The sequence below is a fragment of the Cloacibacillus sp. genome, from assembly GCA_036655895.1.
Taxonomy (GTDB): domain Bacteria; phylum Synergistota; class Synergistia; order Synergistales; family Synergistaceae; genus JAVVPF01.
In genome coordinates, this window is the sequence record JAVVPF010000003.1 from 57672 (window position 1) to 99898 (window position 42227).

The following is a 42227-nucleotide window of genomic DNA, read 5'->3' on the forward strand; positions in this document are numbered from 1 at the left end:
TTCGAGGAACGGCTCAAAGCTGTGCTGGATGAGGTGAAGAAGAGCGACGGACGCATCATCCTATTTATAGACGAGCTGCACACTATTGTCGGCGCGGGCAAGACGGACGGCGCGATGGACGCCGGCAATATGCTAAAGCCGCTTCTTGCGCGGGGCGAGCTGCACTGTATCGGCGCTACGACGCTTGAGGAGTACCGCCAGTATATTGAAAAGGACGCGGCTCTTGAAAGGCGTTTCCAGCCGGTGATCGTCGACCCGCCGAGCGTTGAGGACACCATCTCTATTCTGCGCGGGCTGAAGGAGCGTTTCCAGGTCCATCACGGGGTGCGCATCAAAGACAGCGCGCTTGTGGCGGCCTCTGTGCTGTCGAACCGTTATATATCAGACAGGTTCCTGCCGGACAAGGCTATCGACCTTATAGACGAAGCCTGCGCCATGATCCGCACAGATATAGATTCTCTCCCGGCGGAGCTTGACACTGTGAACCGCCGCGTGATGCAGTTGGAGATAGAGGAGGCGGCGCTGAAGCTCGAAAAGGACAAGGGCAGCCGCGAGAGGCTGGACCTTCTGCGCAAGGAGCTTGCGGACGAAAAGGAAAAGGCGAACACTCTGCGCGCGCAGTATGACGTTGAGAAGGAAAATATTACAAAGATACGCTCTATGCGCGAGGAGATAGAAAACGTCCGCCGTCAGGTGGACGAGGCGGAGCGCCATTACGACCTGAACCTCGCCGCTCAGCTGCGCTACGGCACGCTGAACAAGCTTGAGGAGGATCTCAAAATAGAGGAACAAAACCTGGAGGGCATAGAAGATACCGGCCCGAAGCTGCTGCGCGAAGAGGTTACGGAGGACGAGATAGCCGAGATAGTTGCTAAATGGACGGGGATACCCGTTACGCGGCTCATCGAGGGCGAGCGCGAAAAACTGCTGCATCTGGACAGCATACTTCACGAGCGCGTGGTGGGACAGAACGAGGCGGTCACGCTTGTGGCGGACGCGGTGCTGCGCGCGCGCTCCGGCATAAAAGACCCGAAGCGCCCTATTGGCTCTTTCATTTTCCTTGGCCCGACGGGGGTCGGCAAGACGGAGCTTGCGCGCGCCCTGGCCGAGGCACTCTTTGACTCTGAGGACAATATGGTGCGCATAGACATGTCCGAATACATGGAGAAGCACACAGTGTCACGACTGGTCGGCGCGCCTCCCGGATATATCGGATATGAGGAGGGCGGACAGCTCACCGAGGCGGTGCGCAGACACCCCTATTCGGTGGTGCTTTTTGACGAGATAGAAAAGGCTCACCCCGACGTCTTCAACATCATGCTCCAAATACTGGACGACGGGCGCGTCACCGACAGTCACGGGCGGCTTGTCAGTTTTAAAAATACTGTGATAATCATGACCAGCAACATCGGCGCACAGGTGCTGATAGACGGCATGGACGAGCGCGGCGAGCTGTCTGAGGGCGCGGTGGGCGACGTGATGGCGCTGATGCGCACAAAGTTCCGTCCTGAGTTCTTAAACCGCGTGGACGAGATGATCTGCTTCAAGCCGCTGACGCTCGCCGACATCCGCGAGATCGTGCGCCTCATCCTGCGGCAGCTTGAACTGCGCCTGCACGAACGAAATATCACGCTGGAACTGACGGACGCGGCGCTTGATATATGTGCGCGCAACGGCTACGACCCCATCTACGGCGCGCGCCCGCTGAAACGCTACGTGCAGAAGGCGCTCGAGACGGACATCGCAAGGGCCATCATAGCGGGAGATATACGCGACGGAGGCACTATCCGCGTGGTGGATAAGGACGACCATATAGAGATGCATTTCCACAATCCGGAGCCAGCGGCAAAAGAATAACGGCCCGAAATAAGCTATAATATGATTAGCCGGGCGCGTAATACCCGGCTAATTGATTGTAACAACGCAAAATAAAAAATACGGCGCGCACGCGCCAGCAGAACCGGGAGGATTTTCTATGGCTGAAAAAATGGAATTTCAAAGCGAAGCGAAACAAGTTCTGGAGTTGATGATCAACTCCGTATACTCGAACCCCGATATATTTGTCAGAGAGCTGGTCTCCAACGCCTCCGACGCAATAGACAAGCTGCGCATCGAGAGCCTGAGCAACCCAGAGCTTGCGGAGTTTGCGAAGAACGGCCGCGTCGACATCACTATCGACAAGAAGGCGGGCACGCTCACCTTTGCGGACAACGGAATAGGAATGGACCGCGACGACCTCGTGTCGTATCTCGGCACTATCGCCCGCAGCGGCACGGGAGAGTTCATACGTGCTATGCAGGAGGCGAAGAACGGCATAAACAGCGACCTCATCGGGCAGTTCGGCGTGGGCTTCTACTCCAGCTTCATCGCGGCAGACAAAGTCACCGTTGAGACGCTGAAAGCCGGCTCCGACAAGAGCTGGAAGTGGGAGTCGACCGGCGACGGCACTTATAGCATAGACGCGGGCGACAGAAAGAGCTGCGGAAGCTCTATAACGCTGCACATGAAGGCAAGCGCCGCCTCCATGGACGAACACGACATCACGAAGGATTATCTCTCCGAGTGGACGCTGCGCAGCATCATCAAGGAATATTCCGACTTCGTCATCTATCCTATATATGTGGAGGAGACAGCTGAAGAGAAGAAGGAAGATCATAAAGAAGAACCGGTCAACTCGATGAAGGCGCTCTGGACGCGCCCGCAGAACGACATCAGCGACGAAGAGTTCAACGACTTCTACCGCCATATCTCCCACGACTGGGAGAACCCGATGAAGCACATCTACTACAAGGCCGAGGGCGCAAGCGAATTTCGCTCGCTGCTTTTCATCCCGTCCCACCCGCCGATGGATCTCTTCTATCAGGACGGCAGACACGGCGTGCAGCTCTACATCCGCCGCGTGTTCATAATGAACGACTGCAAGGATCTCATCCCCGAGTATCTGCGCTTCATCAAGGGCGTGGTGGACTCTGAGGACCTTTCGCTGAACGTCTCGCGCGAGATGCTTCAGCAGGACCGCCAGACGGCCCAGATAAAGAGCAGCCTCACCAAAAAGGTGCTGGACACCCTGCGCCAGATGCGGAAGGATATGCCGGAGGATTACAATAAATTCTGGCAGGCCTTCGGAGTGGCGCTCAAAGAGGGGATAATCTCCGACCTGCGCCACCGCGAGGAGATCATGAAGCTCTGCATCTTCAACACCTCAAACGAAGACAAGACCTCTCTTGAGGACTACGTCATCAACATGCCCGCCGGGCAGGACAAGATATACTATCTGGCCGGCTCTTCGCTGAAGAACCTGCTCAACTCGCCGAAGCTGGAGGCCTTTAAGAAAAAGGGCATCACTGTGCTGCTTATGGGCGACCCCGTGGACGAGATATGGGTCAACAACGCGAGAAAGTTCGATAAATACGACTTCGTCTCCGCGGCGGCCGAAAACCTGATGCTGCCGGAGGGCGAAACGAAAGAGACGACAGACTCCGATGTGGAAAAAAGCGGCCTTGCGAAGAAACTGAAAGAGGCGCTTGGGAACCTCGTCGAAGAGGTCAAGGTCTCCGACCGTCTCGTGGACTCGCCGGTCTGCTTCGTGCAGAAGGGCGAGGAGATATCTCCGCAGATGAGGAACTTCTTCAAGTCGATGGGACAGGAAGTGCCCGAAGAAAAGCGCGTGATGGAAATAAACCCGGAGAACCCGCTCATCAAAAAGATAGCAGAAGCCGCTGAAAAACCGGACTTCAAAGCCGAAGAATGGTCGAACGTGCTGATGGGCCTAGCCTCGATAGCCGACGGAGAACCAGTGGCCGACGGCAAGAAGTTCACGCAGCTGCTGACCAAACTGCTGGATAAGAGCGAGCAGTAAGCTGTAAAACTGATATTAAAAGTCCCGGAGGTCTGCAACAGACCTTCGGGACTTTTGTATTTTTAATGTGCGGCGGGGCCGGTGTTACGCGGTTTCCGCGTGAGCGCGCATGCATTCCCCGCGCTCGCATTCGAGGGGGCCTATGGCCTCTGCAAGCCACGCTTTGGCGGGGTGTTCGCCTGTGCCAAGCCATGTGGCGGTGTGGAGATGGAGGCATTTTGCGCCGCATAGCGCCTCTTTCCAGTTTATGCCGCCAACGCCTGTATCGGTGAGCACCGACAGTATGGCGTTTCCTTTCTTTTGCGCGGCCTCGCGCTGCTGCGGCGTCAGAAGCGACATTCTAAGAGCGGCGTAGGCATGGTGCATCGCACGCGCCGCCTCCGGCGCGTCGGCAAAGATTTTTTCAAGTTCTGATATTTTCTGCGCCGATTCAAGGCCGCCGCACCTGCGGTTCAGGTAAGGGCAGGTGAGCCAGAAGATGGTGGGAAACGGACTGCCGTCACGCGAGAGCGGAGACGACACTATCACTTGCGGCGCTCCGTGGGAGCACCTGCGCGCCACCCAAAGCACCTCCGCCGCGTCCGTCTTTCTTCCGCGCCGCTGTATTTTTAAAAGTTCGAGGTCTGAGTCGGTGAGGACGCTCCAAAAGGCCGGAGGAGAAAACTCTTCCGGCCTTTCCTGCGCGTTTTCGCGTTTCAATTTATTTCTTTCCGGCGGCGCTGTTGCCTGTACGGCGCTTCGTACCGCGCGGGTCTTTGCATTTGCTGTTCAGGTCGGCGATCTTTTCGTCGCTGAACTTCATAAAGTTGGTCAGCTTCTTTTCGAAATCTTCCTCGCGGTGAACAGGCGGGCGGACCTCTTTCATTTGCAGAGCCTTAACTGAAAGGTCTATGCGGCCTTTGTCGTCTATCTTGATGACTTTGGCCGTGATCTTTTTGCCCTGCTCGAGCACGTCTTCTACCTTTTTTACATAATTATGCGACAGTTCGGAAATATGAACCATTGCCTTCTGGCCTGATTCAAGCCTTATAAACGCGCCGTATGGCGCTACATGTTCAACTGTTCCGCTCACTGTTTCGCCCACGCTAACCATGGGCGCCGCCGCAGCTGCCTTCTCTGCCATCTGTGGTTTCTGACCTCCAAAAAGTGTTTAGAAAGACTATTATTATCTTTCACGCCTCAAAAGGCTGTAAATTATATTTTACCATAAATAAATCATTTGGTAATCTGAGGAAATAGCGTTATTTCAAAGCTCTTTGTATAGCCTCGTCTACCCTCTCGGACTGGAACGGCTTGATGAAGAAGTCCGACGCTCCGGCGCGGATAGCTTCGATGACCTGATTCTGCTGGCTCATCGTGCTTACCATGACTATTTTCGCCTTAGGGTGTTCGGCTTTGATGGCTTTCATCGCCTCTATGCCGTCCATTTCGGGCATGGAGATGTCCAGCGTGACGACGTCAGGGAGGAGTTCGTTGTACATCCTGACCGCCTCTTTGCCGTTTTCAGCCTCGCCTATTACATCGTATCCGTCTCTTATGAGCATATCTTTCAGTATCACGCGCATATGTGTGGAATCTTCCGCTATCAGTATCGTTGCCTTCATCTCTGACGCTCCCTTCGCAGTTGTATGTCGGCTATTTCGAGGTTATCCCAAGCTCTTCGAGGAAGAGGGGGCTGAGCACTTTTATGTACGTCCCTTTCATTCCAAGGCTTCTGCTCTCTATTATACCAGCGCTGCCAAGTTTTCTAAGCGCATTTACGATGACGCTTCTCGTCACCCCTACGCGGTCTGCTACTTTGCTTGCGACGACTACGCCTTCGGGGCCGCCAAGGTCTTCTATGATGTGGCGGACGGACTCGACTTCGGAGTATGAGAGCGCGCGCATCGCCATCTGGACCACAAGGCGCTCGCGGCCTCTTTCTTCTATAGACTTGCCTCTGTCGTTTAGTATCTCAAGGCCGACGACCGTTGAAAGATATTCGGCGAGCACAAGGTCGCGCGTGTCGAACTGACAGCCGAAGCGCGCGAGTATGAGCGTGCCGAGGCGTTCGCCAGCGCCGTTGATGGGGACGATGAGCACGTGCTTGTTTGAGTAAGCGCAGGGCTGGTCTGCGTAGGCGCAGAGCCCGTGGTCTGTGTGGTTGAGTATAGATTCGTGGAACTGGTTGACTTTTTCGACGTAGGGCGACGGCATGGCTCCGTTTATCAATATCTCCGCCATTATCGGGCAGTCGTATTCGCTGATCCACGCGTATCCGAGGATGCGGCCCTCACGGTTGATTACGTAGACGTTGGCCGCGGAGAGATCTGACATAAGACGCGCGAGCTTCGGATAATCGGGCGTGCCGCGGTCTTTGCGCGCCTGCAGCACGCGGCTGACTACGCGTGTTTTTTCGAGCAGGTCCTGCATTGCGGACTGGTTGATTATTTTCGGGCGATTTTCGATAAGTTCCTTTGGTGTATCCATATATATGTGCCTCCCTGATTGAGTTTCCTGAACTTTTATTTTCTGCGTGCGTTAATCATCTTCAAGCGCCATCGGGTGCGCGTTTAAGTAGCTTTTTTTTACCTGATCGGTGGTTATCGTCAGGTATCTCTGCGTTGACGCTATGCTGTCGTGCCCCAGCAGCTCCTGCACTATTCGAAGCGGCGCTCCGTTTTCTAGCATGTGCGTCGCGCAGCAGTGACGAAGGACGTGCGGTGTCACTCCAAAGAGACCAACACGTTTGGCCGCCCTCATTACGATGCGGTCTACCGTGCGCACCGTGAGCCTCTCCACGCCGCTCTTTCCGGCGCAAAAGACTGGGGCTGCCTCGTCGGTGCAGGTGATGTCGCGCCACTCTTCAAGCAGCGCTTTCAGAGGAAAGCCCATCGGCACCATTCTTTCTTTGTCGCCCTTTCCCATGACGCGCAGCGTGCGCGTTTCAAGCTCTATCATATCCCAGTTGAGGCCGATAAGCTCGGAGATGCGTATGCCCGTGCCGTAGAGCGTCTCCAGGATGAGCCTGTCGCGGCGGAAGTTCTTCGTTCCGCTCTCTGGGCCATCTTGCAGCAGACGGTCTATCTGCGAGTACGGAAGGGCGCGCGCAAGGGCGGCGGGCTTTTTAGGGCCTTTCAGCCCAAGGGCCGGATCGCTTGTTAATTTGCCTGAGGCGCAGAGCCACGCGGTGAAGCCGCGCACAGCGGACAGCCTTCTGTTTGCGGAGGTCCGGGCCTCTCCTATGCCTAATATGCTGCTGACAAATATCCGAATGGAATTTATATCTATTCCGCTCACGTCGTTTATTCCCTGATTGGCGAGATAATCTTTAAAATGCATCAGGTCGATACGATAGTTTACCGTCGTATGTTCTGAACGGCGAAGCGAGCGTAAATAATCAATATAAAGATCAATTTCTTCCGAAATATTTTCCACCATAGTCGGTATTGTAACAGGAAAATTGTAAATATCAAGGGATATTTTTAGAAAATTCACAAGTAACTATACAATGCGCACTATTTACTGAGATAAAAAGCCCGCGGCTCATGCGCTCGCGGGCTTATCGGCGGTTGCGGTGAATTGTATTTTATTTTTGTTTAAAGAGCTCCGGCTGCGCTTCGATAAATTTTTCAAGCGCCTCCTGCGACCTTTGCGCGTAGGCTTCGCAGCGTTCGGTTCTTTTTCTTATTTTTTTGCCGGGGAGCCTCGGGAAGATGCCAAGGTTGACATTCATCGGCTGGAAGCTTTCAGGCAGCGCCGTCATCAGGTAGTTGAGCAGAGATCCGACGGCGGTCTCTTCCGGGAAGTCGGGCATCGGCTCGCCGCGCACGGCGCAGGCGGCGAATAATCCGGCGGCGAGGCCCATCGCGGTGCTTTCCATGTAGCCTTCGACGCCGGAGGCCTGCCCCGCTATGAAGAGCGCCCCGCGCTCCTTGAAGCGCAGGCTTTTATCGAGCACGCGCGGCGCGCAGACGAAGAGGTTTCTGTGCATGACGCCCTTTCGCACGAACTCGGCCTCCTTGAGCGCCGGTATCATTCTGAATACTCTCTCCTGCTCGCCCCATTTGAGGTTTGTCTGGAAGCCTACGATGTTGAAGAGCGTGCCCGCTTCATTGTCTTGGCGAAGCTGAACGACGGCGCACGGCGCACATCCTCCCGTCGCCGCCTCAAAGCCTACCGGGCGCAGCGGGCCGAAGAGCAGCGTTTTTTCGCCGCGCTTTGCTATTACCTCGACGGGGAGGCAGCCGTTGAAGTGGCGCATCTGCTCCTCTTCAAAGTCGTGGCGAGGGGCGGTCTGGGCGTTTACAAGCTCGCTCCAGAAGGCCGCGTATTCTTCCTCGTCCATCGGGCAGTTGATGTAGTCGCCCTCGGTTCCGTATCTGTTTGCGCGAAAGGCCTTCGTCATGTCTATGGTGCTTACGTCTACGATGGGCGCAACGGCGTCGTAAAAATATAAAAATTCTTCGCCGGTGAGACGTCCAAGCGCCGCGGCCATCGGTTCGCTGGTAAGCGGCCCAGTCGCTATTATGGCCGGCTCCTCCGGTATCTCGCGTAGTTCTTCGCGCACCACCTCGATGTTTGGGTGAGAGGCTATCTTTGAGTCTATAAGCCGCGCGAAAAGCTCCCTGTCGACGGCAAGGGCGTTTCCGGCGGGCACGCGAGATATTTGCGCGCAGTCGACGATGAGGCTGTTCATCCGCGCAAGCTCCGCCCTGAGTATGCCGGCGGTTGTGGTGGTTTTGTCGCCGCCAAGCGAATTGCTGCATACAAGTTCACCAAGCAGCGGCGTCTGATGCGCCGGCGTCATTTTGACGGGGCGCATCTCATAGAGGCGCACCTTTATGCCGCGTTCCGCAAGCTGCCACGCCGCTTCGGAGCCGGCCAGGCCGCCTCCCGCTATCGTTACAGGCTTACATGTCTGTGTCATTGGTTTCCGGCTCCTGCGCTTCTCCGCCCTCGGGCGCGCCCTCTTTTCCCGGCTTTTTCCACGATACGAAGTCGCATTCGGGGTATCTTTCGCAGCCGTAGAAGAAACGGCCCTTCATTTTGCCTTTTGTGGCGCGGCGGCGTATCAGCTCGCCTTCGCCGCATTTGGGGCATTTTATGCCGCTTTTCTTCACTATTTTTCTTGTGTATTTGCACTCGGGATAGCCGGTGCAGGCGATGAACTCACCAAAGCGGCCGCGTTTTACGATAAGCTCGTGCCCGCACTCGGTGCATTTCTCACCGATGAACTCAGGCTCCGGCCTCATGCTTTCACCGTGCGCGGAGACGTCTTCGACGACGGGCTTGAAGCTGCTCCAGAAGTCGCCCATGAGTTTTTTCCATTCGATGTCGCCGGACTCCACCTGGTCAAGCTCCTGCTCCATCTTCGCGGTGAAGCCTTCGTTCACTATGGAGGAGAAGTAGCGGACGAGGAAGCTGTTGACGAGCCTGCCAAGCTTTGTGGGGATAAGTTTTTTATCCTCTTCGCTCCGGTCTACGTAGCCGCGCACCGTGAGCGTCTCTATTATTGTGGCGTAGGTGGAGGGGCGTCCGATGCCCTTTTCTTCAAGCGCCTTGACAAGTCCCGCCTCTGTGTAGCGGGGCTGCGGCTGCGTGAATTTCTGTTCTTTATCTATGTTTGTAATGGAAAGTTCTTCGCCGTTTACCGCCGGCTCCATCGTCACGTCCTTTATCCCAAGAGGATAGACGCGGCCCCATCCGTCAAAGGCAACTACGGTGCCGCTCTGCTTCATCTGGTAGTCTGAGGCGGAGCAGATGAGGTTTGTGCGCGCAACGACGGCGTCCTTCATCTGGCTCGCTATGAAGCGGCTCCATATAAGCTCGTAAAGACGGTACTGCTCCGCCGTGAGAAAGGGTTTTATTGATTCGGGCGAAAGCGACGCGTCCGTTGCGCGTATCGCTTCGTGCGCGTCCTGCGCCTTGCCCTTTGGTATGTATTCGTTTGGCTTTTCGGGCAGATAGGCGTCGCCGAAGCTGCTTTTTATAAACGCGCGCGAGGCTTCAAGCGCCTCTGGCGCGAGGCGGAGGCTGTCTGTTCTCATGTAGGTGATGAGCCCGGTTGGGCCGCGGCCCGGGATGTCTATGCCTTCGTAGAGCGCCTGCGCTATGCGCATTGTGCGCTTGGGCGCAAAGCCGCAGCGGCGCGAGGCCTCCTGCTGCAATGTGCTGGTCTTAAACGGCGCGCCGGGCTGTTTTTTATTTTCCTTTGTGCTGAAGTCGTCGACGACAAGACGTCCGGCCCTTATCTCGGCCTCTATGCGCTTTGCCTCTTTTTCGTTCTGTATCTCAAATGGCTTGTTTTTATATTTTTCAACGCGGAGCCTGTAGGCGCGCTTTTTGTCTCCGCTTGCGGCGTCCACGTCCATGAGCCAGTATTCGTCCGGGATAAATCTCTCTATCTCTTCCTCGCGCTCGCAGACGATGCGCAGCGCAACGGACTGGACGCGGCCAGCGGAAAGCCCGCGCTGCACCTTGTACCAGAGCAGCGGGCTCAGCTCGTAGCCGACGAGCCTGTCTAGCACGCGGCGCGCCTGCTGCGCCTCGACCAGCTCCATGTTGATGGTGTCCGGTTCGGCTACGGCCGCCTTTACGCCGTGTTCCGTTATCTCGTGCATCCTGATGCGGCATTTGTCGTGCGTATCTATGTCAAGCAGCGCCGCAAGATGCCACGCTATCGCCTCACCCTCACGGTCGGGGTCGGAGGCGAGCAGCGTCTTTGCGCTGACGGCGGAGGCGCCTTTCAGCGTCTTGATGAGGTCAGCCTTGCCGCGCACCTGGATATATTCCGGCTCAAAATCGTGTTCGACGTCTATCGCCATTCGGCCTTTCGGCAGGTCGCGGACGTGGCCGACGCTTGCCAGCACCTTGTAGCCGCCGCCAAGTATTTTCTCCAGGGTCTTCGCCTTTGCCGGAGACTCGACGACGACGAGCGTCTTGTCTTCGTAGGGCGCGAATTTCTGCGCCTTTGCGCTTTTTTTCGCGGCCGGTTTTTTAGCGGCAGGCTTTTTTGCCGGTTTCTTTACAGCAGCGGCTTTTTCTTCCGCTGGGACTTCGGTTTCCGTAAGCGTCTTTGCCGCCTTGGTCGTTTTTGGTGTTTTTTTCGAAGCAGACTTGGCGCCCGCGGTTTTTTCTTCCGCGATCTCCGTCTTTTTCTTTTTAGGCGCGCTTTTTTTGGCTGCCGGCGCGGCCTTTTTTTTCGGAATTTTTTCTTCTATTTCATGGGGCGCCTGCTCTTTTGCCTGCGCTGTCTTCTTTTCAGTCATGCTGCACACACCTCTTTCTTACAAGCTGCTTTTAACGCTGTAGCGTCCCGGTGAGGACATATATATAAGGCCGTTTGCCGAGAGGATCGCCATCTCTTTTAAGATGCCGGCGGCGCTCATTTTAACGGCAAGAACCAGGTTGTCAATCGTCTGCGGCCCATTTTGGGATAAATATTCGATTATTTGCCGGCCTTCAGGCGATATTTTTGCAACGGACGCGCTCTGTGCCGCCTTTTTGACGCCGCTGTATTCTATGCCGCACGAGCTGAAAAAAACTTCGTCTGATATATAGGGGTAGGCGCCGTCGTAGATGAGCCGGTTCGTCCCCTGGGCGTTTTCGTCGTATATCTGTCCCGGGAGCGCCCACACTTCGACGCCCAGCTCTAGCGCAAGCCGCGCCGTTATCATTGAGCCGCTTTTTACCGGAGCCTCTACGACTATCAGCTTTTCGGAGAGCGCGGCCACTATCCTGTTTCGGCGCGGAAAGTGCCACGGCTCGCCGCTTGCACCCAATGGAAATTCTGAAACGAGCGCGCCATTTTGACAGATGACGTCGAATAATTTTTTATTTGAGGCGGGATAGGCAATGTCCACTCCGGTGCCAAGCACGGCGACGGAGCGGCCGCCGTTTTCACAGCAGGCTCCCTGCGCCGTGCCGTCGACGCCCCACGCGCCGCCGCTTACGACGGCTATGCCGCAGTCGGCGCAGGCGGCTCCTATCCTTGCCGCTGCCTCTTTGCCGTATCTTCCGGCCCTTCGTGTGCCTACGACGCCGACGCAGCGCAGAGAAAGCGCGTTTATGTCGCCCCTGACGTAAAGGATGGGCGGCATGTCGCTCAGGTTCGTAAGTTTTTCGGGGTAGCCGCAGCTTTCGGGGGTAAGGATGGCTGCGCCCATTTGAGAGGCGCGCTCGTATTCTCGTTCGGCCCAGTTTTCGGCCTCTAATTTTCTTACGGCGGCCACTAGCTGCGCGGAGAGCACGGAGAGTGCCGCGTCTATTTTTGACGGGCGCCAAAGTTCCGAGGGACCCGCGCCCAGATTCAAAAACTTTGCGGCTGACGAGATGTTTGCGTTTGCCTTGTTGAGCAGCAGGTACATTTTCAGACGTTCATCCATGCGAGCGCCTCCCCCTCTCTGTAGCTTACCGCCTCCGCTATGTGGGCAACGTCCACCTGTGCCGCGCCTTCAAGGTCCGCTATGGTGCGCGCGACGCGAAGGACGCGTGAGAGGCCGCGCCCCGAGAGGCTGACGCTTTTTAGCTGTTCCAGTATAAATTCGCGCACCTCTTTTTTCATGGCCGCGTTTTTGCGCAGAAATTTTTCCGGGATCTCCGAGTTGCACTGAAAGCCGAAGGAGGCCCAGCGCCGTTCTTGTATTTTTCTGGCCGCGGCGACGCGCGCCCGCACCGTCTCGCTCGTTTCCCCGCAGCTCCCGCTTACGGAGACGAGCTCTTCCGGCGTCAGTTTGGGCACTGGTATGTGAAGGTCTATCCTGTCAAGTATAGGGCCGGAGAGTTTTCTTCTGTAGCGCTCGATGGAGGTTGGCGAACAGATGCAGCGTTTTTCTTCGTCTCCCGCAAATCCGCATGGGCACGGGTTGCAGGCGGCGACTACCAGCACTTTCGCGGGGTAGACGACGCTTCCGGCTGCGCGGCTTACGGTGATTGAGCCGTCCTCAAGGGGCTGGCGCAGCGATTCTATAACGTCGCGCGAAAACTCGGGAAATTCATCGAGGAAGAGCACGCCGCGCGAGGCGAGGCTTATCTCTCCGGGGCGCAGGTTTTGGCCGCCGCCGCATATAGAGACGGTGCTTGCCGTGTGGTGTACGGAACGGAAGGGCCGCTCCCTGTTTACTTCAAAGTGAAGGCCCGCTGTGCTGCGCAGAAGAATGACCTCCATCAGCTCCGCGTCGGAAAGCGGCGGGAGGATGCCTTTCAGGGCGCGCGCAAGCAGCGTTTTGCCGGAGCCGGGAGAACCTACGAAAAGGATGTTGTGATGTCCGGCGGCCGCTATTTCAAGCGCGCGTTTTGCCGCGGCCTGCCCTTTTATTTCGGAAAAATCCGGGTCTGTGGCGGGCAGTTCGCAGCCTACGTCGCTGTGAGTTATCTTTTCAAGCTGTTTTTCTCCGCGTATGTGCGCAAATAGGCTTTGCAGGTCGGGCGCTTTCCACGCGGCGACGCCGTCTATCAAAGAAACTTCGTCTGCGTTTTCCGCAGCTACGAACAGTTCCATGCCGCTTTCTCTGGCAAGGAAGGCGGCAGGTACCGCTCCCCTGACGCCGCGAAGCCGTCCGTCGAGCGCAAGCTCTCCTATAAAAAGCGACGGCCTTTCCACCGATATATGGCCGGCGGCAGAAGCAAGCGCCGCCGCAATGGGCAGATCAAGCAGCGCGCCCTCCTTCGGGATATCGGCTGGGGCCAAATTTATCGCGATGCGCCCTTTAAGCGGCACGCCCGCCGCACGCAAAGCGGCGCGCACGCGTTCGCGAGCCTCCTTTACGGCGGTGTCCGCAAGCCCGACCACTGATATTGTAAAGAGGCCTCCGGTTATTTCGACTTCGACCTCGACAGCCACTCCTTTTACGCCGTGCAGCGTAAGACCGGAAATATTTTTCATATTATCGGCTCCGTTATGCTTTTGATGTATTCTATCTTGACGGGTTCGCCGTCTTCCGCGGTGACGCCCGCCGCGTCTATCCGGTAGGGCCCCGTGTAGTTATGCTCGTCTGCCCACATAGCGGCCGCTTTGATGAGCAGCCGCAGTTTGCGCGGGCCTATCGTATCTTCGGGCGCGGCTATTATGCCTGCGTTTCTTGTGCGCACCTCCGTAAAGACTATCTCGTCTTCGTCCCGCGCCACTATGTCTATTTCACAGTGCGACTCGCGCACGTTTCTTGCGATTATTTGATAGCCGTGTTCAAGCATGTACCGCGCCGCGGCCTCTTCTCCGCGTTCTCCTGTGACCAGATGGCGCGGTTTTGCCTTTTTATCAGTCTCCGTCACGCGCAGCCACGCCTTTGAAGGTGAGCCTGTGTATCGGCGACGGGCCGTACTGCGCGACGAGGCTCTTGTGGAGCGCGCTTGGATAGCCCTTGTGTTTTGAAAAAAGATACTGCGGGTATATATCGTCCATAGCCTCCATCACTCTGTCGCGCAGCACTTTAGCCACTATCGAGGCGGCAGCTATGACCGGCACTCTGTCGTCGCCTTTGACGACCGTCTTTTGCGGCAGAGCGAGCGCCGGGATGGTCATGTTGCCGTCCACCAAAACGAGCGAGACGCGGAGGCCGAGCCGTTCTATCGACCTTTTCATGCACCAGAGCGAGGCGCGCAGGATGTTAATTCTGTCTATCTTTGCGGAGGAGGCGGCCTGAGCGCGCCAGAGGACGCCAAGCTCATTCATTTTTTCAAAGAGCGCCTCTCTTTTTTTCGGGGTAAGTTTTTTTGAATCTTTCAGCCCCGCGTCCATCAGAGCAGAACGCTGGTCGTTTGTGAGCACCGCGGCGGCGGCTACGACGGGGCCGGCTATGGGGCCGCGTCCAGCTTCGTCTGTGCCGGCTATTATAAATGCGCCGGAAATATTTACAGCGACTCCCATAGCGGAGGGTCTTCCGGCCTCTCTAGGCTCATGCGTCCGAATTTGCCTGTGGCGAACGCGTCCAGGAACGTCCTGCCGGAACTTTCCATATCTACTATGCCGCCCGCGCCTAGCTTTCCAAGGCGGAGGCCGATAGCTTCAAGTATCTCAGCGGGGCTTCCCTCGGGCTTCACGCCCCACGCCGCCTCTATGCCGTCCCAGAGGCCTTTGTTTATTAAAAATTTTATGCAGTCCTTTGCGTGTTCTTCTAGGTTTCCGATGACCTGTCCGCGCGAAGAGCCTATCCATGAGATGAGCCGGTGCGCCCTCGCGTCGCTGTGCGGGTCGAGGATGCCGGGCGAGTCTACAAGCAGAAAGCCGAGCCCTTTGAACCACGATACGCCCTTTGTGACGCCGGGGATGCCGCCCACGCTTGCCGCTTTGCGCCCGACGAGCTGGTTTATCAGCATTGACTTGCCGACGTTCGGAGTACCGACTACGGCCATGCGAAGGTCGCGGAACGACGGCTTTTTTTCAAGCAGCACGCGCCGTATCTGCGTCAGGCCGCCCTTTCTCAGGTCGAGAGGCCACGCTGGGAGGCCGCCCTTTTTAAGATAGTCGGCCCATAACTTAGTCACTTTTTCATCTGCCAAGTCCGCCTTTGAGAGCACGACGAGCGTCTCTATCTTAGGCGCGAACAAAGAGAGCATCGGCGACGACGAAAGCCGCGGCGCGCGCGCGTCGCGCACCTCTATGAGCAGGTCTATGCTTTTGGCAAGCGCCTCAAGCTGGCGCTTGCCCTTTGCCATATGTCCCGGGTACCAGACTGTACGCGGCATACTATTTCAGCAATCCGATCCGATTTAGCGGCCAGTACCTGAAGACGGCGGGGCCGCGCAGGAAATTTTTAGGCACGAAGCCCCAGAAGCGTCCGTCCTGAGAGTTGGGCCGGTTGTCCCCCAGGCAGAAATAATTATCCTCCGGCACCGTGAGCGGCGCCATATTGTAGCTGTCTGTATTTTTTACATAAGGCTCGAAGGATTCTTTGTCGTTTATGTAGACGACGCCGTTTTTCATCTCGACCTTATCGCCGGGAAGGCCGATGACCCTCTTCACAAAGTCGCGCCTCGGATCTACCGGATATTTGAAGACGACGATGTCTCCGCGCTTTGGGTCTATCGTAGGAAGGCTGTACCAGAATTTGAGCACCAGCACGCGGTCGCCTATCTCAAGCGTCGGTATCATCGAACCGCTCGGTATCCAGAATGCCTGTATGACAAAGGTACGAAGTATCAGGGCAAGCACTACCGCCCATAAAACAGTTTCTATAGTTTCACGCCACCAAGGTTTGGCCATTGTTTTACCTCCAGAAGTTATAAACAGATATTGGTCTTTCTATCGCGCGCCCGCCGAACCGCAAAAATCTGATGCGAAAGGCGTACGCGCCGGTTGTTTTCTTAAAAGTTATTTTCTGCGAACGCGAATATTTTTACAACCGGTATTGTAACACATTTGCACCGGGTGATGAAAGCAAAGCGCCGCAGCATAAGGCTGCGCTTTCGCTAAAATTCAAATATCCCCACCACTGCTGTGTGGTCCGACGGACGTTCCATCGCGCGCAGCGAGCGTTCCACATGGACGCCTGTGCAGCACGATGAGGCGCTCTGCGTGCCAAGTATATGGTCTATGCGCCAGCCGATGTTTCTTGTAAGCGCGTCCTTGACGCGGTAGTCCCAAAAGGTGTATTCCCCCTCTTGGGGAAGGCGCTCGCGGAAGATGTCCACAAGCCCCCACTCCATCGCCTCTTTGAGCGCCGCCTTTACGTCCTCGTGGAAACAGACGTGGTCTTTTTTATTTTTGGGGTTGGCGACGTCGATGTCGGTCGGCGCGACGTTAAGGTCGCCCACCCAGACTACTTTGTCTTCTGGGCTGCATTTTGCTTCAAGCAGCGCGCGCACGCGCGCTATAAAGCGCAGCTTATACTGGTAGTCGGGATGGTCTATCTCTTTGCCCTGCGGGATGTAGGTGTTGAGCACCGTGACGTCGCCGAAGCGCACGAGCGCCACTCTTGCCTTTTCAGACTCCTCGCGCCCCTCTTCCGCCTCGCCAAGCCCGAAGGCCGCCTCATCCGCCTTTTCTTTGGAGATGACCGCGACGCCGTTGTAGCTCTTCATGCCGCAAAAGACGCAGTGGTATCCCCTCTCTTCAAAAAAGGCAAAGGGAAACTCCGCGTCTTGGCATTTTGTCTCCTGAAGGCATATAACGTCCGGAGCTCCTTCCGAAGAAAGCCAGATATCAAGTATCGGAAGACGGCTCTTGACTGAATTTACGTTGAATGTTGCGATTTTTATCCTCTGCATCGTCGCACCTCTTGTATATGTTATGGCAGCTATTATAAACCAGAACGATACAATATGAGCGACAGGACGTTAAAAATTACAGACGGCGCTAAAGGGCCTCCTCAAAGACATCCATCTCCGCTACCATCATCACGTTGCCTTCAAGCTTCGGCAGTATCGTATCGGCGTCGGAGAATTTCAGCGTGACGCGGTTGACTCCGCCGGGATTTTTTACGTCGACGCAGTTGCCGTTTATGCCAAGCAGCAGGCCGGCTATGGCGCTTGCCGTCGAGCCTGTGCCGCAGGAGAGCGTCATTTCCTCGACGCCGCGCTCGTAGGTCATGACGTCGAGCACTCCGTTTTCCAAAGGCACGGCGAAGTTGACGTTCGTTCCGTTTGGAAATAGGTCGAGCCTTTCACGTATGGCGCGCCCTAGCGGCGCGTAGTCCTGAAAGCCGCGGCTGCGTTTTTTTTCAAAGATGACGGCGTGCGGCACGCCTACAGTGAGGAAGGTGTAGTTGAAATCAAAACCTTCTATCGACGCCGCGGCGTCGACCACGGCGTCGGCAACAGAGACTGGCGCCAGGTCCAGCGCGGCACGGGAACCTGTGGCGCGTGCGTGGACCATGCCCCCTAACGTCTCAAAATCCATTTCGGAGGAGCTGACTATCCCGCGTTCAAAGGCAAAGCGCGCGATGCAGCGCGCACCGTTGCCGCACATCTCGCCTTCGGAGCCGTCCGAGTTGAAGAGGCGCATTTTGAAGTCCGCGCGCTGCGACCGTTCCGCGACCAGTACGCCGTCCGCGCCGAGCGCTTCGCGGCGGAGGCAGAGTCTGCGCGCCATCGTGGTCAGAGCATCTGTGCCGTAGCTCATATCCATATTGTCAATAACGAGAAAATCGTTTCCGTTGCCATTCATTTTAAAACATTTCAGCATTTGTCTCAGCTCTTTTCAGAGAGATAATTTTGCGCCGGTGTCATTTCCGGTCATCTTGCGCGCGGCGTGCGCGTGAGGATGGAGAAGCCGTCCGCGTCGCCGTCGCCTTCGTCGCCGCCGTCGTCGGGAAGCTCTTCTTCGTCGCCGGCCTCCGCCGCCTTTTCGTTTTCTTTTTCGGCTATTATCTGCGCGATCTCGTCCTCAATGACATCTTCTTCCGGGACGTTTGACTTCACTCTTATAAATTTGCGTAGCACGCCTTCTATATAATAGTTGGTGTCGGCTATGACGAGCGAGCCCTCTTTTACGCGCTCATCGCGTATCTCGCTGACGAAGCGGTCTTCAAGAAGGTCTTCTGGCGTAAAGGTCGGCTTTTTGTCCTTCTTCGGCTGGGCCGCGGCGCGCCCCGGCTCCGGCTTTTTGTTCTTGTCCGAGTCGTCTTTCAGATCTTTCGCATCCGAACTTTTTTGTTTTTCTTTCGCCGTTTCGGTCTTCGCCTTCTTTTTCTTCGCGTCTTTCTCCGGGCCGCTTATCTCGACGATTATCTGGTTGTTCGTCTCTTTCACGCTCAGCTCTTTCAGCAGTTCGGCGAAGGTGGAAACGGAACGTATGCCGGATAGCAGCGGCTCCTGCTGCGGTTCTTCTATGCCGCCGCCGCGCACGGTTATCTCGCAGAAGGCTATGGAGTTCTCCGGCACGGTAAGCCCAAAGCTTTTGACGACCGGCTGCTTGCGCCAGGGCCTGAAGGTGACGTCGACCTTAAGTTTGTCGCCCGGCCTGTAAAATTCTTTTTTATCTGTTATCTCTATTTTGTCGATAAACATGACGCGCGGCGTTTTTGTAAGTTCGACCTCTACCTCTACTCCGTAGGGGCTTATCTCTCTGAACGGGTTGAGCGACATGACCTTGCCCATGCCGTCAATTTCTTTCTGCATGGATTTTACGACGTCCTTGTCGGAATAGAAGATGTTGCGGCGCGTCCAGGCCGGGGTCAGGTTGCCTCCTGATATCGAATAGGAGATGAGCGCCGTTCCTTCCGTCTTCTGCGCCCACAGGCTGTCAACGAGGCCAAGAAGCCCGGTCGCTGCCACCTCTGGCCCTACGAACGGATCGGCTACGGTCTGGAAACGTTTTTGCGCCGTCTCTTTCGTGTCGATATTTTTGAAGCGCAGCGTGTACGATGAGGCGGCGGCAAGCTGCCCCAGCTCTCCGCCTATCGCCTGCGGCCTATCCTGTGTCACTAGCCCGGTTATTTTATTGAGGTATCCGAGCTTAAAGGAGCTTTCGACGCTTGGGATTATTTTTACAATATTGGCGTCCATCAGCGCGTATGCTACGCCGCCCTTATTGAACATCGGGTGGGCGAAGGCCAGAAATTTCCCGTCTTTGGATACGGCGGAGAGCGTTCCTATGCCGCCCGCAGTGAAGTCTCCCCACGCAAGGGCGGCTCCCATGGCGGCGCCCGGCTTCGGATCCCATTTGAGATCGACCGGTCCCGCCGCCTGCGCTGAGGCTCCCATAGGAGCCACTTTGACGCCGAGCTGCCTTCCCAGCCGCGCCGCCATTCTGTCGCTTATGCCGTCGACGGCAAGAGGCATCATCTTTTTCTCAAGTTTGTCGTCGGAGAGGCAGATAGTTTCATCAACGCTGAGAGCCTCGTCGTCCGAGAGGGCGAGCGTGTTTTTATCGCCGCTTTGTACAGGCGGCACGTCTTTTGAGGCTGGCGCCGCTGCGTCCGCGCTTGCGGGAAGCTCAGGCGCGGGCTTTGGAATGTCAAACCACGGGATTTTGTCGGGCCATTCCATTGCGCGCGTCATCTCCTCTATCGGCGTGACGAGGCCCAGGTTGTTGTCCGAGAAGGCCCAGCCGTATCCGATCGCGCCTATGAGTTTTCCGCCGATGTAGACGGGAGAGCCGCTCATGCCTGCCGCGATGCCGCCGTTTTGGCGCACATATTTATCGTCCACGCGGATGACGATGAGGTTTTTCGGGTCGGTCTTTCGCGGCACGACGCCTATTATCGTCACTTTGAACGAGCTTATCTTCGTGCCGGAGAGGACGGTTTTGGCATACCCCGTCATTCCCGGCTTCACCTGCGAAAGCGGCATGACCGGATCCTGCGGAACGAATCTCGGCGCGGCAAGCGCAACCTGCGCGAATAATATTATGGCCGCGGCGGCGGCCAGCACCCTCGTTATTTTAGTCATGAGCCCTCTCCGTCAGTTTGTTTTATAATTTTTTTGAAATCTTAGATACGACATTATCAGTTCGTCGATGGATCCGTCGAGCACCGCCTGTACATTGCCTATCTCGCAGCCGGACCTGTGGTCTTTTATCAACTGGAACGGCTGAAGCGTGTAGGAGCGTATCTGGCTGCCCCACGCGATGGCACGCTTTTCTCCCTGGATGGTGTCTAGCTGTTCCTGACGTTCGCGCAGCGTGCGTTCAAAGAGCTTTGAGCGCAGCACCTGCATCGCAGTCGCGCGGTTCATGTGCTGGGAGCGCTCCGTCTGGCAGCTTACGATTATTCCGGATGGCACGTGCGTTATGCGCACAGCGGAGTCCGTCATGTTGACATACTGGCCGCCCGCGCCGCTTGAACGGAAGGTGTCCATCTTTAGGTCTTCCGGGCGTATCTCGACCTCTACGCTGTCGGGAAGCACCGGCATCACCTCGACTGAGGCGAAGCTGGTATGGCGGCGTTTTGCGGAGTCGAACGGCGATATGCGCACCAGCCGGTGAACGCCCTGTTCGCCCTTTAAGTATCCGTAGGCGTAATCTCCGGAAAGCGACACCGTGACGCTCTTTATCCCGGCCTCCTGGTCGGGCAATTCGTCGATGAGCTTTACAGTATAACGGTGGTCTTCAGCCCAGCGCATATACATGCGGTAGAGCATCTGCGCCCAGTCCTGCGAGTCAAGGCCGCCGGCTCCCGCGTGTACGGTGAGGATGGCGTCGCCCGCGTCGTATTCGCCGTCAAGCAGCACAAGCGTCTGGTATTTTTCGATAGCGTCGGTAAGGCTTTTAGCTCGTTCGTAAAACTCTTTTTCCAGCTCGGCGTCGGCGGCGTCTGAAAGAAGTTCAGTGATCGCGCTTATTTCGTCGAGCTCGCTTTGCATCTCGGATATTTTATCAAGCTGAGCCTGGTTTCGCGAGAACTCGCGCGAGACGGCCTGCGCCTCGTCCGATCCCCAGAAGTCCGGGCTTTCCGTCTTCTTATGCAGTTCCTTTAATCTTGCCTCTATTGAAGGCAGGTCAAAGACTTTCACGCAATTCATCAAAAGATGAACGCAGGTCCGTCATGACAGTTGAAACAGGCAGCACTACCATAAAAACCCCTCCCAAAAAATCTGAATAGGCATTTATTATAACCGCAATGACGCCAAATCGTATATAATTTTACCGAAAAAGAAATTTAAAGGATGTGGCGATTTGGCAAACACGGCAAATCACGGAGGCGAAGAGACTACAAGCAAAGCCGTAGTCTTTGAGACGCTTTATGAAGGGCGCGGCCGGATACTTTCCAGTGCGCAGCTCACGCAAAGACTCGACATGTCGCGGCAGGCCGTCAACAAAATAATAGCGGCGCTGCGCGAGGAAGGCATTCCGATAGAATCTATTCCGCAAAAAGGCTATCGGCTGGGCGACATTGAAAGCGCAGAGATGCTATCCCCCACGCTTATGGAATACTTTCTGCGGGACAACCCGTGCTTTGGCTCCTTTATCTTTATGAAGCAGGCGGAGTCGACGCAGAGCGTCATAAAAAAATACGCGCGGCAGAACGAACCCGAGGGCCTTGTGGCCGCGGCGGAGGTGCAGACGGAGGGACGCGGGCGGCGCGGGCGCACGTGGCAGTCGGCTGCGGGGAAAAATCTTATGTTCTCCGTGCTTTTGAGGCCGAAGCTCCGGCCCGGCGACGTGCAGCTGCTGAACTTAGCGGCTGGCATGGCCGTGAAAAAAACCTTGATTGAAGAGTGCGGCCTTGCGTGCGAATTAAAATGGCCGAACGACATACTCTGCGGCGGCAAAAAAATCTGCGGCATTTTAAGCGAGGCCGCCGGCGAACCGGACAGGCTCTATTACGCGGTGACTGGCGCGGGCGTCAATGTGAACGCGGCGGCGGAAGAAATAGATGAAGAGCTGAGGGAGACGGCCACCTCGATATATATTGAGACGGGACGTTTTACGCCGAGATGGCGGCTGCTTGCAGCGCTGCTTGCAAACTTTGCGAAGCTGCTGTTGCCGCTTGCCACAAAGGACGGCCCCTCTGAGCTTATTTCTTTATACCGCACGGAATGTGATACAATCGGCAGGGAAATCAAAGTGACGCAGGATGAAGAAACATTCACCGGCAGAGCGGCCGACGTGACCACTGAGGGCGCCCTCGTCGTCGAGACGGCGGAGGGCGCGAAAGTATTCGTGGCGGCCGATGTGCATCATCTGCGCCTGGCATAGGAGGAAACGGACTTGAGACTTACAGAACGCGCCCGCACAAGCGGCTGAGCGGCAAAGATAGCTCCGGCGGAGCTTGATAAAATTTTAAAGGACATCCCCGTATTTCATTCAGAAGAGCTGCTAGCCTCGTGGAACCACGGCGAGGACGCCGCCCTCTGGAAGATAACGGAGGAACGCGTCGGGATATTGACTGTGGATTTCATAACTCCGGTGGTGGACAGCCCGGTTAAATACGGTGAGATCGCGGCGGCAAATTCGTTAAGCGACGTCTTCGCTATGGGAGGAAGGCCGCTTGTAGCGCTCAACGTCGTCTGCTTCCCCACCTCGTGCGAACCGCTCTCCGTTTTGAAGGAGATACTTGAAGGCGGCGCGCAAAAGGTCATAGAGGCGCGCGCCATGCTTGCCGGCGGACACAGCGTTCAGGACGAGGAGCCAAAGTACGGGCTGGTAGTCTTCGGCGAGGTGGAGCGCGACAAGATGTGGACGGTAGGCAGCGCACGACCCGGCGACAAACTCATACTGACCAAGCCGGTTGGCACTGGCATCGCTGTTACTGCTATAAAGGCTGGACTTTTTTCCGCTGAAAATATCGCGGCCGCAGAAGAAAATATGGCGAAGCTCAACGCAGTACCTCCCCTTTTTTCTGACACGCTGCGCCGCGCGGTAAGCGCCTGCACGGACGTTACAGGCTTTGGACTTGCAAGCCACGCGCTCGACCTCACGTCGCCCGGCACGTCGCTTGAGATAGAGTGCGCCCGCGTGCCGCTGCTTCCCGGCATCGCCGAGATGGCTGACATGGGGCTTATCCCCGCTGGTTCTTACGAGAATAAAAAATATATCGGCGGCAGAGTGACGAACCTTTCTTCGATGGGGCGTTTTGCGGAGGATGTAGCCTTTGACCCTCAGACATCGGGCGGTCTGCTCATTGCGGCGGCTCCCGAATATATCTGCGAGATGCTTGAAATACTGCGCGCGAATAATTTCCCAAGCTCCGAAGTGATAGGAGAATTTACAACTGGCGACGAAAGACTTACCTTGAAATAAAACTGGGGCAAAACTAAAAAGGGCGGCCCGACTTTTTAAGTCAGTCCGCCCTTTTGTGTCGAGGCGCCTTCATGACGAAAAGCTAAGCAAAGAGAACTGCCGCTGCGCCCAAAGCTGCGGCCGCAACCGAAAGGCCGGCTACGAGCATATTGTTTATCTGGCCCGCTTTCTTTCTGTCGTCCTCTGAATATTCAAAGCGCTGGCCGCTTGAAAGGCTCTCTGTGCCGTCTCTTTCGTACCATTTGTTGCCGACGTAGATAGGATCTCTTAAAGTAAGTTTCATTGTTTTCCCCTCCTTGTTTTTATTGCCGAAAGCCTTAACTCTCAACGGTAATATTATCTCAGGGAATCCATTTTCTTTCCACAGAGGGACAAAAGCCTTTAACGGGCTTTGCTATTGAAACTAAATCAATAAATTATTTTCGCTTCAGTTTTGGTATAATGCACACAACACTACGAAGGAGGCGCGAACAATGCCCGATAATCAAATATGCCTGGATAAGACCGACTGGAGCATAATCAAAGCTCTTGAAGAAAACGCGCGCTCCACCTTTACCGAGATCGGACAGACGGTGGGGCTGACGGCGCCCGCCGTCAGGGAGCGCATTCGGCGCATGGAGGAAAACGGCCTTATATGCGGATATCGCCCCGTCATAAATTACAGCGCGCTTGGACGCCCCATTCACGCGCTTATTGAGCTGAAACTCAAAAGCGGCTCAAAGGCCGCTCTGCGTTCCGAATTTTCGTTTTTGCCGCATCTGAAGGAGATACCTGGGATAACGCATTCATGGCTCGTCACTGGAGACAACGAAGGCTTCATAGAGACTACTACCGCGACGATGAAGCAGCTTGACGCAATATTGGTAAAGATGAACGAGCTGGGCTTTTTGACAGTAACGTCGATGGTGCTTGAGGACAGCGGAAAGGTCAAGTGCGAGCCGCTTTAGGAAGATAAGAGTCACAAGAGGCGGCCCGCAGCGGGCCGCCTCTTGTTTAGCCGAGTTTATTTGCCCTTGAACAGAGCCAGACTCCGATAGCCAGAAAAACGGCGTTTGCGTTCCACGCGGCGACTACCGGCGGCAGCGTTCCGCTTTCGCCAAGCGCTCTGCTGAATGACATTATCACGTAATAGATGAAGATGATAATGACGCTGAAGCCCAACCCTACGCCGGAACTCGAACGCTGTGGCCGACTGCCGAGCGCCGCTCCAAGCAGCGCGAAGATGAGACAGGCCCACGGCACAGAGAGCCTGAGCTGAAGCACCATCCAGAGGTTGTTTGTGCTGTCGCCCATCTTATGCCTGACGGCGATGGCGCGCAGAAGTTCCGGTATCGACATCTGGTCCGGCGACGCTGAGGCGTCTGATATTTCGTTTGGGTCCATGTTGAGAGAGAGCGCCTGTTTGTCAAATTTAAAGAGAAGCCCTATCGTTTTGTCAGCCTTTATCTCGTAGACGGCGCCGTTGTGTATCCACCAGCTGCCGTTTATCCATTTTCCGCTCTGAGCGGAGACGATACGAGCGAGGCTGCCTTTATCAAACTCTTCAACGACTATATCCTGCATATCTTTCGTCTTGTTGTCGATTTTGTCGATATAGATTATTCTATTTATCGCCCCTCCGCTTTCCTCTTTTAAAAAGACCTTTTCCGTAAATATCGGAGCCGATTCGCGGAGCACTTCATACTTCATGACGTTGGCGGCGGCGCGTTCGCTTAGCGGGACAAGGCTTTCATTGATGAAGAAGGCGCATACAGAGACGACGAAGGCCGCAAAGACGACCGGCCTTACAATGCGCTGAAAGGAGAGGCCGGAAGATTTCAGCGCTACAAGCTCCGAGTTTGCGGACAGTTTTCCAAAACCGAGAAGCGCGGCAAGAAGGCAGCTCATGGGGATGGTAAAGACGACAAGGCGAGGCATGTAGTAAAGGAAAAGCCGCAGGACAATTCCAAGAGAGACGCCCTTTTGTATGATGAGGTCCGCCATCTGAAAGAGAAGGCCGCCCGCGACAAGTATGATAGTGAAGGCTATGAGCCCAAAGAAGAACGGACCCTTAAGCTCGCCCAGTATGAAACGGTCAAGCGCCCTCAGTTTAAGTGAAAAATTAAATCCCTGCTTCAATTTGATTCTCCGTTATATTTTTTAATGTATTCCACGCATTCCCGTATCGCGCCGTATCCGCCGCTTTTGTCCGTCACTACGTCGGCCGCCTCTTTGACGCAGGGACGCGCGTTCGCCACGGCAAATCCTATTCCGGCCCATCTAATTGCATCTGCATCCGGCGTGTCGTCGCCCGCGTAGGCGACCTCTTCCGGTGAGAAGGACCATTTCGCGGCAAGTTCTTTCAAGCAGTTCGCCTTATCGCTGACGCCTGTAAGACATTCCGTTATTTTTAAGTTCAAGGCGCGCTGCTGCGTCGGCGCGGACATACGCCCGCTGACAAAGACGACCTTTACTCCGGCCTTCAGCAGTTCGGCTATCCCCTGTCCGTCCTGAACGTCAAACCGTTTCAGCTCGCCGCCGCGGCCGTCCATGTAGATGCCGCCGTCTGTGAGCGTTCCGTCAACGTCCATTGCAAAAAGTTTAATCAACTTTTTCCTCGGTTTTTGCGTGCCAGTCCTGAGTCATTCTCGGGGTTAAGCCTCTTGAGCTCTCGGCTGCGAATTTCAGGATGAGCGCGGCCTCCGCGTCCTGCGGATAGCGCGTTTCAAGTTCTTTCAGCGCCTCTTTTGTGGTGAGCCCGGCGTTGTAGATGAGCTTGTACATCTCTCTTATTTTGCCGCGCACCTTAGTCTCAAATCCCCTGCGCCTCAGACCTACACGGTTTATGTCATAAACGCGAAGCGGAACGCCGGCCGCGAGGCAGAAGGGAGGAACGTCCTGCGTGACGCGTGAGAGGCCGCCCACCATGCAGTAGGAACCGATATGCGTAAACTGATGAAAGCCGGTCATGCCGCCGATGACTACGTAGTCACCGACTATGACGTGGCCGGAGAGCCCCGTCTTGTTGGCCACTGTGCATTCTCTGCCGACATGCACGTTGTGTGCGAAATGGACGCCCTCCATGATGAAGCATCCGTCGCCTACGATTGTGGACTCGCCTTCGCCGACGGCGCGGTTTACAGTTACAAACTCGCGGCAGACTACTCTGTCGCCAAGTATGGCCCAGGTCTCTTCTCCGCGGTAGCTCAAATCCTGCGGCACGCCTCCGATTACGGCGTGCTCGTGTATGACGCAGTCGGAACCAAGCACCGTATAGTCGCATATTCTGGAAAAGGCTTTAAGGTGCGTGCCGGAGCCTATTTTCGTTTTACCGTCAACGATGCAGTAAGGACCTATATTTACGTTGTCCCCAAGTTCCGCCTCTTTCGCAACGATAGCTGTTGGATGGATTTGGAGGCCCATTATCACTTTTCCTCCGTGTCCATCGTAAGCCCGGAGGCGATCACAAAGCCCATCTCAGCCTCTGCCACAACTTCGCCGTCCACTGTCGCTACAAATTCGAACTTCCCCATGTTGCCGCGGCGTCTTTTGAGCTTCGCGCGGGTGCGGAGCTGATCTCCCGGCTTCACGGGCTTGCGGAATTTCGCGTTGTCGATCGAGGTGAGATAGACAAGCTTTCTATCGCTTGAGCTGAACTCCGGCTGGAGCTTTAACAGCATCGCGCCGACCTGCCCCATCGATTCGAGGATGAGCACCCCTGGCATTACAGGCTCGTCGGGAAAGTGTCCCTGAAAGAACGGCTCGTTGAACGAGACATTTTTGTACCCGACTACCTCTTTGGCGTCAGGAGTGTCGATTATCTCTTCGATTCTGTCTACAAGGAGGAAAGGATAACGGTGAGGCAATAACTCCATGATTTGATTTATGTTGATTTGCATTGACATATCTCCTTTACAATATCTATTGCTAATTTTTATATTATATACGACTATCCAAAGATAGCCTTTAATTTTCTTGTCAATTTCGCGTGAATGCTGTGGCCGGCGCAGATGCCCACGTAATGCGCGGTGGGAAGGCAGCCCGAAAGCGTAAGGTCGCCAAGCAGGTCCGTCATTTTGTGGATGACGCACTCATGCGGAAAACGGAGCCTTGCTCCGCCAAGAAGCCCTTTTTCATCAAAGACGAGCGCGTTGTCAAGCGAACCGCCACGAGCCAGCCCTTCGCGTTTCAGGTAGTCCAGTTCCGAGGTGAGGCCGAAGGTCCTTGCGCGTGAGATGGTCTCGTAGAAGGTGTCAGGCGTGACCGTAAAGGAGGCTCTCTGAACGCCGACCGGAGTTCCCGTGTAGTCAATGATGTAGGTAATTTTCAGTTCTTCCGACGGAAGAGCAAAAAGCAGGCGAGCGCCGTTTTTTTCCTCCACCGTAAGCGGCAGGCTGACCGCACATTTTTTAGCCTCTCCTTCGACTTCGCAAAGGCCGGCCTCTTTTATTTCATGCGCAAAGGCAAAGGCGCTGCCGTCCATTATGGGGACCTCTTCGCCCTCCATTTCGATCTCCACCGCCTCAAGCCCCATTCCGGCAATCGCGGCGAGCATGTGCTCCCCCGTCCTCACCTTCATGCCGTTGGGCAGGCAGAAGCCCGTGAGCCGGCTGTCCTCTTCGACTACCGCCTCCGACGCCATCGAAACGCCGCCTGCGTTTTTAAAGGAGATGCCGGGAATGTTTGACGGACGCAGACAAACTGCGCTTTTTTCTCCAGAATGAAGGCCTACGCCCGATATATTGATCTGCCTATTTAATGTCTTCATCGCTTTTCTCAAGCAACTCCACTCGTTTATTCAATTCTTTGACGCTGCGGGCAAGGTCCGGCAGTTGGCGGATATACACCTGCTGGCGAAGTTCCTTTTTATGCTCCTGCGCCGGAAAACCTGAAACTATCGACCCTGCCGGCAGATCCGCCGCGACTCCGCCGCGGCCGCCTACGGTGCATTTATCGCCTATCGTTGCGTGATTGGATACGCCGGACTGAGCCGCGAGAATGACGCCGCTGCCTATTTTGCTGCTGCCCGCCACTCCCGACTGAGCGACTACTATCGTGTAGGCGCCGATCTGGCAGTTGTGGCCTATCTTCACGTGGCTGTCTATTTTTGTGTTCGCGCCTATCCTGGTCTCACCGAACGTTGCTCTGTCAACGGCAGTGCAGGCGCCTATTTCCACGCCCTTTTCAAGATGGACGATGCCTATCTGCGGTATCTTCACCATTCCGGCCTTGGGGTCGGGCAAGAAACCGAAACCGTCGCAGCCAATCACGGCGTTTGCGTGTATGACGCAGCCGTCCTCGATCTTTGTGTGGTGATAGATGACGGCGCCCGGCTCCACAACGACGCCCGCGCCAATTTCAGAGAAGGAGTCAACAAGCGCATTTTCCATAATGATAGTATTATCACCGATAACCGTGTTTTCTTTTACAACGGCACCGTCTCCGATAAAGATATTTTCGCCGAGCTTCGCGCTGTCAGCTACGCTGGCTCTTTTTGAAATGCCGGAGATGGGCTCCGGTTTGTCGTCAAAATATCTGAGCAACGGCACTATAGCAGTCCTGGGTTCGCCAACCTCGACGCCTGACACGCCGTCGGGCAGTCCGCCCTTCTGCGTGAAGACTATCATCTCTTTTGTGATGAGCGCGACATATTTTTTTTCCCAAAGAGGCGCAATGCCGCCCGGCTGATACTTTCCGGGGTCGCAGACGAGCGATACCTGCGTATCGCCGCAGCCCTTATACTCGCCTCCCGTAAGTTCAGCGATCTCTTTCAGCGTAATCACTTTTTTAATTTTACTCAATCCTCTCAGGGTTATTAAAGATTCCCTAATAATTTAAGGCATATTCTGTCTTCGTCGCGTTCGTCGTATTCAACCTCAAAAGATATATATTCCGTCGCCTTCCACCCAAGAGCTCCGTTGAACATTCCGTCCTCGCGCACTCTGAGCCATACGTAGGGCTTATGGAGCTGCGGATCCATTGTAAGCCGACCCCACCATTTGTCGTCCTTAGTATCCCATTCGCCGCCGAGCCACAGATTTCTGATAGAACGCCACCTGACGCCGAAACGTCCGTTGATATTCCACTCCTGAAGTCCCAAAATGCCCTCCGCATAAGCTTCGACGTCGAAGTTCGGCGTTATCGGGACCTTGCGCCCCACATGAATGCCCAGTTCCGCCGACCGGTCGGAGGTGCCAGCGTAGACCGCGGCCCACGCGGCTATCGTATAATACCGGCTCTCTACGTTCACATTGAGCTTTGATATCTGCGACGCCTGAAAATCGGCTTCCGCGTACGACGACGACCGCTCTGTGACCCTTTGGTCGTTTACATAATCTTCGGCCCATTTTTTCATCTCCGCCGAATGACGCGCCGCCCATTTGACCGGCACGCCAATGAACGGGGCAAACTGCCCCATCAGCCCTTCGCGTATCTCCCCGTGCAGCAGCGTAGGAAGCGAGTTTGAGACGAGGACCGGATTTACGGCCAGTATCAGCGGCATCTCCGGCAAAAAAGAGAGCGTCAGGTCAGCGTTCTCTCCGTGCGCCGCGATAAGTATCGCGGGTTTCCACCCAGCCAGCTTTTCCGCGGTGAGCGCCTCTATCTGTTCCTGAAGCGCGCGGTCCGACCATGAGATAGATTTTAGCGGGACATTCCGCAGAAGCGAGGAGACCTTTTCCTCAAACTCCATGCTGTCTTCCGTGAACCATTTGAGAGGCTCGCCCTGCAGCGTCGGCATTTGAACTATAGTCTTCCATCCGGTCTTTTCTTTGGCTGTAAAGACGACATCAAAGCTCGCTTGACGCCCTGCCGCGACACGCACCTCGTAACCAGCAAACAGCCTCTGCGCGACCGTCTGGATTATTTCAGCGGTCTGCTTTGCTGAAAGCTCCTGCGATATGCCGTCGGCTACCGCCGTCAAGCTTTGCGCTGCAAGCTGCTTTTGCCAGTCAGGAAGCCCTGAGATCGTAAAATCGCCCTGCGCGGAGGCGCCCCTGGGGAATACAATAAAAGTCGCGGCAATGAAAATTGCCGCAACCATTATTACTGATAGAAGGTTCCTTTTTTTAGAAGAGCTCTCCAAATCCGAAATGGAACCTGCCCTCCTCGCCTGATGCGTAATCAAGGCGCAGATTACCCATCGGTGTGTTGATGCGGACGCCTACTCCAGGCGCCGACCCCATATCGCTGAAGAATCCAGGTTCGTTGTCGCGATTGGTACGCCACGCTCTGCCTATGTCGTAGAAAAAGACGAAGCTGAACATTTTTTCTATCGGGATGCGCAGTTCAAAGTTTCCGAGGAACATCTGCTGTCCGCGATAGTAGTCGTCGTCATAGCCGCGCAGCGTCGTGTCTCCGCCCACCGTGTACATTTCGTCATAGGGCACGTCGCCCGTCGATGATCCTACGATGACGCGGGCTGCCAAAAGCACCGGCTTATCTCCGTAGCCGTCAAGCAGGTTGGTCTCAAATATTCCCTTGAGGAAGTTCCCTAATGGGTAGAAATATTTGCTTTCCAGCCAATATTTCATGTAATTATAATCTTTGTCGTTGACTGAGGCGTTACCAAACTGGAAGTTGAGCGATTCGACGTCGCCCTTTGTATAGGGCAGGTATTCGTCAATATTGAAACGCCTGAACGAAAGCGTGGCGGAATAGTAGTTTCCTTCGCCAAGTTCCTCTTCCAGTATCTGTTTTTTCTTTGCCGCGCGTTTTACTGGATCTGGATAATCCTCATTAAACCCGTTCTGGTCGCGGATGTTGTCGTTCTTCGTGTTATGCCAGTCAAGCAGCATATACCAATTATATTTTGACTCGTCGCGGAATCTTTTTCCAAAGCCGATGAAAGCTCCGTATTTATCTCTGTCGTATTCAAAATACTGTTTGTCATTTTCATAGTAATAGATGTCGTCCCACATACGTTTATATGCGCCGATTTTCCAGGCCATGACCTTGCCGCTCATATAAGGCTGTTCGAAAGATAGCCAGTACTCGGAACGATCTCCTACTTCAAAGCCTACGCTGAGCTTCAGTCCAAGGCCGCCGATGTTGAAGTTTTCATAGCTGAGGCCGCCCCCAAAACCGCTTTCCGTGCCATAGGCGATGTTAAAACCGAGCTTGCCGGTGCGCGCCTCTTCGACTGTGAGAATGACGATGACCTGGTCCGGCTCTTCGCCGGGTTCAAAGTTGACGTTGACGTCGCTGAAGTAGCCGATGCCCTGCAGTCGGTTTAGTGTAAGGCGAAGTTTGTTGGAGTTGAACAGCTCTCCGACCTTTATCTTTAAATAACGTTCTACGATTTTCTTTTTTGTGATTTTGTTGCCCTGAATGACTATCTCTGAGATTTTAGGCTCTATTATTTCAACGGTTATCTTGTCTCCGTCTATCTTTACGTCTTTGATGTTAGCCATGACGTAACCGTCTGCCTGATATTTTTCTTTGATCCTCTGGATGTCGTTGCGGAAGAAGGTGCGGTTGAATATCATTCCAGGCTGCGTGAATATCATGGCTTTGAGCTTGTCTTCCGGGTAGATGGTGTTGCCTATGAACCTGACCTCGCCGACCTTAGGGTTTTCCTGTACCATAAAGGTGACCTTTACGCCGTCGCCACTATCGGTGACCTTGTAGTCCGTAGCGTTAAAGAATCCGAGCTCGAACATCGCCTCCGCATCTTTGCGCAGTTTCTCTTCGTCCACATGCTGCCCGACTTTGGAGGTGACGACGCTCATTATATGGTCTTTCGCCACTTCGCTGTTGCCCTCTATATCCATGCTGACGATGACGGGGCCGGTCAGATCCTCTGAAACGGCAGCCTCAGCCGGCGCCGAAACAGGAGCCGGGCTTTGCGGGGGCACCGTTCCCGCGGGGAACGACGGAACGCTGCCTTGCGACGGGTCCGCAGGGTCTTCCTGAGCCGCAAAGGCAGATGTCGTTACGAAAATGACGGATATCAATAAAAGAGCTAAAAATTTTGCTCGTCTTACCACTAAAACCACTCCTCAAATAGGCGCCCTACAAGGCTAATTGATAATTTTTATTGCGGAATCATTGCCCCTAAGACTTTTTTCACCAATTTGGATGAGGGTCAGAAGATCCTCCGCCTTTATCGGTTTTTTAGTTTCGGCGCTCTTCACAGGCAACGCCGGTTCTTTGAAAACCGGTTTTGCCGTTTGTTTCCCAGCCACGGCCTGTGCTGTAAAGCTGCTTTTATACATCGGAGATTTTTTGTCCGCCGCCCTCACAGCCATATTGCTTTCGTTGAGGTTTTTACGCAGCATCTGCAGCAATTCTTTTTCCTCGGCCGTGACAAAGGTCAGCTCTTCGTAGTTCGGCGCGGAGACTGTCGGTGCAGAGGCTGTCTGTCTGTTAGGAACCCCGCTTTCAACGGCTATCGGGATGGTGCACATGCAGATAATTATCATGGCGATCCCAAAGGATTTTCCGCCAAAAGCCAGGCCGCTTTTTATTCTGAGCGTAAGAGGCTGTTTTACCTCTCCCTCCGCCTGCAGCCACAGCTCTTCGCGCATCTGCTTGAGCTCGGCCGAAAGACAGTCCGCTTCGGCTACCGCGGATTTCCATTTTTTGCTGCCGCAGGCGGCCGTAAGCCGATCAAGCCACCGCTGGAGCCTTGCCGTACTTTGCGTCGTCATCTTAGGCCACCCGCCTCATGCCTTGTCTGGAGCCTCAAGAAGCCCCAGCCAGCTTTTCAGCTTCGCAAGCGCCTTGCGCCGTATCCTGTATACATGACTTATGTCGAGATTCTTTTCCTCGGCCACTTCGCGAGCTACGCGTCCCTCCATGATCAGAGCGTTGATTATTTCCGTCTCACGGTCGGAGAGCTGCGAAAGCGCGCTTTCCAGATCAATAGACCACTCGCTGCGGCTTGATTCGCTGTACAGCATCGAAGAGGAGGATGCGTCCTCCTGGATAAGGCTTTCATCAACTGGGATCGGCGCCTTGGCCTCAACGCGCTGAAGAAAATTTATCATCCTGCCGCGTATCTTATAGTAGGCGTATGTGGAAAAACGTATGTTTCTATCACAGTCAAAGGCGTCTACCGCATTGATAAGCGCCAGCATCCCCTCTTGAATGAGATCCTGGTATGTATTGAACGGTACCTTTAATTTTTTGGCAAGCCAATAGACCATAGGACGGTTAGCAAGGATAAGCTCTTCCCTTGCTTCTTCGCTGCCCGCAGCGCAAGCTCTCCAGAGCTCCGCGTCGTCAAAACGCCGTTCTTCCTTGACTTCACTGTCCATCTTATCCCATCCTTTCGGAGACAAGGTATTAACCTTATTGATTTTACCACATTGCAAAAAAAATATCTCTAGGGGAACGGCAGTATTTCAATTTGTTTGTAAGATAATTTCAAATGTGCGACATCACCCGAAAGTTGGAGAGCCGCGCCTCGTATATTTATATTAAAGAAAGCTACCATCCGGCATACGAAAAGAATAAACTCTCAGATGCTTTGCATGACGCATTCGGGTTCCAGACCGATACCGAAAGCGTTTCATACAGAAACATGAACAAAATCTTTACACGGACCCTAAACATTGAGGCGAAAACGGCGACGGAAGTCGGTGATTTCATGTGTACGACAGATATGGTATCTATTAAAGAAAATGCAATAGTAAGTTGTGAACGTTTTTTAGGGGAGGCTTGCGTTAAAATAAAAAATGGAGCGGAAAACGGGATTCGGACCCGCGACCCCAACCTTGGCAAGGTTGTGCTCTACCACTGAGCTATTTCCGCTTCTGCGCTGCTGACTCAACTGTTAAAATTCTATCAGCAACTATATTTATTTGTCAATGTATCTGGTGGCGGGACCCAGAGTTGAACTGGGGACACACGGATTTTCAGTCCGTTGCTCTACCTACTGAGCTATCCCGCCTAAAGAAATCCGCTTACTGCCGACATCGTTTTAAAAAGTGGCGGAGCTGACGGGACTTGAACCCGCGACCTCCGGCGTGACAGGCCGGCGCTCTAACCAATTGAGCTACAGCTCCACTTTCGTTGTCTTCAATGGTGGGCGGGATAGGTTTCGAACCTACGACCCTCTGCGTGTAAGGCAGATGCTCTCCCGCTGAGCTACCCGCCCAGCAAATCCGCTTTGTCATGCCAAATCAGCGACAACGTTGAATATTATACGGATTTTTCGAAAGATGTCAACCAGCAGTCCGTTAATTGCGCGGCCACGCGCCGCGGATAAATTTTGAGGGGCGCGCGCGCCGCGGAAGAGGAGAAAAATCCCCTTAGCGCTGAGGCCGGGGGGATTTTTTCATAGTATCTTCCAAAGCAAATATAATGTCGGAAAAGAAGGACTAGTTCTTTTCGTTTACTGCCTCTTTTAAGGCTTTTCCTGCGCGGAATACGGGTACATTCTTTGCGGGGATCTCAATGATCTTCTTGGGATCCTGCGGGTTGCGTCCCTGACGTGCGGCTCTTTTCTGAACTTCAAAGGTGCCGAAGCCCACGATCTGCACTTTTTCGTCCTTCTGAAGCGTTGTGTAGATGTCGTTAAAAATAGCCTCGACGACTTCTGCGGCCTTCTTTTTGGTGATTCCCTCTACCTCTTTTGCCACTGTGTTGATGAGGTCTGTCTTTGTCACTATATTGCCACCTCCAGTCAAGATTGACACTGCATTTACGCAGTACATTGAATTTATACCGATAAACCGCGCGCAAGTCAAGCCCTTGACACGGAATTTATCGGTGTTGGCGCAATTATTACACCTTTATACCTTATTTCTCATGAATATTTTTATCGGCACTCCGTCAAAGTCCGCCAGGTCTCGCAGAAGGTTGTCAAGATGGCGTTTGAAGGACTTTGAGGCAAGTTCCGAATTGTTCACAAAGAATATGAACGCGGGGGGCGCGCCGTCCGCCTGAGTGCAGTAATAGACCTTGAGGCTGTGGCCTTTGCCGTCTCCGGGCATTCTTTCAAATATGAGCACCTCTTTGACAAGTTTGTTCAGTTCGGAGGTAGGTATCCTGCGGCGGCGGTTGTCGTCCACCTTGAGAATAAGCTCCGGCAGCTTGCCGATGCCTCGTCCTGAATGCGCGGAGATGAATACGCGCGGCGCGTGGTCGGCGAAGGGTATCTCTTCGATGAGTTTCTTCGTCATTACGTCGCCTATTTTTTCTTCTTTCGGAGCGAGGTCCCATTTGTTGACGACGAGGATGAGTCCCTTTCCGCGGTCAAGCACCTGACCTATGAGACGTTTGTCCTGCTCGGTCACAGGGTCCTGCGCGTCAAGAAGCACGAGCGCCACGTGACAGCGGTCTATCGCCTGGTAGGTGCGGACGTTTGAATAATATTCAAGGTCGGTGTTGACGCGGCTCTTGCGGCGCAGGCCGGCCGTGTCGAGGAAGCGGAACTTGTGTCCGTTCATCTCAACGAGCGAGTCCACGACGTCGCGCGTCGTGCCCGCGATGTCGCTCACCATAGAGCGTTCCTCTCCAGCGAAGGAGTTGAGCAGGCTTGACTTGCCGACGTTCGGGCGTCCGACTAACGCTACGCGTATCTCGTCGTCCTTGTCGTCGAACTCTTCGGAGACGAGCTTGTCCACCACATAGTCCATCATCTCGCCGAAGCCTGTGTTGTGCTCGGCGCTCGTAGCCGCCACCTCGTCAAAGCCGAGCGCGTAGGCGTCGGCCATCATGGTCTCTTCCTGGCGCAGATTGTCCAGCTTGTTCATGACGACGACTATCGGCTTGCCGCTTTTGCGCAGTTTGAGCGCAATTTCTTCATCCATCGGCGTGAGGCCCGTTTTACCGTCGATGACAAAAATTATTGCGCTGCTTTCCTCAATGGCAAGGTCCACCTGTTTCTCAATGAGGTCCATGAACGGGTGGTCTGTCTCCGACATTATGCCGCCCGTGTCGACTATATAAAACTTTTTGCCGCCCCATTCCGTTTCGCCGTAGAGCCTGTCCCTGGTCACACCGGGCTGGTCGTCTACAATGGCGGCGCGTTTTCCCAGTATGCGGTTAAAGATCGAAGATTTGCCTACGTTAGGCCGTCCCACAATAGCAACTATCGCCATATCTATCCTGCTCTCTTAAATTAATTTTTGAAACTGTGTATCGGCGCCGGTATCCGCCCTCCCCTGCTGATAAAAGCCGAACAGTCAAAGCTGTTCATTTTCATGACAGGAGCGTAGCCCAGCAGCCCTCCAAAGGTTACTGTGTCCCCGGCTTTTTTGCCATAGACCGGTATAAGCCGCACCGCGGTCGTCTTATTATTGATCATTCCTATCGCCATTTCATCGGCAATGATGCCTGATATAGACTCAGGCGAAGTATCTCCCGGAATGGCGATCATGTCAAGTCCGACGGAGCAGACGCAGGTCATCGCCTCCAATTTCTCAAGCGTAAGAGCTCCGGCCTCAGCGGCGTCTATCATGCCTTGGTCTTCGCTTACGGGGATAAAGGCCCCGCTGAGACCGCCGACATAGGACGAAGCCATGACGCCGCCCTTTTTGACGTTGTCGTTCAGTATCGCAAGGGCGGCCGTCGTTCCCGGCGCGCCGGGAAACGCAAGCCCCATCTCCTGCAATATCTCCGCTACGCTGTCGCCTACGGCGGGCGTCGGCGCAAGAGAAAGATCTATTATTCCAAAGGGCACTCCAAGACGAAGAGAGGCCTCCTTCGCAACAAGCTGTCCAACGCGCGTTATTTTGAAGGCCGTTCTTTTTACCGTTTCGCAGAGAGTCTCAAAGTCTGCGCCCCGCACGTTTTCCAGCGCCCGTTTTACCACTCCGGGGCCGCTTACGCCGACGTTTATGGCGCAGTCCCTCTCGCCTACTCCGTGAAAGGCGCCCGCCATGAAGGGGTTGTCCTCAACGGCATTGCAGAATACTACAAATTTTGCGCAGCCCAGAGAATCCTTCTCGCGCGATTCGTAAGCCGTCTTTTTTATCGTATGCCCCATCGCCTTCACCGCGTCCATGTTTATCCCGGAACGGCTGGACGCGAGATTTATGGAAGAACAGACTCGTTCCGTCACGGCAAGCGCCTCCGGCACGGAATCGATGAGACGCTGGTCTGAGGCGGTTATGCCTTTGTGTACGAGCGCGGTGAACCCTCCTATGAAGTTGACTCCGACCTCTTTTGCCGCACGGTCGAGCGTGCGCGCTATCTCAATATAGTTGTCTGTCACGCAGGCGGCTGCGGCAAGAGCTATCGGCGTTACGGAGATTCTTTTGTTGACCACCGGCACGCCGAACTCCATCGCGATATCATCCCCCGTTTTGACGAGGTTCTCAGCCGATTTTGTGATTTTATCGTAAAGTTTCACGCAAAATTGTTTTGTATCGGGATCGGCGCATTCCATTATGTTGATGCCCATCGTTATCGTGCGGACGTCAAGATTGTCCTCGCTGATCATTTCGTTTGTCTGGCGCGCCTCTGATTTAGTTATCATTAGATATGCCTATATCCTGTGCATACTGTTGAATATCTCTTCACGCTGGAACTTTATCATGTGCCCTATCGATTCGCCGAGTTCTTTCAATCCTCCGGCAAGCTCGCCAGGCGTACAGGTGCATTCTGAAATATCTATTATCATAAGCATCTCAAAGTAACCTTTTACGATAGTCTGAGAAATTTCCAATACATTCGCGTTTTTTTCGGCGAGATATGTGCAGACCTTTGCTATTATGCCAACCTGATCTTTTCCAAGTACAGTAACAATTGCCTTCATCTGTATTAAACCTCCTGTCGGCGCGGACGCCTTAATCAAGATACAATAATACAGTAGGAAAGCCCTTTCGTGTACCCTTTATATCAAAAAAAGGCTTTAATATTTCAGCTAATTCATGAAAACGTTTGGTACGTATCCATATTTCATTGTCTTTTTCTTCGGAAATCCAGTATTCAAAGTCTCTGTTCTGTAAAGTTTCGACAAACGAAGGGCCGTATATTTTCGGCATCGTCACCTTCAGCATCGGCGTGTAGGGCGGCAGCTCCCACTCGCGCCGTTCTTTGAGTTCGCGCCGCCAAAAAAGCCCCCAGCCGCGCGAAAGCGCCTCCTGCCAGCCCTTCCCGGGACGCCTGCTCTGGATGACGAGGCGGCGCTCAAGGGCGTCCGTTCCGCGCCACATAGACTCCCACAGCAGCGCGAAGGCCTTCGCTTTCGCGTCGTATTCCGGCTGGCGCGCCTCGGCGTCCGCGTCTATCCAGCCGACGACGGCGGGCGAAAGCCCGTCGCAGAGAGAAAGCAGCCTTCTGGTGCCTACGATGAGCGCGCCTGTGGGATAGTCCTCTTTTAATTTTTGCGCGTCTGGGATCTCGCCGTCATTTTTTTGAAGGAGGAGTACGTTTTTGAATTTATATTTGAGCGCGCCCTCCGCCCTCTCGTGCAGCGCCTCAAGGCCGGGGCGCACGCCCTGAAGCAGACGGCCGCCGCAGTTTGGACATTTTTCTGGCAGCGTCACGCGCTCGCCGCACGAAAGACAGCGCAAGACGCCGCGCTCCCACCTCATGGAGGAGCCGCATCGCACGCATCGCACGGAGCCGCCACATTCGTCGCAGACGATCTCGCCCGCGTATCCTTTGCGGTCGAGCAGCCACAGCGCCCAGCGCCCGGCGCGGCGCGCCGCGGCAGTTTCGCGCACCAACGGCTCGCTTATCGGCAGCGTGTCGCGCAGCGCGTCAAACTCGGAGGCGGCGGCCTCTTTTAAGCTTACGAAGACGAGCCTGCTTTCGTTTTTTGACTGAGGACATTCCGGCTCTGCCCGCAGAAATCCCTTTGACGACGGCATTGCACCGCCAAGGATAAATTTCGCGCCGGCAAACGCCGCGCGCGTTCCAAGGAGGCTTCTTATATTGAAGCAGGGATGGCTCTGTGTGCGCCAGCTTCCCTGATTTTCTTCGTCCATGACGATCGAGGCAAGTCCGGGCATCGGCAGAAAGGCCGCTCCGGGTGAGCCCGCGACAAATTTGAGCCGTCCGGCCTGCGCCTCTTTCCATATCTTCCACTGCTTTGAAGGCGAAGCGGGCCACAAAGCGCCGCCGTCCAGCAGATGAGGAGGCAGCGCCTCCCAAAAGGCGCGCGCCATGCCCACCTCGGGAAAGAGCACAAGCGATGGGCCGTCAGTATTTTCCAGCATCTCGACATATCTGTCATATCTCGTAAAAAGGTTTGCGTCGTAGACGTCGTGCGCGGAAAAGGAAGCTTTCGCGGCGGCCCGCGCAGGTGACGGCGGTATCTTTTCGTTTGTGAAGAATTTTGCCGGCAGCAGATTTTTCAAAGCAAAGCCGGCGCCTATGAACCACGTTTCCCCGAACCACAGAGCAAGACGCAAGAGCTCGTCTGGAAGCACCGGCGCTTCGTCGACAAGCTCAGCGATAGATTTTATCTTGGATTCGTCCGTGAAAGCGGAGGCCGAGTCGACGGTGACTCCTACGCGGAAACCGCGGCCCAGCGGAGCCGCTACGCGCAGCCCCGGGGCAAGAGCCTCAGTATGACGATATGTGAGAGGCGTCCACCACGGGGCGGGCATGACCGCGTGTATGAGGGGCATTATTTGCTGTGCGAAAGCTCTGAAACGGCGTCGAGGATGACGGCCGCCGCCTCGTCCTTTGTTCCTGAAAAACGCAGCGTATCCGCGCCGCGCCGCATGAGGGAGATAGCGTTCGTATCAACGGCGAAACCGGCGCCCTCTGCCGTCACGTCATTTGAGACTATCATATCGAGATTTTTTTCGCGCATTTTTTTATCGGCGTTTTCAAGCACGCGTTCTGTCTCCGCGGCAAAACCTACGACGAGCTGTCCCGGCCTTTTGCGCCGGCCGAGCTCCGCCGCGATGTCGCGGTTTTGCACAAGTTCAAGCGTCATGCCGGAGGCGCCGCCGCGCTTTATCTTTTGTTCCGCGACCTCGGCGCATTTGTAGTCGCCAACCGCGGCCGCCTTGATGATAACGTCTGCGCTCTCCGCCGCCTTCATGCAGGCGTCGAACATTTCGTCCGCGCTTTTTACCTCAACGACCTTTACACCGGAGGGACGCCTGAGCGATACCGGCCCCGTGATGAGCGTCACCTGCGCTCCGCGTTCCCACGCCGCGCGCGCCAGCGCGTATCCCATCTTTCCGCTGCTGGGGTTGCTTATGTAGCGGACTGGGTCTATATATTCGTGCGTAGGGCCGGCCGTCACCGCGACGTGCAGGCCGGTCATGTCCTTATTTTCCGTCAGAGCGCGAAGCACGTGGTCGTTTATCGCCTCTATCGACGGGAGGCGGCCTTTACCCTCGTATCCGCAGGCAAGCATCCCGCTGTCCGGGTCTATCACCTCCGCGCCGCTTTCGCGAAGCGTCTCGATGTTACGGCGCACAGGATCGCTTGCCAGCATATTGCAGTTCATGGCAGGAAAGAGCAGAAGCGGGCGTCTGTTGGCAAGAAGAGCCGCGGAAAGCAGACTGTTTCCGTCGCCGGAGGCGGCGCAGCGAAGCACGTTTGCGGTGCACGGCGCAATGACGAAGATATCCGCCCACTCCGTGAGGGAGATGTGCGGTATCTTCCAGCCGTATTCGGCGGAGAGGAAATCACTCTGCCTCCACACGCGCCGTTTGCTGAGAGTGGAAAGAGCAAGAGGGCTGACAAAAGCCTCCGCGGCCTCCGTCAGTATCGTCTCGACCTCGCATCCGAGCTTCATCCAGCTGTGCAGGAGGTCTGGCGCTTTGTAGGCCGCGATGCCTCCGCTTATTCCAAAGAGTACGTTTTTTTTACGCCGCGGGTTCATTGTCCGTCTTTGACGCGGGGACCGGGTCTATTATCTTGTATCTGAGTTTGCCCTCCGTCACCTCTTTGACGGCCTGCGTGATGTATTTTTCCTCGCCGGAAAAATCTTTGCGCTCGCTGAGCTGCCTTGAACGCGCGGAGATGACCAGTGTCAGTATGTACTTATTGGGAATGTTCTGCTCTTTGTAGATTTTCTCAAGATCCATGTATATCATGTAAGTTCCTCCTCAGGCTTTTCGATGCGTTTGTACTATCTCTATAAATTTCTGCACGGCGTTTTCGAGCCGGTCGTTTACTATTATATAGTCATATTGATCAGCGCAGGCTATTTCTTTTTCCGCGTTCTTTATGCGGAGCTTCTGCGCGTTTGCGTCGTCGCTGCGGCGAGCCGAGAGCCGCCGTACAAGCTCCTCAAAAGAGGGCGGCTTTACGAAGACCATCACCGCCTGCGGCATCTTTTCTTTTACGATGAAGGCGCCCTGCACGTCTATTTCAAGCACGACGTCCGTGCCGGCTAAGAGCGCTTTTTCTACAAAGTCGCGGCGCGTGCCGTAATAATGGCCGTGAACGTTTGCGTATTCCAGAAAATCGCCCGCTGCTATGTGGCTTTCAAACTCCGCGTCAGTGAGGAAGTAGTAGGTCACTCCCTCTTTGTCCAGCTCCGGGCGCGGCTCTCTCGTGGTGCACGAGACGGAATACCACATGTTGCCGAGCTTCGGCAGGGCATTTTGCAGAATTGTGCCCTTGCCTACCCCGGACGGCCCGGAAAAAATGTAAAGCGTGCCGCTCATTGTTTTTCGTCATCTCCTTCAAAACGCGCCGAAATAGTCTCAGGCTGGATGGCGGAGAGTATGACGTGTCTGCTGTCCATTATGAGGATGGCCCTCGTCTTGCGTCCCTGCGTCACGTCTACAAGAAGGCCGGCCTCTCGCGCTTCGTCCTTCAGCCGGCGAATAGGCGCCGAGTCAGGGCTGATTATAGAGACGACGCGTTCTGCTGCGACCATGTTGCCAAAGCCTACGTGTACTAATTTATAACCCATGCCAA

Annotated in this window: 41 protein-coding genes, 4 tRNA genes and 1 pseudogene (1 of these 46 only partly in view); 5 read left to right on the forward strand and 41 right to left on the reverse strand. The window is 54.9% G+C overall.

All coding sequences use genetic code 11. From position 1 onward, the window contains the following. A protein-coding gene (gene clpB, locus RRY12_01945; protein MEG2183417.1) for an ATP-dependent chaperone ClpB crosses the window boundary here: on the forward strand, positions 1 to 1857 show its 3' portion. Its footprint begins 777 nt before the window's first position; 1857 of the gene's 2634 nt are visible here — the last part of the coding sequence; its start codon lies off the left edge, out of view; it ends in the stop codon at positions 1855 to 1857. Positions 1858 to 1975: 118 nt separating this feature from the next. Further along, positions 1976 to 3859, forward strand: coding sequence for a molecular chaperone HtpG (gene htpG / locus RRY12_01950; GenBank protein ID MEG2183418.1), 1884 nt, complete (start codon positions 1976 to 1978; stop codon positions 3857 to 3859). A gap of 84 nt (positions 3860 to 3943) precedes the next feature. Here htpG and RRY12_01955 read toward each other — a convergent pair whose 3' ends face one another. The 17 genes and pseudogenes from RRY12_01955 to prfB form a co-directional block, all read right to left on the reverse strand. After that, on the reverse strand, positions 3944 to 4558 hold the full coding sequence (locus tag RRY12_01955; GenBank protein ID MEG2183419.1) for a DUF501 domain-containing protein: 615 nt from the start codon (positions 4556 to 4558) through the stop codon (positions 3944 to 3946). A 1-nt stretch (position 4559) separates the two neighbouring features. Beyond that, positions 4560 to 4982: a S1 RNA-binding domain-containing protein gene (locus tag RRY12_01960; protein MEG2183420.1), complete on the reverse strand. Its 423-nt coding sequence runs from the start codon at positions 4980 to 4982 to the stop codon at positions 4560 to 4562. A gap of 118 nt (positions 4983 to 5100) precedes the next feature. After that, positions 5101 to 5463 (reverse strand): response regulator, encoded by a 363-nt coding sequence (locus RRY12_01965; GenBank protein MEG2183421.1) that lies wholly within the window; start codon positions 5461 to 5463, stop codon positions 5101 to 5103. 31 nt (positions 5464 to 5494) lie between these two features. Further along, complete coding sequence (codY, locus tag RRY12_01970; GenBank protein ID MEG2183422.1) at positions 5495 to 6328, reverse strand: GTP-sensing pleiotropic transcriptional regulator CodY; 834 nt, start codon at positions 6326 to 6328, stop codon at positions 5495 to 5497. Between the two features lie 51 nt (positions 6329 to 6379). Next, complete coding sequence (locus RRY12_01975) at positions 6380 to 7279, reverse strand: tyrosine-type recombinase/integrase (GenBank protein ID MEG2183423.1); 900 nt, start codon at positions 7277 to 7279, stop codon at positions 6380 to 6382. 148 nt (positions 7280 to 7427) lie between these two features. After that, positions 7428 to 8768, reverse strand: a complete 1341-nt coding sequence (trmFO, locus tag RRY12_01980) for a methylenetetrahydrofolate--tRNA-(uracil(54)-C(5))-methyltransferase (FADH(2)-oxidizing) TrmFO (protein ID MEG2183424.1) — start codon at positions 8766 to 8768, stop codon at positions 7428 to 7430. Further along, entirely contained in the window at positions 8752 to 11109 is a 2358-nt protein-coding gene (gene topA / locus RRY12_01985; protein ID MEG2183425.1) for a type I DNA topoisomerase, read from the reverse strand. Before topA ends, trmFO begins: the two co-directional genes overlap by 17 nt. Before the next feature lie 18 nt (positions 11110 to 11127). Continuing rightward, on the reverse strand, positions 11128 to 12225 hold the full coding sequence (gene dprA / locus RRY12_01990; GenBank protein MEG2183426.1) for a DNA-processing protein DprA: 1098 nt from the start codon (positions 12223 to 12225) through the stop codon (positions 11128 to 11130). Further along, a complete protein-coding gene (locus RRY12_01995; GenBank protein ID MEG2183427.1) occupies positions 12210 to 13724 on the reverse strand; it encodes a YifB family Mg chelatase-like AAA ATPase in 1515 nt (504 codons plus the stop codon). Before RRY12_01995 ends, dprA begins: the two co-directional genes overlap by 16 nt. Further along, positions 13721 to 14110: a YraN family protein gene (locus tag RRY12_02000; protein ID MEG2183428.1), complete on the reverse strand. Its 390-nt coding sequence runs from the start codon at positions 14108 to 14110 to the stop codon at positions 13721 to 13723. Before RRY12_02000 ends, RRY12_01995 begins: the two co-directional genes overlap by 4 nt. Further along, complete coding sequence (locus tag RRY12_02005) at positions 14097 to 14705, reverse strand: ribonuclease HII (protein MEG2183429.1); 609 nt, start codon at positions 14703 to 14705, stop codon at positions 14097 to 14099. The genes RRY12_02000 and RRY12_02005 overlap by 14 nt, the downstream gene beginning before the upstream one ends. Next, positions 14690 to 15523 carry a GTPase gene (locus tag RRY12_02010; protein MEG2183430.1) on the reverse strand — a complete coding sequence of 278 codons (834 nt, stop codon included), beginning with the start codon at positions 15521 to 15523 and terminating at the stop codon, positions 14690 to 14692. The genes RRY12_02005 and RRY12_02010 overlap by 16 nt, the downstream gene beginning before the upstream one ends. Position 15524: 1 nt before the next feature. After that, positions 15525 to 16040 (reverse strand): signal peptidase I, encoded by a 516-nt coding sequence (gene lepB / locus RRY12_02015; GenBank protein MEG2183431.1) that lies wholly within the window; start codon positions 16038 to 16040, stop codon positions 15525 to 15527. Positions 16041 to 16246: 206 nt separating this feature from the next. Next, positions 16247 to 17044, reverse strand: a complete 798-nt coding sequence (gene xth / locus RRY12_02020) for an exodeoxyribonuclease III (protein MEG2183432.1) — start codon at positions 17042 to 17044, stop codon at positions 16247 to 16249. An 88-nt stretch (positions 17045 to 17132) separates the two neighbouring features. Further along, the gene (gene dapF / locus RRY12_02025) at positions 17133 to 17960 is read right to left on the reverse strand and encodes a diaminopimelate epimerase (GenBank protein MEG2183433.1); all 828 of its coding nucleotides are present in this window, start codon (positions 17958 to 17960) and stop codon (positions 17133 to 17135) included. 50 nt (positions 17961 to 18010) lie between these two features. Next, positions 18011 to 20167 (reverse strand): SpoIVB peptidase S55 domain-containing protein, encoded by a 2157-nt coding sequence (locus RRY12_02030; GenBank protein MEG2183434.1) that lies wholly within the window; start codon positions 20165 to 20167, stop codon positions 18011 to 18013. Positions 20168 to 20179: 12 nt separating this feature from the next. After that, positions 20180 to 21290: pseudogene (gene prfB, locus RRY12_02035) on the reverse strand (peptide chain release factor 2). Between the two features lie 102 nt (positions 21291 to 21392). On the opposite strand from prfB, the gene RRY12_02040 reads away from it, so the two are divergent. Then, a complete protein-coding gene (locus RRY12_02040) occupies positions 21393 to 22415 on the forward strand; it encodes a biotin--[acetyl-CoA-carboxylase] ligase (protein MEG2183435.1) in 1023 nt (340 codons plus the stop codon). A gap of 12 nt (positions 22416 to 22427) precedes the next feature. After that, entirely contained in the window at positions 22428 to 23459 is a 1032-nt protein-coding gene (gene selD / locus RRY12_02045; protein ID MEG2183436.1) for a selenide, water dikinase SelD, read from the forward strand. An 82-nt stretch (positions 23460 to 23541) separates the two neighbouring features. On the opposite strand, the gene RRY12_02050 is transcribed toward selD, so the two are convergent. Then, complete coding sequence (locus RRY12_02050) at positions 23542 to 23742, reverse strand: hypothetical protein (GenBank protein MEG2183437.1); 201 nt, start codon at positions 23740 to 23742, stop codon at positions 23542 to 23544. A gap of 190 nt (positions 23743 to 23932) precedes the next feature. On the opposite strand from RRY12_02050, the gene RRY12_02055 reads away from it, so the two are divergent. Then, on the forward strand, positions 23933 to 24406 hold the full coding sequence (locus RRY12_02055) for an Lrp/AsnC family transcriptional regulator (protein ID MEG2183438.1): 474 nt from the start codon (positions 23933 to 23935) through the stop codon (positions 24404 to 24406). Positions 24407 to 24452: 46 nt separating this feature from the next. Here the strand turns inward: RRY12_02055 and RRY12_02060 are convergent, their stop codons facing one another. The 23 genes from RRY12_02060 to RRY12_02170 form a co-directional block, all read right to left on the reverse strand. Then, positions 24453 to 25577: an LptF/LptG family permease gene (locus tag RRY12_02060; protein ID MEG2183439.1), complete on the reverse strand. Its 1125-nt coding sequence runs from the start codon at positions 25575 to 25577 to the stop codon at positions 24453 to 24455. Continuing rightward, positions 25574 to 26047, reverse strand: a complete 474-nt coding sequence (locus RRY12_02065) for an HAD hydrolase family protein (GenBank protein MEG2183440.1) — start codon at positions 26045 to 26047, stop codon at positions 25574 to 25576. Before RRY12_02065 ends, RRY12_02060 begins: the two co-directional genes overlap by 4 nt. Then, the gene (gene lpxA / locus RRY12_02070; protein ID MEG2183441.1) at positions 26040 to 26861 is read right to left on the reverse strand and encodes an acyl-ACP--UDP-N-acetylglucosamine O-acyltransferase; all 822 of its coding nucleotides are present in this window, start codon (positions 26859 to 26861) and stop codon (positions 26040 to 26042) included. Before lpxA ends, RRY12_02065 begins: the two co-directional genes overlap by 8 nt. Before the next feature lie 2 nt (positions 26862 to 26863). Next, positions 26864 to 27337 (reverse strand): 3-hydroxyacyl-ACP dehydratase FabZ, encoded by a 474-nt coding sequence (gene fabZ / locus RRY12_02075; protein MEG2183442.1) that lies wholly within the window; start codon positions 27335 to 27337, stop codon positions 26864 to 26866. Between the two features lie 50 nt (positions 27338 to 27387). Then, a complete protein-coding gene (gene lpxC / locus RRY12_02080; GenBank protein MEG2183443.1) occupies positions 27388 to 28206 on the reverse strand; it encodes a UDP-3-O-acyl-N-acetylglucosamine deacetylase in 819 nt (272 codons plus the stop codon). Further along, positions 28190 to 29239 carry a UDP-3-O-(3-hydroxymyristoyl)glucosamine N-acyltransferase gene (gene lpxD, locus RRY12_02085; protein ID MEG2183444.1) on the reverse strand — a complete coding sequence of 350 codons (1050 nt, stop codon included), beginning with the start codon at positions 29237 to 29239 and terminating at the stop codon, positions 28190 to 28192. Before lpxD ends, lpxC begins: the two co-directional genes overlap by 17 nt. A gap of 14 nt (positions 29240 to 29253) precedes the next feature. Continuing rightward, complete coding sequence (locus RRY12_02090) at positions 29254 to 30480, reverse strand: hypothetical protein (GenBank protein MEG2183445.1); 1227 nt, start codon at positions 30478 to 30480, stop codon at positions 29254 to 29256. A 25-nt stretch (positions 30481 to 30505) separates the two neighbouring features. Further along, on the reverse strand, positions 30506 to 32425 hold the full coding sequence (locus RRY12_02095) for a POTRA domain-containing protein (GenBank protein MEG2183446.1): 1920 nt from the start codon (positions 32423 to 32425) through the stop codon (positions 30506 to 30508). Positions 32426 to 32458: 33 nt separating this feature from the next. Next, positions 32459 to 33088 (reverse strand): hypothetical protein, encoded by a 630-nt coding sequence (locus RRY12_02100; protein ID MEG2183447.1) that lies wholly within the window; start codon positions 33086 to 33088, stop codon positions 32459 to 32461. Between the two features lie 15 nt (positions 33089 to 33103). Beyond that, entirely contained in the window at positions 33104 to 33697 is a 594-nt protein-coding gene (locus RRY12_02105; protein ID MEG2183448.1) for a sigma-70 family RNA polymerase sigma factor, read from the reverse strand. Positions 33698 to 34118: 421 nt separating this feature from the next. Then, a tRNA-Gly gene (locus tag RRY12_02110) sits at positions 34119 to 34193 on the reverse strand. A gap of 63 nt (positions 34194 to 34256) precedes the next feature. Then, positions 34257 to 34332 (reverse strand) — tRNA-Phe (locus RRY12_02115). A 38-nt stretch (positions 34333 to 34370) separates the two neighbouring features. Continuing rightward, positions 34371 to 34447 (reverse strand) — tRNA-Asp (locus RRY12_02120). A gap of 17 nt (positions 34448 to 34464) precedes the next feature. Next, positions 34465 to 34539: transfer RNA gene (locus RRY12_02125), tRNA-Val, on the reverse strand. Positions 34540 to 34762: 223 nt separating this feature from the next. After that, positions 34763 to 35050, reverse strand: a complete 288-nt coding sequence (locus RRY12_02130; protein ID MEG2183449.1) for an HU family DNA-binding protein — start codon at positions 35048 to 35050, stop codon at positions 34763 to 34765. 126 nt (positions 35051 to 35176) lie between these two features. After that, a complete protein-coding gene (gene der, locus RRY12_02135; protein MEG2183450.1) occupies positions 35177 to 36487 on the reverse strand; it encodes a ribosome biogenesis GTPase Der in 1311 nt (436 codons plus the stop codon). 20 nt (positions 36488 to 36507) lie between these two features. Continuing rightward, positions 36508 to 37866, reverse strand: a complete 1359-nt coding sequence (locus tag RRY12_02140; GenBank protein ID MEG2183451.1) for a PFL family protein — start codon at positions 37864 to 37866, stop codon at positions 36508 to 36510. Positions 37867 to 37875: 9 nt separating this feature from the next. Continuing rightward, complete coding sequence (locus RRY12_02145; GenBank protein ID MEG2183452.1) at positions 37876 to 38145, reverse strand: ACT domain-containing protein; 270 nt, start codon at positions 38143 to 38145, stop codon at positions 37876 to 37878. Between the two features lie 31 nt (positions 38146 to 38176). After that, the gene (locus RRY12_02150) at positions 38177 to 39967 is read right to left on the reverse strand and encodes a hypothetical protein (protein MEG2183453.1); all 1791 of its coding nucleotides are present in this window, start codon (positions 39965 to 39967) and stop codon (positions 38177 to 38179) included. Next, positions 39967 to 41181: a bifunctional phosphopantothenoylcysteine decarboxylase/phosphopantothenate--cysteine ligase CoaBC gene (gene coaBC / locus RRY12_02155; protein MEG2183454.1), complete on the reverse strand. Its 1215-nt coding sequence runs from the start codon at positions 41179 to 41181 to the stop codon at positions 39967 to 39969. Before coaBC ends, RRY12_02150 begins: the two co-directional genes overlap by 1 nt. After that, a complete protein-coding gene (locus RRY12_02160; protein MEG2183455.1) occupies positions 41165 to 41395 on the reverse strand; it encodes a DNA-directed RNA polymerase subunit omega in 231 nt (76 codons plus the stop codon). The genes coaBC and RRY12_02160 overlap by 17 nt, the downstream gene beginning before the upstream one ends. 12 nt (positions 41396 to 41407) lie before the next feature. Further along, positions 41408 to 41971, reverse strand: a complete 564-nt coding sequence (gene gmk / locus RRY12_02165) for a guanylate kinase (protein MEG2183456.1) — start codon at positions 41969 to 41971, stop codon at positions 41408 to 41410. Further along, on the reverse strand, positions 41968 to 42222 hold the full coding sequence (locus tag RRY12_02170; protein ID MEG2183457.1) for a DUF370 domain-containing protein: 255 nt from the start codon (positions 42220 to 42222) through the stop codon (positions 41968 to 41970). The genes gmk and RRY12_02170 overlap by 4 nt, the downstream gene beginning before the upstream one ends. Between the last annotated feature and the right edge of the window lie 5 nt (positions 42223 to 42227).

Coding starts and splice junctions, on each gene's coding strand:
- RRY12_01960 (MEG2183420.1), bottom strand. CDS start 4,982: ATGGCAGAGAAGGCAGCTGCGGCGGCGCCCATGGTTAGCGTGGGCGAA.
- RRY12_02145 (MEG2183452.1), bottom strand. CDS start 38,145: ATGAAGGCAATTGTTACTGTACTTGGAAAAGATCAGGTTGGCATAATA.
- RRY12_02140 (MEG2183451.1), bottom strand. CDS start 37,866: ATGATAACTAAATCAGAGGCGCGCCAGACAAACGAAATGATCAGCGAG.
- RRY12_02050 (MEG2183437.1), bottom strand. CDS start 23,742: ATGAAACTTACTTTAAGAGATCCTATCTACGTCGGCAACAAATGGTAC.
- RRY12_01995 (MEG2183427.1), bottom strand. CDS start 13,724: ATGAAAAATATTTCCGGTCTTACGCTGCACGGCGTAAAAGGAGTGGCT.
- RRY12_02010 (MEG2183430.1), bottom strand. CDS start 15,523: ATGCCGCGTACAGTCTGGTACCCGGGACATATGGCAAAGGGCAAGCGC.
- RRY12_02170 (MEG2183457.1), bottom strand. CDS start 42,222: ATGGGTTATAAATTAGTACACGTAGGCTTTGGCAACATGGTCGCAGCA.
- der (MEG2183450.1), bottom strand. CDS start 36,487: ATGGCGATAGTTGCTATTGTGGGACGGCCTAACGTAGGCAAATCTTCG.
- RRY12_02090 (MEG2183445.1), bottom strand. CDS start 30,480: ATGGTTGCGGCAATTTTCATTGCCGCGACTTTTATTGTATTCCCCAGG.
- topA (MEG2183425.1), bottom strand. CDS start 11,109: ATGACTGAAAAGAAGACAGCGCAGGCAAAAGAGCAGGCGCCCCATGAA.
- coaBC (MEG2183454.1), bottom strand. CDS start 41,181: ATGAACCCGCGGCGTAAAAAAAACGTACTCTTTGGAATAAGCGGAGGC.
- fabZ (MEG2183442.1), bottom strand. CDS start 27,337: ATGCAAATCAACATAAATCAAATCATGGAGTTATTGCCTCACCGTTAT.
- RRY12_02150 (MEG2183453.1), bottom strand. CDS start 39,967: ATGCCCCTCATACACGCGGTCATGCCCGCCCCGTGGTGGACGCCTCTC.
- RRY12_01975 (MEG2183423.1), bottom strand. CDS start 7,279: ATGGTGGAAAATATTTCGGAAGAAATTGATCTTTATATTGATTATTTA.
- gmk (MEG2183456.1), bottom strand. CDS start 41,971: ATGAGCGGCACGCTTTACATTTTTTCCGGGCCGTCCGGGGTAGGCAAG.
- RRY12_02160 (MEG2183455.1), bottom strand. CDS start 41,395: ATGATATACATGGATCTTGAGAAAATCTACAAAGAGCAGAACATTCCC.
- trmFO (MEG2183424.1), bottom strand. CDS start 8,768: ATGACACAGACATGTAAGCCTGTAACGATAGCGGGAGGCGGCCTGGCC.
- RRY12_01965 (MEG2183421.1), bottom strand. CDS start 5,463: ATGAAGGCAACGATACTGATAGCGGAAGATTCCACACATATGCGCGTG.
- lpxC (MEG2183443.1), bottom strand. CDS start 28,206: ATGAAGACATTAAATAGGCAGATCAATATATCGGGCGTAGGCCTTCAT.
- RRY12_02030 (MEG2183434.1), bottom strand. CDS start 20,167: ATGACTAAAATAACGAGGGTGCTGGCCGCCGCCGCGGCCATAATATTA.
- RRY12_02055 (MEG2183438.1), top strand. CDS start 23,933: ATGCCCGATAATCAAATATGCCTGGATAAGACCGACTGGAGCATAATC.
- lepB (MEG2183431.1), bottom strand. CDS start 16,040: ATGGCCAAACCTTGGTGGCGTGAAACTATAGAAACTGTTTTATGGGCG.
- RRY12_02105 (MEG2183448.1), bottom strand. CDS start 33,697: ATGGACAGTGAAGTCAAGGAAGAACGGCGTTTTGACGACGCGGAGCTC.
- xth (MEG2183432.1), bottom strand. CDS start 17,044: ATGCAGAGGATAAAAATCGCAACATTCAACGTAAATTCAGTCAAGAGC.
- codY (MEG2183422.1), bottom strand. CDS start 6,328: ATGGATACACCAAAGGAACTTATCGAAAATCGCCCGAAAATAATCAAC.
- dapF (MEG2183433.1), bottom strand. CDS start 17,960: ATGCTGAAATGTTTTAAAATGAATGGCAACGGAAACGATTTTCTCGTT.
- htpG (MEG2183418.1), top strand. CDS start 1,976: ATGGCTGAAAAAATGGAATTTCAAAGCGAAGCGAAACAAGTTCTGGAG.
- RRY12_02005 (MEG2183429.1), bottom strand. CDS start 14,705: ATGGGAGTCGCTGTAAATATTTCCGGCGCATTTATAATAGCCGGCACA.
- lpxA (MEG2183441.1), bottom strand. CDS start 26,861: ATGGGCCTCCAAATCCATCCAACAGCTATCGTTGCGAAAGAGGCGGAA.
- RRY12_02100 (MEG2183447.1), bottom strand. CDS start 33,088: ATGACGACGCAAAGTACGGCAAGGCTCCAGCGGTGGCTTGATCGGCTT.
- dprA (MEG2183426.1), bottom strand. CDS start 12,225: ATGGATGAACGTCTGAAAATGTACCTGCTGCTCAACAAGGCAAACGCA.